We start from the raw sequence: 57,671 nt of genomic DNA on the forward strand, positions 1-57,671 counted from the left end.
ACTCGAAACTAAAGATCTCCCTCAGGTTTTAGGAAATAAAATTTTTGAAATTGCAGATATCAATCAGCATGATATTGTGATTTATGATTTGAAAGGACATTACCTTCTTTCCAACAGAGATCAGGGGTTAGTATCTCAAAAATCAATTCCCGTAGATATTGTTAATCGAATCCTGGCGACCGATGCCAGAGTGGATATTAAAGGATATGATCAGGCAAAGGATGCGGTATTCACATCCTCTTATATGATCCTAAAAAATAATGTTCTAGAGCCTATAGGAATTGTATATATTCCTTTATATCATAATGAATCCGCTTATCTGGAAGTACTTCACCAATATGTTAAATATATCCTTTTGGTTGATTTCTTTCTTATTATATTCAGTATCTGGATTAGTTGGGTAACCTCAAACAGTTTGGCTAAAAATATTACGAAATTCTCTGATATGATTACGCGTATTACTCTTTTTGAGAATGAAATGCGTCCTATCAGATATTATAAAAATGATGAGCTAAATGCTTTGGCAAGAGCTTATAACAGAATGATACTTCAGATTCAGGATCAAAAAGAAAGGCTTAGGTTCAAAGCATCAGAGGAAGCGTGGAGAGAAATGGCGAAACAAGTAGCCCATGAAGTAAAAAATCCTTTGACTCCGATGAAGCTTACCATCCAGAATTTTGAAAGGAAGTTTGATCCTCAGGATCCTAATGTTACGGAAAGGGTGAAAATGATGAGTAAAACGATGGTTGATCAGATCGATTTGATTGCTACCGTAGCCTCTGCTTTTTCAGAATTTGCGAAGCTTCCTGAAAAAAATAATGAGACCATCAATCTGAATGCGGAGGTTGCTGATATTCTACGTGTTTTCAGTGATGACAGTGTTTTCGTTCATACCAACAAGGCAAATATCATGATCAACATGGACAGGATCTATCTTTCCAGGATTATTACCAACCTTGTTACCAATGCAAAGCAGGCTCAGAGCGAAGATAGAAAATTAATTATCAATGTTGATATAGAGCAGCATCAAAGAAGAGTAATGATCTCTGTGCAGGATAACGGAGTAGGTATTCCGGATAATATGTATGAAAGGATTTTTGAACCTAATTTCACGTCAAAAAACAGTGGGATGGGATTAGGGCTCTCCATGGTAAGAAAAATGGTGGAAGATTATAAAGGTGAAATTTCTGTAAAATCAGAAGTTGATAAAGGCTCTACATTTACTATAACACTACCGACCAATCTATAGTGAAACCTTTTAAGTTTAAGCAGTTTGATATTCAGCAATCCCCGGATGTTTTTCGTGTAGGGACTGATGGTGTTTTGTTAGGTGCTTTAGCTAGTGTCGATCGGGCAGCCAAAGTTCTTGAGGTAGGAACCGGTACAGGCTTGATATCTTTAATGCTTGCTCAAAGGAATCTTAATGCTGTGTTTTTAGGGTTGGATATTCAGATTGGTGCTGTTGAACTAACCCGGAAGAATTTCCGGAATTCGGTTTTCAGTGAAAGATTGAAAAATATTCATCAGGATTTTAAAACTTTTGAATCAAAAGATACATTTGATCTTATTGTTTCCAATCCTCCGTATTTTGAAGAGTCTGATTCCGGTAAGGATAAAATTGCCAGGCAGACAGTTGAGTTGAATTTCAGAGAACTAATCTCCAGAATTCCGTCGTTGTTGTCTGTAAGGGGTGTTTTTTCGGTGATCATTCCTGTTGAGGTGGGAATGGATTTTATTGGTCTTGCAAAAGAATATCATTTGTTTTTGTTCAGAAGAATTCAGATCAAAGGAATTGAACATTCAAAAGCTAAAAGACTGATATTGGAATTTTCCTTAAGGGAAGGTGAGGCCGAAGACTCTGAATTGGTGATAGAAAAAAGTCCGAGAAAATACTCGGACCAATATTTAGAACTCACTAAAGAGTTTCATGTTTTTAGTAAATGAAAATTACTCGAATAATTCCGTGGTATCAAGTACGGATACCTTTCCATCTTCACATCTGATCGCTTCACCAGGGAAGTTTTGGATCATATGATAATCGTGAGTAGCCATCACTACTGCAGCACCGTTTTCCAAAGCAACCTGCTTAAGTAAAGTCATGATCTCATTAGACGTTTCCGGATCAAGGTTTCCGGTAGGCTCATCTGCAAGAATAAGATCCGGATGATTTAATAAAGCTCTTGCAATAGCTATACGTTGTTGCTCTCCTCCTGAAAGTTCATGTGGCATTTTATGCTTTTTGCTCTTCATGTTCACGCTTCCAAGAACTTCGTTGATACGATCTTCCATTTTGATTTTATCACTCCATCCTGTAGCCTCAAGAACAAATTTTAAATTCTTTTCCACTGTTCTGTCTGAAAGTAACTGAAAGTCCTGGAAAACAATTCCTAATTTTCTTCTCAGGTTAGGGATGTCAGACGTTCTCATTTTAGCAAGATCAAAACCTACTACATCACCGTGTCCTGAAGCCAATGGAATATGCCCGTACAATGTCTTTAAAAGTGAGCTTTTTCCTGATCCTGTTTTTCCGATAAGATAGCAAAATCTTCCTTTTTTAATATTGAGATTTACGTCAGAAAGAACAGTAAAGTTTTTTTGAGCAATCTTTGCATGTTGTAAACTTATAATGCTATCTCCTGAGATATTTGTATGTGGCATAATTTAATTTTAAGAGGGCGATTTCTAAAAAAAATCTTTTCAGATTTTAAAAATAGAAAAAAGAAACTTAAAGAACCTAAATTTTAGTAAATTTTAACAACAAAAAATGCCTGAAAAACTTCTTTTCAAGCATGATTTGTATATGATAATTTCGAGATTATCTCTTAGCGCGAGATGCACTTATCGTTAAACTCTTTCTGCCTTTAGCTCTTCTTGCAGCCAAAACTCTTCTACCGTTTGGCGTTGACATTCTTTCTCTGAAACCGTGTTTGTTTCTTCTTTTTCTTTCTGATGGCTGGAATGTTCTTTTACTCATTACTATATATTTAAATCGTAATTATCTATTTATTTTTCAGGTTGCAAAGATAAATATTTTTTTAGAAGTTACAAATTTATATTGTTTTTTTTTGAAATTAATTTAAGCATTTCTGAAGCTGATATTAGAAAAGTTCACTATAAATAGGGCCCCTCAGCTTATTTAAATTAATGTATTTCTCATTTATTTAAAAGCTCTATCTTTGGAGACTTAAATTTAAAGAACATAATGATGTTTACACCTACTGAACTTTTAGAAATAAAGAATCTTCTTACACCTGAAAATAAAATAGTTATCCTTACCCATTATAATCCGGATGGAGATGCTATTGGTTCCAGTTTAGGATTAAAACATTATTTGCAGGCAAAAGGCATAATGGCAGAAGTGGTTGTGCCTAATGATTTTCCTAAATTTTTGAAATGGATGGCTGAAGCCAGAAAGAATATTGTTGCTGAATATAAAAGAAAGGTTGCATTTGATCTTATTAGTGATGCAGATGTTATTTTTTGCTTAGACTTCAATTCACCTTCACGAATTGGCATTCTTGGAGACTGGCTGGTAAAAGCTACCGCAAAAAAAATTCTCATTGATCACCATCAGCAGCCTGAAGAGTTTGACTATGTATATTCAGATACCATTATCCCTGCAACTTCCCAGATGATCTATCATTTTATTGAAGCAATGGAGGATGAGGATTTGGTTAATAAAGATATTGCAGAGTGTCTTTATACCGGGATCATGACTGATACAGGAGGGTTTCGTTTCCGCTCAACAAGTGCTACGACACACCGTATTATTGCTAACCTCATTGAAAAAGGAGCTGATCCTTCCGTTATTACATCCAATACTTGGGATACCAATACCGTTTCCCGTCTGCATCTTTTAGCTCTGATATTAGGAAGAATAGAAGTGGTAAATGAGGGTACAGTAGCTGTTTTATACTTAACAAGAAAAGAACTTCAGGAATATGGCTTCCAAAAAGGAGATACTGAAGGTTTTGTTAATTATGGATTAAGTATAATCGGAGTGAAGATGTCTGCATTTTTCATGGAAGACCTGTATGAGGATTTTATCAAAATTTCTTTCAGAAGTAAAGATGATGTTGATGTTAATAAGTTTTCAAGGAAGTATTTCAATGGAGGAGGGCATATCAACGCAGCAGGAGGTAAATCAAATGATTCTTTACCGGATACTCTTGAAATATTTAAAAACAGAGTGGCTGAAGAGAATTTGTAAAATGAAACAGAAGAAGGGAGATACGAATCAAATAGCATTAAACCTGGCTTCAATTGTCAATTTTTAATTTTCTGTATCCCTTGTCTTCCAGTTCTGCACATGTATATTCATACACCTGCTGAAACATCTCGTCCATATATTTTTTGTTGAACAAGCTGAACTTTGTCATTTTAGGAGGATCAAGAAAGATCTTACATGAATTCACTTTAGAATAAACCGATTTTGCAATGGCTAAATGGAGAATTCTATCAAATTCCTTTAGCAGACTCATTTTTTTAAGTTCATCATAACTGATCGAATTCACATGTGATGCAATCAGGAAATCGCATTTATCAATGATTGGTTCTATGGGTAAGTTGTCTAAAACGCCACCATCTACATATATTTTTTCTCCAATCCTTACGGGTGGAAGTATAAAAGGAACGCTTGAAGATGCTAAAAGAGGTTGGAAAAGGGGTCCTTCTGAAAAGAAGCTTACAATGCCATGGGTCATTTCTGTTGCAGCCACATAAACAGGGATTTTCAGGATTTTAAAATCATCCTCAGGAAAGTGATCTGTAAATAGTTTTAAAATAAAATTTGAGCTGAAAATGCCATTTTTGGAAAGTTTTAAATAAGACCTGGAAAAAAAAGTGGTGCTTTTTACAATTTCCATCATCTCATCGGGAGTTTTTCCAAAAGAATAAAAAGCGCCAACAATAGAACCGGCGCTGGTACCTGAAATAATATCGGGTTTAAGATTGAATTCTTCCAACGCTTTTAAAACAGCAATATGGGCAATTCCACGCATGCCTCCACCGGAAAGTGTCAAGCCGATTACAGGTTTCTTTTTGTTGAAGGAGAATAAGCTCATTGAGAAAATTAATCTTCACTAATATACAAGAAATTTCAGAACCTTAATTGGGCTTATTGAGGATAAAATAGCTTGACTGTATTTAGTAATAATATGGCTCGTGTTGGAAAACAAAAAGCCTAAATGTTTATAAAACTAAGTTTTTCGGCATATTATGAAGAAGTTCAGTATTAATGATTTCTGCGCAAATGCCTGGTTTTTCCCAATGTCCGTTATGTCCGCAATCCAGAATGTATGATTTTATATTCGTACTGTCCGGAAGGTTATTGATGGTTGTTTCTGTTTTTACTGCATTATCATGCTTTCCTGAGAGAACTAATATTTTAGCCTCAAGATTTTCCAGAACATGTTTTTTGTCCGTTCGTTCTACCATTCCTTTTACGCAGGCTAATGCTCCCATATTATTGGTAGACAATGCAACTTCCAGAGCTGTTTCTATTTTGCCTTCAAGAATATCTCTTTCGTTAGGGTTGAATAAATTAGGAATTCCGGCCTTTGCATAATTAGGAAATGCTTCCTGAATAATTCTGTAGCTTTTTATACGTTGTTTTTTCTTTTCATCATCATCCGGAAAGTAGGTGGAAAAAAATAAGGTAAGACTTTTTATTGATTGGGAATATTTTTCAGCAAATGCCAATGAAGTATAGCCTCCCATAGAATGTCCTAACAGGTGAACTTTTTCAAGCTTTTGATCGTTTAGAACCTTTTTTACTTCATCAGCCATAAGCTCCATCGTATGAACGTCAGCCAAAATTTCTGATTTTCCGTGACCAGGGAGATCTATTTTTAAAAGGGTGAAATTTTTAGATAAGTGCGGCTCCATATCACTCCAGATAGAAAGATTTTCCATGAAGCCGTGGAGTAGTACTAAAATTTCCTTTCCGTTTCCTGTTTTTTCAAAATTCAGCATGTGTTCAGAATTAAAAGTGAATATCGATATAGTCTACAAATCCTGAGCCGTTTACCATATCCTGAAGCCTCCAGGTTTTTCCGCCGTCTTTAGATAAGAAAGTTTTTGTACCCTTTCTTATATCTATTTTCCCGTTTTCGTTTTCAGAGATGCTTTGCGAAATAATTCCTGTGAAATTCATATGCTTGTCGGAAACAACTTTCATATAGCCTTCAATATGTACATGATCTTTCCCTGATTTTATATCTCCAAGAACTTTATAATGATCCTTTTCACCTTCCGTTTTATTGAAATTGACAGAGCCTGCTTTTTTGATGAGATTATGCGTGAATTTATGATCTCCGCTAAAGTCTTTGAAATGGTTTTTACTTCTAATGCTGTCATTTATTTTTGTACGGGCAGCATTAATAGAATCGATAATTTTGACGCTGTCTGTTTGGTTTGGGGTTGATTGTGTTTCTTTTTTTGAACAAGAAAAAAGTAGGGCTGTAATTGCCGCGATCATTAGTATATTTTTCATCGAAGAATAAAAATTGTATTCTCAAAAGTAAATAAAAAAGAGCATTATTATAATGCTCTTTCTGTTTTATTTTATTAATTCTTCATAAACTTTCTTTTCCCAAGATTTCATGTCGGTGATTCCATAACGTTCCTTTTTAGAGATGGCAATGTTGTCCAGCATATCTACAAAATTTTTATAATTAGAATCATCTGTAGGTTCAATGATAATTGTGAAATTATCTTTTATAGGTGCGTCATTGTAAGCCTTCGAAATGATTTTTGAAATATTAACCCCATTATAATCGGTTTCTTTGAGATTGCTTGTGTTTAAATCTCCTTTTGCCTCCTGATGATAAAATATCCTATTATCCTTTCCGATAATAAATGTAACCTGGTTTTTGTTGTCAACTACATTTGTTGGTGGAGTTGGGCTTTTTGCCGGCAATCCCAGATCCATTACATTGGGTTTTGTAAAATTGGTTGTAAACATGAAAAAGGTTATTAATAAAAAACCTAAGTCTACCATTGGAGTCATGTCCACGCGGATTAATTTTTTCCGTTGTTTTCCTCCTGATTTTTCTTGTGCGATAACTTCAGCCATAAGTACAATTTTTAAATGTTAAACGGTTATTTGATAAAGATTGAATTATTTTTCTTTATCTGAAGGAATCCGTACAAAGTTTGTACCTAATTTTTCAAAATCTCACAATTTTTTAAAATTTATTAAATGTTTAGCATAAAGAAACCTTAGCGTTTTTGATTTTACTAATATTTTATGATTAATTAAGAGGTTGTGTATTATTTCTCTATGATCAATTTCTCAGATAAAATATTTTTTCCCTTATGCTCAGCGTGGATAATATAGATGCCATTGGTTAATTGAGAGGTATTAATAGAGCTTTTTTTATTATTATATTTTTGACTTTGCAATTTTCTTCCCGACATATCTGTTATCTGTACGGTAGTTCCGGCAGGCAGGTTATCCAGATAAATAAGATCTTTTGCAGGATTAGGATACAAGGAAATATTGTTTTTAATATTATTTTCTGCGGTACTTAGCTGTTCAGTTTGGATTTTTACCATCCAGCCATCGTTAAGCCCTTTATTAATGGTGATATCTCCGTCAGTAGAATAGGTTCCGCCCACTACAATATAGGTTCCGTCAGCAATCTCTATAATACCTCTGCCCATTTCATTACTGGTGCCTCCCAACGATTTTTGCCACATGATATTTCCGGAAGAGTCTGTCTTAATAATCCAGAAGTCACTGCTTCCATGATTACCCGTCACATCTCCATTGGTTGATTGGGCGTTTCCGGCAATGATATATCCGCCATCCAAGGTCCGTTGGATGGCTTCTCCATAATCAGAAGACGTTCCTCCAAAAGTTTTCTGCCATTGCAGGTCGCCTGACGAGTTGAGTTTCAGCATCCATACTTCACCCTGACCGTGATTTCCTGTTATATCTCCATCACTGGATTGAGTGTAGCCTACAAGTATATATCCGTTATCACTGGTGTTTTGTATATCGTACGGGTTTTCCCTGGAGGTTCCGCCATATGTTTTCTCCCAGATAACAACTCCTGATGGGTCTAATTTCAGAATCCAGAAATCTGAAGTGTCGGTTAAAGAAAAGTTGTAACTTCCGATAACGACATAACTTCCATCCGGAGTTTGCCTGATCTGATTTCCATCGTCTTGATTAAGAAAACCATATGTGTTTTGCCATTGTATATTTCCGGAACTGTCTAATTTGATGATCCACATGTCCCTTTGTCCGTGATTACTTGTAATATCACCATCTGTAGAGTAGGTAGATCCTATAGCAATATATCCTCCTTCATTTGTCTGCCGGATATCAACCCCATCTTCATCAGCACTACCACCCAGTGTTTTTTGCCATACAATATTGCCGTAGTTATCAAGTTTAAGTATCCATAAATCATATCCTCCATGATTTCCCATAATATCCCCATCCGTGGAACTTGTGGATCCAATGGCGATATATCCGCCGTCAGTGGTCTGCTGAATCTTAAATCCTCTGTCTATATTGCTTCCGCCATACGTTTTTTGCCATTGGATGGTACCGGAACTGTTTACTTTTACAATCCAAAGGTCTGTGCTTCCATGGTTTGTAGTTACGTCGCCATTTGAAGAGGTAGTATCCCCAATAGTGATGTATCCGCCGTCATTGGTTGCCTGGATATCAAAAAACTCTTCTCTACCTGTACCTCCAAAAGTCTTCTGCCATACTATGGAAGGTGCCTGGGCGCTTAAACAAAGAAAATTTAAAGTGAAAAATAAAAGATAAAATAGATTTTTCATGTATACTTTTATCCTAAAAATAAATAAAAATTATTGGGTTTATTTATTTCAATAAGTAAGTGTAGACATTTTTCTAATAAGTGTAAAAAGCCCTGTCAATTTAATTAACAGGGCTGTAATATTTTTAAGTGGAAAAACTATTTATTCTGTTTGTAGTAATTTACTCCGCATTCCAGGAATTTTTTAAACTCCTCTTTCGGCATATAACCTGATACAGGAGTGTTGATAACCTTTCCGCCCGGAGTTACCAAAACGTAATGGGGTTGGGAATTGTTATTGAAATTAACCTGCTGGAATAAACTCCATCTGTCTCCGATTGTTTTTACTTTTTTAATTTGACCGTCTCCCAGATCAATTTTGGTTTTCTGATCTTCCGGAAGTTCTTCTTTGTCGTCAACATACAGAGAAGCAAGAATGACATCGTTTTGAAGGATGGGTAAAATGTCGGGTTCGCTCCAGACAAACTCTTCCATTTTTCTACAGTTTTCACAACCATATCCTGTGAAGTCAATCAAAATGGGCTTATTTTCTTTTTTTGCTAATTCTACAGCGCTGAAAAAGTCATGTTCCGGATGCATTCCCAGAATTCCGTCCTTTTCATTATGGAAATAGCTAACGTTGAGCGGAGGAAGGATACCACTCAGTAACTGAAGTTTTGGACGCTCAGAAGGGATTAATCCCTGGATCAGATAGATAACAAATCCAATTCCCAATACTCCCAATATCTTTCTGGTGATGGATATTTTGGGTTTTTTATCATCATGAGGGAATCTGATCAGTCCAAATAAATATAAAGCAAGACCAATTGTAATGATGATCCAGATAACAATAAATAATTCTCTTTTTAATAAAAATGTTTTAGAAACAAGGTCTGCTTTTGATAGGAATTTTAAAGCCAATGCAAGTTCCACGAAACCTAGCACTACTTTTACTGTATTCATCCATCCTCCTGATTTAGGAAGGCTCTGCAAAGCTTGAGGAAATAATGCTAAAAGTCCGAAAATAATTGCCCAGGCCAAACCAAAACCAGCCAATGCAAAAGTTAGCAACATCGGTACATTGGTAGATCCGGTAACAGCACTCCCTAATAAACTTCCTAAAATAGGTCCGGTACATGAGAAGGAAACAATCACCAGTGTAAGAGCCATAAAGAAGATTCCAATGATACCTCCTGCCTCTTCAGCCTTAGATGATTTATTGGCAATAGCGCTTGGTAGTGTAATATCATAGTATCCGAAGAAGCTTCCGGCAAAGAAAATAAATATGATAAAGAACGCTATATTAAGCCAAACACTTGTTGAAATTTCATTAAAGATATTTCCTGCAATTCCATTAATTAAATGGAACGGAACACTTAACAATACAAATATAAGCAGGATGAAAAAACCATAGATAAGAGCATCTCTTTTTCCTTTAGCTTTATTTTTATTTCCTTTAGTAAAGAATGATACCGTTAGAGGGATCATTGGAAAAACACAAGGGGTTAATAAGGCTATTAATCCACCTATAAATCCTAAAAATAAATAGGTCCAGTAGTTTTCATCAACTTTTGAAGACTTAGTACCACAATCCGTTAAAGGCTTTTTAAAATCTATTGTTTCTATTTTCAATTTTTTAGGATCCAGATGCGAAACCTGGGATACGACAATTTCGTCTTTAGATGGATTTTCTACAGCGGTTACAGTCGTTTTTGCAGAATCTTTAACTGTTTCTGCAACAGCTTCAGGGGTTGCTTCTTCAGTCGCTCCTTTTGGAGTGACCTTTTGATTGAATTCTAATGTATTGGGAGCCAGACATACCCTGTCATCACACGTTTGATAAGTGATCTCAGAGGTAACATCTGCGGGTTTTGTAGGGTCTTTAAGTTTGAATTTTTGTTTAAAGCCTGCCGAGTTTGAATAGAAAACAATCGTTCCGCCAAAAGCTTCAGAGAATTCTTCATGCTTCTTTCCAACCTCCTGAAATTTTCCAATCAGTTCAATATTTTTTCCCGAAACTTTATATTCTGTGGGAATCCCTGTATCTTCAGGAATATCTCTCGAGTAAATATGCCAACCACTTTCCATCGTTGCATTAAGAACTGCCTCGTATTGATTATTTCCCAGATCATTGATCGTGAACTTGAATTTTACAGGATTTTTGATCTGTGCATTGAGTCCTGAAAATAAGAATACCAAAGCTAATAACAGCCATGCTTTAAATTTACTTTTCATTTTTTACTTTTCATTAAAAAGGTTTAGGGTATGCTTTGTTTTTTCTGTACACACAAATCTTCTGTCTTGTCTGTAAGGAATAATGCCTAAGACGTTTTTATTGTCGTCCGCCAATACCCAAATTTTTTGCTTCGCTAAAATAGATAATTTTTCATCCTTAAAAAACTTGGAAACTTTCTTTTTTCCCGAAAAGAGTAATGGATAAAATAAATCACCTTCCTCTTTTTTCCTTAAAATTAATGGGAATTGAAGCTGTTCTGCATCAAAAGACCATTGGAAACTCTTGCTATGCTCACTACTGTCTGTAATGAATGTGGCAAGATTGATATCAACTGAAACTTTATTGAAATCAAACTTTTCAATTAAAATTATCTGTTCTTCCTCTTTTTTATCAACCTTATTGATTATGATAAGTTCATCCCGATTAACCATCAGTTGATAATCATTAGAAAAAAAAGAACTTCCTGTAGAGGCGGTGAAAATTTTCCTGATTTCTTCTTCTTTGTTGAATCCGTATTTTTTTAAAATCTCGAACTTTATAAAATCACTTTCTTTAGCCAGCTTTTGCTTTGATAGGATTCTCTTTTCCAGGTTAAATGTAGAAATACTATTTTCTACTTCTTCTATTTGTTTTTGTATAAAATCTTTTGCCTGATTCAGGTAGGAAGAGCTTTTTTTAAAATTTTCTAAAAAATGATCATTAGTTTCAAGAAGTTTCGGGACAATTTCATTTCTGATTTTGTTTCTTAAGTAATCGTTTTTTTTATTAGACGCATCTTCTCTGTATTCAATATTGTTTTCTTTTGCAAAACTATAAATCTCTTCTTTGGAATAACCTAAAAGAGGGCGCAGGATTTTGTTCTCATTAGCAGGAATGCCGCTCAATCCGTTAATCCCTGCTGCTTTTGACAGATTAATGATGAATGTTTCTAGTTGATCATTCAGGTGATGTGCGGTTACCAGGTATTCTAGCTTTTCGGCCTCTTGTACCTTTTTAAAAAATTGATACCGGAGTTCCCTGGCCCAAAGCTGAATGGAATTTTCAGGTTGTTGATCTTCTTCCGAAACCTCATATAAATGAAATCTGATGTCATTGGCCTGACAAAAATCCTGAACAACTTTCTGATCCGAATCAGAGTCCTTACCCCGAAGTTTGTAATTGATATGTGCAATCTGAAAATTAAGACCCAGATTACTGAATAAAAAAGCTAAAACCATGGAATCTGCACCTCCGCTTACTGCTAAAAGATAATTGTGTTTTTCGGGTGAGTTAACCAGATTTTGCAGCTGTTCTTTAATACTTAATTTTTTCAACATAACTGTTGAGAATTTCATTTGTGCAAAGATAATTCATATAATTCAATTGAATTTTCTAACTTTGATCCGTCTAAAAAAGATTATTTATGAAGATATTAAAAATTTTAGCAGTTTCTGCGATGGCGTTGGGAATGACATCTTGTGTCAGCAAAAAACAGTATGATGCACTAAGTTCGAACTACAAACAGTGCATTGAAAATATTGGCGAAAGACAAAGAGAGATTCAGGATCTGAAATCTCAAAACTCCGCATTATCCGGTGAAAATAGTTTACTAAAAAGCCAGCATGATGCTCTGAAGTCATCTTTAGATGCATGCTTATCCAATACAGGAAAAAGCTCTGCAAATATTGATAAACTTGTAGGTGAGATTAATGCTTCAAACTCATACATCAAACAATTGATTTCTAATAATGCTAAAAATGACAGTCTGAATTTAGCATTGTCAAATAAACTGAAAAGATCTTTGGATAATGTAACCGATGAGGATGTTCAGGTAAAAGTATTGAAAGGAGTTGTAATGATTTCCCTTTCAGATAAAATGTTGTACAAAACAGGAGATTATAACATTCTGCCGGCAGCTCAGGAAGTACTAGGAAAAGTAGCTAAAGTGATCAACGATTACGATAAATATTCCGTACTTATTGAAGGGAATACTGATAATGCTCCTTTGAGCTCTGCTAATTTACCAAGAGACAACTGGGATCTTTCTGCATTGAGAGGAACTGCGGTTGCGAAGGTGCTGCAAACTCAGTTTGGTGTAGATCCTTCAAGAATTACAGCTGGAGGTCGTTCAGAATACAATCCTAAAGCAACGAACATGAGTGTTTCAGGAAGAGCAGAAAACAGAAGAACTGAAATTATCATTATGCCTAAGCTTGATGAGTTTATGAAACTTATGGATATTGCTCCTAAGAAATAATACTTGAAATATAAACATAAATAAATCCCGGAGAAATTCGGGATTTATTATTTTAATCAAACTAATTCTTCTTGTTTCAATAATGAAATAATTCGCTTAATAAATGAATCGGATAATTTGCGTTTAGTTTTTTCAGAAGATACATTCTCTAATGATCCTGTAGCTTTTCTCTTTTTCTTAGTTAGGCTTTCTTCTGTTTCCATGTTTATGATGTTTTTGCGTTTGCTGCTTAGCAAAGGTACTAATGTCCAGTCTGCTAAAACACCCGTGTTTTTACGGTATTTTAGCAGGGTGATTTTCCCATGGTTATATAGTATCTTTTATCCACAATACCACCATTTTTTCTTTTATTTAATTAAATTTGAATAACAAAAATCGATAACATGAGTTTTTTTGAAGAAAAGAACCCGGAAATGGATAGGTATCTAGAGACCCACGCTTCTTCCGAGCCTGAAATTCTGAAGAGATTAAGAAAAGAAACCTTCCAGAAAACAACACAGCCGCATATGATATCCGGTTATCAGCAGGGAAGGCTTTTAACGATTATTTCCCAGATGCTGCGGCCAGTAAATATTCTTGAAATAGGAACTTTTACGGGATATGCCACCCTTTGTTTAGCTACGGGCTTATCCAAAGAAGGAAAAATTACAACATTGGATGTTAATGAGGACCTGGCTTACCTTCCAAGGAAGTATTTTTCTGAAAGTGAATTTTCGGAGCAGATCTATTTTAAACTTCAGGATGCAAAAAACTTCTTAAACGAAACAAATGAGATTTTTGATCTTGTTTTTATCGATGCAGATAAGGATAATTATGCAGAATATTTCAGATTAATAAAACCCCATACCCAATCCGGATCAGTGGTATTGTTTGATAATGTTCTATGGTACGGTAAAGTATTGGAAGAAAACCCAAAACAAAGATCTACCCAGGTCATTAAAGAATTAAATGATTTGATTGCAAAAGATGAAGATTTTGAAAATCTTATTTTACCTTTGCGTGACGGGGTTAATTTCCTTCGAAGGAAGTAAATAGAGAGGTTTGAAATTTAAATTTTTTAATTTTCAAATTCTTAGTCATTTAATATATAAAGAAAGTTGATGAATAAAGGAATCTGTATTGTTACTGTAGCTCCTGTCCGGGCAGAAAACTCGGACAAAGCAGAGATTGTAACAGAAATATTGTTTGGTGAAAGTGCTGATATTTTGGAAGTGAATAAAAACTGGACCAAAATAAAAATGCATTATGATGGCTATGAAGGATGGATGGATACTAAACAGATAAAACCTGTATCAGACGAAGAACTTGAAAAGAGAAAAGTTACTCTGATTACGGAAGATTTCTCCTCTGTATTGATGAATGATGGTAAAACATTGCTTTCTATGGGATCAGAAGTTGAATTTCCGGCTGTGGCTTCAAGGAGAAGTCATGATATTCGGGAAAGCATTGCTTTAACGGCAAAAGAATTTCTTAATGTTCCTTATTTATGGGGAGGAAAAAGCTTTTTTGCGGTAGATTGTTCAGGCTTTACACAATTGGTGTATAAAGTTCACGACATCAAGCTTCCGAGAGATACCTATCAGCAGGCAGAGATGGGGGAGCCTTTAACCTTTGTTGAGGAAAGTCAGCCCGGAGACCTGGCATTCTTTGAAAATACCGAAGGGAAAATTATTCACGTTGGAATTATGTTAGAAAATCAGAAGATCATTCATGCCTCTGGTAAGGTAAGAATTGACACCCTTGATTCCTCCGGGATTTTCAATAAGGAATTGAACAGTCATACCCATAAATTAAGAGTGATTAAAAAAGTTTTGTAATAACCGAAGCATGTCTGGTAAACTATTACTTATTGTAAATATTCTCTTGCTTATTTCAATTTGGATTTTTACCGGATGGAAATATGCAGAATTACCGGAAATTATTCCTACTCATTTTATGGTTAACGGAAGAATTGACGGTTATGATCATAAAAGGACAATTTGGATTTTACCTTCTATTGCTACCTTCTTATCTTTTATTCTTTTTGCGGTTACCAGAGATTCCAACTCTCCCATGCTTACTATTCCGGATCACTTCCGAAATAAAAAATCTTTAGAGCTTTTTGCATACAGTATTCTGCTACCTCTGCTATTGTTGTTTGGGTATACTCTTTTAGAAACCGTTTGGATAGCTGAAAACAGAACAAATACTTTGGGTAATATGTTTTTCGTTTTTTTCGGCTTGATGATCCTTGTAATAGGGACAAACATATTTGTAATGTTTAAAAAAGGAAAATATGATAAAATCCAAAAATAATTCTGATCACTATATATGGGGAGAGCATTGTGATAGCTGGGTACTGAAGGATACCCAGGAGCTTTCTGTAAAGCAGGAAAAAATGCCTTCGGGAACCTCTGAAAAACTTCATTTTCATAATAGAGCTAGCCAATTCTTTTATATTCTTAAGGGAGAGGCTTCATTTGAAATTGAGCAGGAAAAGTTTTTTATAAAAGCGGGTGAAAGTATTTCTATTGAGCCAAAAGCGCAACATTATATTTTTAATGATACAGAAGAAGAACTTGAGTTTTTAGTGATCTCTTGTCCTTCAACAAATAATGACCGGGTTGAAATTGAAAAATAGATGATGTCTTTTATTTATAACATACTGATTAATATCCTCATTTTCGGAATGAAAGTATTTTCGTTGTTCAATGAGAAAACTAAAAAAGGAATTGAGGGACGAAAACATTCTTTATCGCTTGTAAAATCTTCATTTTCAAAAACGGATAAGGTAATCTGGATGCATGCAGCAAGTCTGGGGGAATATGAGCAGGGGCTTCCTGTTCTTGAAAGGTTGAAAGAAATTTTTCCACAACATAAAATTCTGATTACATTTTTTTCACCTTCAGGATATGAAAATGTTATCAGGAAAAAACATATCGCTGATGTTATTTGCTATCTTCCTTTTGATACAAAAAAATCTGTAAGCGAGTTTGTTGCACAGTTCACTCCTGAACTATTCTTTACGGTTAAATATGATTATTGGTATAATCTTTTAGCTGAACTAAAAAAAAGGAATGCCAGAATTTATGTGATTTCTGCACTGTTCTATGAAAGGCAATCATTTTTTACATCTTACGGGAAATGGTTTGTTAAACAGCTTCAGTCAAACGTTGATTGGTTTTTTCATCAGACTGAATTTTCCTACGCTCTGGCTAAAAGTATAGGATTGGTAAAATCTTCTATAACAGGAGATACAAGATTTGACAGGGTTAAGCAACTTAGGAGCAGGGATCATCATGTGAAATTTATCAAAGACTTTACAGGAGATCAAAAAACCATTGTTTTCGGAAGTTCGTGGCATGCTGAAGAAAAAATTGCAGAGCTGGTTTCTGTAATGAATCAGGATGTGAAAATTATTATTGCTCCTCATGATTTAAAAAGAGTCCAGAACTTAAAGCAGATGTTTCCCAATGCCTTATTGTATAGTGAAATTTCTGATTCCGGATTTTCGGCTTTCAATCCTCAGCTGTTGATTATTGATAGCATCGGGCTACTATCAAAATTATATTCCTATGCTGATATTGCCGTAGTGGGAGGTGGGTTTCATGATGCAGGTCTTCATAATATTCTTGAAGCGGCGGCTTTTGGTGTTCCTGTTGTTTTCGGAAACCACTACAGAAAAAATCCTGAAGCAGATGAACTGATTTCAGCAGATGGAGGCAAATCTTTTGAAACCGAATATTTGGCTGCGGATTTTATTCTTTTTTTAACCCATAATGAAGAGGTAATTGAAGATATGTCTCAAAGTGCCAGAAAATTTGTAGATGATAAACCCGATTCTTCGGAGCTTATTATTGAAAAGATGATATCATTTTAAGAATCCCTGGCTTTTGATCTCTTTAATGATTAAATCCAGATTTTCAGGAATACGGTCAGATTTAAGCCATCTCATATCAAAACTATTATTGATACAAAGTTTCTGTAGGTAGCGGTTATTTTGAATTTTATCTTCCAGTTCATTCAATTGCTCATCGAACTCAATCCAGTAATCTTCATCAAGCTTTTGTATAGTAAGAAGCGCCTTTATTGCTTTATTGATTATATAAATGTAAAGCTTATATACAGCATCGAACCTTTGATGGTTGAGCTGAGAATTTTGGTCTAAAATTCTGTTGATGAGAAACAGGTGAAGTGATACTTCACCAAATTTATCGGTAGTCACTTTTATGTGTTCAGTTATTTCAGCGCTTATTTTTCTAATAAGAACCAGGAAATATTTTGGATTAGTTATATATTTAGATGCGAAAAGAACTTTTTCTTCAATGATATCTTCCATCTGGGATCTTTTCTGATCCGTTGTTTCAGTATCAATTAACTCAAAATATAGTTTTTTGGAAAGAAGCTTATCTTTTTTAAGAAGCCTGAAGATCAAACGGTCTTTTTCTATAGAAGAGAAATTACTCAGTGCTGCTTTGAATTCTTTTGAATACTCCATTAATTAAAAATTTTAGAATATTTCATAAACCCGTTCAACGCCCAGTTGGCAGTATAATATAGAGACTTTAACGTAGAAAACTTCATGAAATCTTTGTACACAAGGTACTGATCTTTTACGATATGCTGTTTTTTTCTGGAAACACTCGTTGAATGCATCCTGTATTTTGCCATAGTTTTTGGAAGGGGTTTTCCCACAGGAATTTTCTTTAGTAAATTGAGCCACATAACATGATCTTCCCGTTTGCTGCCTTCCGGAAAGTATTCTTTGCCTACCCTCTGGGAATCATACATCGATGATAGGAGGGATAATCGGCATGTTTTCAGTAAATTGTCAAAAGTTACTTCCTTGTCTGCTTTGAAATCTTCAATCTGAGGAATAAGCTGTTCATTGCATCTCGCATAATTGGAATAGGCAATTTCAGCATTTTCGCGCTTCATGAAGTTGATCATCTCTTCTAAAAAATCAGGCTCCCAGTAGTCATCGGCATCCAGAAAAGTAATAAATCTTCCGGTTGCTTTTTCAAGGGATAAATTTCGAGCATGTCCTGCACCTCCATTTTTTTCCGCAACAGATAACTTTATTCTTGGATCATTTACCTTACGGATTATATCCACAGAATTATCCAAAGACTTGTCATCAGTGATTAGCCACTCCCAGTCTGTAAAAGTTTGGCTCATTACAGAATGAATGGTCTCTTCCAGAAATCTGGAAGAATTATAGCATGGAGTGATTATGGAAACCTCGGGCATACGTGTTTTTATGCAAATATAAGGTTTTAAAATATCTGTTTTATTGAAGGAATTTTAAGAAAATGAAAATTATAATTGCAAAACCTAAAAAAAATGACAGAGTATTTAAAAAAAATCATAATTTTAGGCCTTGAAAAATTTGATACATGAAGAAATTAGCATTACTATTTGCAGGTTTATCATTATTAGTAGCAACCGGATGTAAGGACGACGATACTCAACAGGTATTTCCAATTAACGGACTTTGGCAACCTGTTAAAGAAGTGATTACCACTATTCCGGCAAACGGATCTGGGGTTTCAGATGAAATTACTTTTACCACTTGCCAGAAAGAATCAAGATGGTTGTTCAATGAAGGAAATACCGGAAAAAGAACCGATAAGGATGAAATAGGAACCCCTGCAATATGTAGTACTGTTTCAGACCGAAATTTTACCTATACCTATAGTACAAGTGATAAGAGGATTGAAATCAAGTATCAGGGTACAGTAGTTCCGGACAAAGGAAAAGTAACTACACTCACTGATACGACGCTGAATCTTACCATTGAAGATACTACAGATCCTAATCTATACAAGTCTACCACATATACACTAAAGAGAATTCCTCAGTAATATATATAAGGTTGAAAATAAAGAATACAGATCTCATCTTCGGATGAGATTTTTTTGTTTAAATCAAAGTATACTAATTAATTAAAAATTAAAGTTCTATTTCTTTTAAAATCTTTATTTTTGTACCTCTTCAAATTTTTTGAAGATTAATTTTAAATAAAATCTATACATAAAGTGTTTTACGATCATCAGCAGATAGAAAAAAAGTGGCAGAAATACTGGGAAGAAAAGCAGACATACAAAACTTCCGATACAACAGATAAACCCAAATTTTATGTTCTCGATATGTTTCCTTATCCATCAGGAGCAGGATTACACGTAGGACATCCTCTTGGATATATTGCATCTGATATTTATGCAAGGTATAAAAGACATCAGGGATTTAATGTGCTTCACCCGGTTGGTTATGACAGCTTTGGACTTCCTGCGGAACAGTATGCTATTCAAACAGGACAGCATCCTGCTATTACTACTGAACAAAACATTAACAGGTATGAGGAACAATTAAGAAAAATTGGTTTTTCATTTGATTGGAGCAGGGAAGTGAGAACTTCAGATGCTTCCTATTATAAGTGGACACAATGGATATTTATCCAGTTGTTCCATTCGTGGTACAATAAAGATACCGATAAAGCAGAGCCTATAGAAACGCTGATTCAGCATTTTGAAGAAAAAGGGACACAAGGTTTAAATGCAAATCAAAATGACGAACTTGATTTCACGGCAGAAGAGTGGAAGAATGCTTCAGATATTGATAAGGAAGATATCTTATTAAATTATCGTCTGGCTTACAGAGCTGAAACGACAGTTAACTGGTGCCCTGCTCTTGGAACAGTATTAGCCAATGATGAAGTAAAAGATGGGAAGTCTGAAAGGGGAGGTTTTCCAGTATTTCAGAAAAAGATGATGCAATGGAGTATGAGGATTTCCGCATACTCTGAGAGATTACTTCAAGGATTAAATACAATAGACTGGCCACAACCTTTAAAAGATTCGCAGGAATACTGGATTGGAAAATCCCAGGGAGCGCAGGTTCAATTCAATGTTGAGAATCACGACGAAAAGATCGAGGTTTTCACCACAAGACCTGATACTATTTTCGGAGCGACTTTCATGGTGCTTGCGCCGGAAAACCCATTAGTTGATACCATTACTACGGCTGTTCAGAAGGCTGAAGTTGATGCTTATATAGAAGAGACTTCTAAGAAAACCGAGAGGGATAGAATGTCTGATGTAAAAAACGTGAGTGGTGCATTTACCGGAAGTTATGCAATCAATCCTTTCAGCAATGAGAAGATGCCGATTTATATCTCAGATTATGTATTGATGGGATATGGAACAGGAGCTGTTATGGCAGTACCTGCTCACGATGAACGTGATCACAGATTTGCAAAGAAGTTTAATCTTGAAATTAAAAAGGTTGTTGAGACCGATGAAGATGTTCAGGAAAAATCTTTTGACTCTAAGACCAGCGTTTGTGTTAATTCAGATTTCCTGAATGGATTGTCTTACGATGAGGCTAAAGCAAAAATGATTGCCGAAGTTGAGAAGCGTGATATCGGTCATGGAACTACAAATTACAGACAGCGTGATGCTATTTTCTCAAGACAGCGTTATTGGGGTGAACCGGTTCCTATATATTATAAGGATGGAATGCCATATACTTTACCAATGTCTTCTTTGCCTTTGGAGCTTCCCGAAGTTGAAAAATATTTACCAACAGAAGACGGGGATCCTCCATTAGGAAACGCTAAGTTTTTTGCGTGGGATGAGACTAATCAAAAAGTTGTAGCTACAGAATTAATCGATGAGGTTAATGTATTTCCATTAGAGTTGTCCACCATGCCTGGTTGGGCTGGAAGCTCATGGTACTTCTTAAGATATATGGATCCTCATAATGAAGAAGTTTTTGCTAAAAAAGATATCACTGATTATTGGGGACAGGTAGACTTATATATAGGAGGAAGTGAACATGCAACAGGTCACTTGCTGTATTCCCGTTTTTGGAATATGTTCCTAAAGGACAGAGGATACATCAGTCAGGATGAGCCTTTCCAAAAGTTGATCAATCAAGGGATGATTTTAGGAATGAGTGCATTTGTGTACAGGGTAGAAGGAACAAATCAGTATGTTTCCAAATCATTGGCAACTCAATATAAAACACAGAAGATTCATGTGGATGTATCCTTATTAAAAGGAACATCTGATGAATTGGATACTGAAGCATTCAAACAATGGAGACCCGACTATGCTGATGCTGAATTTATTTTGGAAGACGGAAAGTATATTACAGATCGCGAGGTAGAGAAGATGTCCAAGTCTAAATATAATGTCGTAAATCCGGATGATATCTGTGCAGAATATGGAGCGGACGGATTAAGATTATATGAAATGTTCTTAGGACCATTGGAACAATCGAAACCATGGAATACCCAGGGACTAAGTGGAGTGTATGGATTCCTTAAAAAATTCTGGAACCTTTATTTTAACGGAGATGTATTTGAAGTTTCTGATGAAGAACCGACAAAAGCAGAATATAAAGTTCTGCATACTTTAATAAAGAAGGTGGTTTACGATATCGAAAACTTCTCTTTCAATACCTCTGTATCTTCATTTATGATCGCTGTAAATGAATTACAAAAAATAAAATGCAACAAACGCAATATTCTTGAGCCGTTAGCCGTTATCATTTCTCCTTATGCACCACATATTTGTGAAGAGCTTTGGAGTTTGTTAGGACATACCGATTCTATTGAATTTGAAAAATTCCCTGAATTAATAGAATCATATTTAGTAGAAGATGAAATTGAATATCCGGTGAGTGTAAATGGTAAAATGAGGTTCAAATTATCCCTATCTGCTCAATTATCACCCGCGCAAGTAGAAGATTTGGTGATTAATGACCCCAAAATGCAACAGATTTTGGAAGGAAAAACCCCGAAAAAAATCATTGTAGTCCCTCACAGAATTGTGAATATTGTAATTTAAAAAAAAATTAACATTGGCAAATTAAAAAAAATGAAGGCTTAATTTTTTGAAATTTTTAAAGTATTTAAAAATACTGAGAAATATCATTAAAAAAAAAGAAAATAATTGATTTATCGAAATCGTAATAATATTTCGTTATCAAAAAAATGCAAAATGTTTATTTGAGACTATTGTATTTTAATTAATTTTGCCTTTAATTTACAACTTGATAAAATTTTAAAACAATATAATTTAGTTAAATATGGAAATGAATGTTTCAAAAAATGATGAGCAAGTAATTGCTAGAAAGGCAGGAGGTTTAAACCCGGCTATTATTATTCCTATTTTATTCGTTATAGGAGTTTGTATTTATTTATTCGTGCTAGGGAGTCCTGGTAACTTCAAAGATGCAGATAAACTAGGTAGTGGATCTGTAGCTTTTTCAAGTGTTGAAGGAAAAGACATTCACCCAGAGTCGTTTTTAGGTATTATCTACAAAGGAGGGGTTATCGTACCAATCTTGATTACTTTCATGATCACTGTAATCGTTTTCTCTTTTGAAAGATATTTCGTACTTGGTAAAGCAGCTGGAAAAGGAAACTTGGATAGCTTCGTTGTTCAGGTAAGAAGCTTATTAAACCAAAACAAAATTGATGAGGCTTTAGAAGAGTGCGACAGACAACAAGGTTCTGTAGGTAATGTAGTAAAAGAAGGTCTTACGACTTACAAAGCTTTATCTCATGATACGACTTTAAACAAAGAGCAAAAAATGGTGGCTCTTAACAAAGCTATCGAAGAGGCTACAACTCTTGAAATGCCAATGTTGGAAAAGAATATGATGATTCTTTCTACTTTAGGTACAGTTGCAACGTTAGTAGCACTTTTAGGAACCGTAATCGGGATGATCAAAGCATTCTTCGCATTAGGTTCAGGTGGTGGTACTCCAGATGCTGCTGCACTTTCTACAGGTATCTCTGAAGCATTGATCAACACGGCTTTAGGTATTGGTACTTCAGCTATCGCTATTATCCTTTATAACTTCTTTACATCTAAAATTGATGGATTAACTTATAAGATCGATGAGATCGCAATGAGTATCCAACAATCTTTCGCGGAATTCAACTAAGAATTTCCAGCAAGGAATTTGCATTAGCAATAAAAGAAGTTTAATTAAAAATAATAAAAATAATGGCGAGAGTCAAACCAAAAAGACATGGAGTAGTGACGGATATGACCGCGATGTGTGACGTTGCGTTCCTACTACTTACATTCTTTATATTGACCACTCAGTTTAAAAAACCTGACGTGGAGCAGATTAAACCGCCATCTTCAATATCAGAGAAGTTACTTCCTGATGCTAGTTTAATGACTATCAACGCTACTCCGGATGGGAAATTCTATTTCCAACCGGTAGAGAATGCATCAGAGAGATTACAGCTTTTAGATAAAATGGGTCAAAAATATGGTATTACTTTTGACAACAACGAAAAAGCTGCATTTCAAAAAGTACAAGCGATTGGGGTTCCAATGAACCAACTTAAAAGCTATCTTGATTTGCCAGATGACGAGCAGAAGAATTTTAAGAGTCCTACAGGGATTCCTATGGATAGTACAAATAAGCAGTTAGTAGACTGGGTACAACAAAGTTTGAGCGTAAATCCTGAATACAAATTAGCGATTAAAGGAGACGTTACTACTCAATACCCTAAAGTGAAAAGCTTATTTGAAGGTTTAAGAGATATTGATTTTCTTAAATTTTGGTTGATTACATCACAAGAAGGTAAACCTAACGAATAATATCGAGCAGAAATGGCAGAAGTACAAGTACAGGAAAAGGGCGCCAAGGGCGGCAAGGTACGTTCCAAGAAGCAGAGTACCAGAGTTGACATGACTCCGATGGTGGACTTGGGTTTTCTATTGATCACCTTCTTTATGTTCACAACCACGTTTAGTAAACCTAACGTAATGGATTTGGGTCTTCCGGCAAAACCGAAAGAAAAAGATAAAAAACCACCTCCAACTGAAATTAAACTTTCTAACTCAATTTCATTGTTATTGGGTAAAGACAATAAAATTTTCTGGCATCAGCAAGATAATACATCTTTAACTGATCAGAATCTGAATGAAACTACTTTCGATAGAGAAGGTGTTAGAAAGGTAATTGAGCAAGCAAAAGCAAATGCGGCTGATAAAAGTAAATTTACTGTAATTATTAAGCCGACAGATGACGCTGTATATAAAAACTTTGTTGATATTCTTGACGAAATGGCAATTACCAAAAGTGAACAATATGGGGTTACCGATTTGAAACCTTGGGAGGTAGCTATTTATAACAAGAAAGTTGGGAATAATGGAGCTGCGGCTGCACCAGCTACAAAGTAATTTAACCATAAAATTGTAAATCTATGGCAGATGAAAATGTATACAGTCAGAATCTTACTTTAGACGAGATTGTATTTGAAAATAGAAACAAAGAATATGGTGCCTATGATCTGAGACATCAGTATCCAAAACTTCTGACAAGATCTTTTCTTATCGGAACGGCACTATTCCTGATTTTGGCTTTGTCTCCTTTTATTTATCTTACGATTAAAAGACTTACTGCACCAGAAAAGAAAGAAGTAAAAGCTGATTTGGTGGAAATTCTTCAGGAAGATAAAATTATTGAGCAGCCAAAAGAAGAAGAACCACCTCCACCACCTCCACCTCCAAAAGAAGAGAAAATCGAGGTAATTCAGAATGTGGTTCCAGAGCCTGTAAAAGCTCCGAAAATTGAAACTCCACCACCACCGATTTCTAAGCAATTAGAAACAACAACTGGTTTGCAAAATCAGGAGGGGGTTAAAGCTCCGGCTTACACACCTCCACCACCTCCACCATCAACGGGGACTAAAACTTCAACTGCTGAAGTTAAGCCTCAGGTAAGTGACACTCAGGTGTATACAGAGGTAGAGCAAACTGCAGAATTCCCAGGAGGTATTAATGCCTTTAGAAATAAAGTGTCTAGTAACTTTGACGGATCTGCAATGAATGGTGATGAAGGAACTGTAAAAGCTGAAGTAACTTTCGTTGTTGAAAGAGACGGTAGTATTACAGACGTTAAAGCGAGTGGAAAAAGCTCAGACTTTAATGCTGAAGCAGTAAGAACTATTAAGTCTATTAAGACTAAATGGGCTCCTGCTAAGATTAATGGACAATCTGTACGTTACCGTTTCAGATTACCATTAACAATGAATTTTGAAGGATAATTTTTATCTTTAAATAATAATTAAAAAAGAGAAGCATATGCTTCTCTTTTTATTTTTTTTGGTATTTTTGTTGTATGATGTTCAATTGGTTATCCCTGGTTACGGGATTGTTTTATATCGTTTTAGGAATTGTAGTTATTTTTTACAAATTCTTCTTTATTATTTTAGAGCCTACTGTAGCGTACCCTCTTGGAGGTGTTATGATTCTGTATGGAATCTTTAGAATTTACAGAGCGGTTTCAAGAATAAAAAATTCAGGAAATGAAGAATAATTTTAAAGTAATCATACTTTTTGTCTTAAGTATAATTGCAGTAAGCTGTAAAAAAGAAGACAAATCCCCATCCTATTATAAGGGAGATCTTACAATCCTTACTGATGAATCCTTTAAAAGTGTTACTGAAGCTTTAGCCGACGGATACATGATTAATTATCCCGAAGCACACCTAAAGGTAGTTACAAGGAAGGAAGACCTGGGCTTTTTAGATCTTCTGAAAGGAAAGGCCAGAGTAGCGGTAATGTCCAGAGACTTAAGTCCTGAAGAGCTTAAAGCTTTTAAAGAGCAGGTGGGTTCTAAATTTTTGCCTGCCAGATTTGCTGCTGACGCAGTTGTTTTTATTGTTCCAAAAAATTCTACCAGGAGCAGTATTTCAATGGATGAAATTCAAAACGGTCTTCTTTCTGATAAAAAGGAATTTATTTTTGACGGGACTAATTCTAGTAACTTAAACTATGTTGCTCAGAAGCTTAAGAAGCAGCCTAAAGATCTCCAATTTTCTGTGATTCCAGGTAGTGAAAATATCATTGAACAGCTCAATAAATATCCCGATAAAATTGGTGTCATAGGTCTTAATACCTTTAGCCGCCCTTATGATAAAACTTCTGAAAAATTAAGGGATATGGTTAAAATATTGCCGGTTGAAAACAAAGGAAAATTATATACTCCGGATTCTGCAGGACTGCGTGAAATGAAATATCCTTTTACTAGAGTTTTGTATTTTTTAACAAATGAAGGAAACTTTAACATTGCCAATGGTTTCATCAGATATTCATGTACCCAATTAGGGCAAATGATTGTGCAGAAGGAAGGTTTGCAACCCTACAATATTTACAAAAGAGAGGTGCAAATGCGTTAAAAAATATTAAATTGACTTTATCCCCCAAATAAATACACTATTTTGGTCTGAAAATTGTGTATAATATTACTCGATTTAGAAAATATAAAATGAAAGATATAATGATTATGAATGTAAAAAAGATTGCTTTTGGAGCAGCGGTGGTATTTTTTGCCAATTTTTCGTTTGCACAAACATTGCAAGATGGTATTAACAGTATCGACAGTGATAAATTTGCCCAGGCAAAGACTCAGTTCACCGATATGATTGCTAAAGCTCCTACTGCTGAAAATTATTTCTATTTAGGAAATACTTTTCTAAGACAAGGTGAGCCGGATTTTGCTAAAGCAACTGAAAGCTTCAATAAAGGTCTTGCAGCAGATAGCAAAAGCTATTTAAACAAGATCGGATTGGCAGCTGTAAAGCTTGGAAAAGGTGATAAGGCAGCTGTTGCAGAAATACAGAAAATTGTTAGCGATTCAAGAGAAAAAGATGCTGAAGTATTGTTCAGAGCTGCAGAGGCTTTAACTTTATTTGAGAAAAATAACTCTCCTGATCTTGCCATTCAATTCCTTAATAAGGCAATTGAAAGAGCACAGAAAAAAGAAGTTCCTGCGAATTATTACTATACACTGGGAGACGCTTACAGATTGAAAAAAATCCCTGGTGATGCTATGACTGCTTATGATAAAGCGTTACCTCTGGCTAAAAATAAAGCTTCTGTTTATACCAGAATGGGTACTTTATGGATGGCTGCTCAGCAATGGAAATTAGCTAAAGAAAATATTGATAAAGCAATTGCTGTAGATGCTACATATGCACCTGCTTATAAAGCTTTGGCTGCCTATGATATTAAATATCAGCAAAATGATAAAGCGACTCAGGACTTGATCAATTATACTAAATATGCGGATGAAGATCCATATACACAATTAGAAATCGCTAAGCTTTATTTTACAAACGAAGATTATAACAATTCAAGAACTGTTTTAGATAAGATCTTTGATAAAATTGATGATCCTATTAAGTTCAAATTGAGAGCTTATCAATTATATTATGAAGGTAAATATGCAGAGGCTAAGCAAAACATGGATACTTTCGTTTCTCAGGCGGATAAATCAAGAGTACAACCTGCTGACCAGGGATTACAAGGTTTAATTGCCGCTGGATTGGCTAAGGATGAAAAAGATGTAGCAAAGAAAACTGCTTTAACAACTGAAGCTCAGCAGAAAATAGCTATTGCAAAAGCTGCAAAAGATGAAACAATGAAATGGGATATGGAATTAGCTAAGATTGCCGGAGGAGGAGCTTCTCAGGGATCAGCTGATGCAGGACCTACAAACCCTACCATTGAAGGATTAAAGCAAAAAGTAGCAGCTAATGCACAGGATACAGATTCATTATTCAAATTAGCGACTGCTTACCAGGATGTTAAAAACTGGAACGGAGCTATATTAACATGGCAGAAAATGAGTACACTTCTTCCTGATTGGGCTCCTGCTTATTACAGTTTAGGTTATTCTTACCAACAAGCTGGGAATAATGATGCTGCGAAAATAGCGTATGAAAAATTCATCACTACTGTTAAGCCAGCAGATGTAGAGGCTAATAAACAAACTTTAGCTTATGCTTACTTTGCCGTAGCTTATATGAGCAAAGATTCTGATCTTGCTAAAGCTAAAGATTATGTTGCTAAGTCTGTTCAGTTGGATCCGACTTATCAGGATGCTGTTAAACTTAACGGTGAGATCAATAAGTAATTTAAAATTTAAATTATATATATTAAAACTTCCCATTCATAATGTTTGGGAAGTTTTTATTTTAAGCCTTATCTTTGAAAAATATGAAAACAGACATACTTGCTTTTGGAGCGCATCCTGATGACGTAGAACTGGGTTGTGGAGGTACCATTGCCAAATTGATATCAGAAGGAAAAAAATGTGTTATTGTAGATCTTACAAAAGGTGAACTGGGAACAAGAGGAACAGACGAAACCAGAAAAACGGAGGCTGCTGAATCTGCAAAAATTCTTGGGGTTTCCGCAAGGGAAAATTTAGGTATGAAAGACGGGTTTCTGGTTAATTCAGAAGAGTACCAGATGAAGATTGTAAAAATGATCCGCAAATACCGCCCGGAAATCGTCTTAGCCAATGCGATTGATGATAGACATCCGGATCATGCAAAAGGAGCGAAATTAGTTTCCGATGCGTGCTTTTTAGCTGGTCTTAGAAAGATAGAAACTGTAGAGGGAGGAGAAAGCCAGGACATATGGAGACCTAAACACATTTTTCATTATATCCAGTGGAAACATATTCAACCTGAATTTGTAATTGATATTTCAGAATATCTGGATAAGAAAATTGAAGCATGCCTTGCATTTAAAACTCAGTTTTATGATCCGAATTCTACCGAGCCGGTAACTCCGATTGCTACAAAAGACTTTCTGGAAAGCTTAACGTACAGAGCTCAGGATTTAGGGCGCCTATCGGGAGTTGCTTACGCTGAGGGATTTACGACAGAGAAGTTAATTGCTTTGAAAAATTTTGAAGGAATTGTTTTGTAATTAAAAAATCTTTCCTATATTTGCAACCACAAAACGGTGATTGTAGCTCAGTTGGTTAGAGCGTCGGATTGTGGTTCCGAAGGTCGTGGGTTCGAGACCCATCATTCACCCAAAGAAAGTACACTTTTAAAGTGTACTTTTTTATTTTATACCTTTCTGATGTTTCACTTTTTTATCCAAAAAAATATCAAAAACTTTTAATTTTATTTTAGGATCAGGATAGATTTTTATTTTGATGCTGTTTTAAGGGGAATACTTGATTGAAATAGAATGTGAAGTGATAAATATTAGCAGAATACTTTAGAAGGAGTTTTATAGCATATTTCTAACATATTACTGTTAATGAGTGGTACATCATAATTAGTATTTAAAAGTACCCTTTTGCCCATCTTTAAATTCATTGTCCTTAGAATAATCCTGTAAAAAAATAGACATAAAAAAAGCACCTTTTTTCAGATGCTTGTGTTTTTAGATATTCTTTTTTTATACTTCGTCGTCAGAATCTATAGTATAAGATTTGCTTTTGAAGTCTTTGTCATGTTTTTCTGAAATTACATCCTCACCCTTTTCATTAATGATGAAATCTGTTGACTCATTGAACATTTCCTGGAAACTCTTAAAATCTTCTTTGTAAAGGTAAATTTTGTGTTTTTCAAATGTAGCCTCTCCATTTTCACCGAAGTTCTTTTTACTTTCGGTAATCGTAAGATAATAATCCCCCGCTTTCGTCTCACGCACATCAAAGAAATATGTTCTTCTTCCTGCTTTTAACACCTTCGTGAAAATTTCATTTTCATGGCGTTCCTTGTATTCACTCATTGTTAGATATTTTTTAATCTTGTTAAGAACAAATATAAAAGATTTCTTTTAATCACAAAATTTTTTTTATGATTTATTTAACAATTTTGAATGAATCGGCTAAGCAGTTACAGAATTGGTAATTTCAGTAAGATTAAGGATTTTGTCAGCTCTTTGTGCGCTAGACTCTCTGTGTGTGATAATTATGGAGGTTGCATTGTGAATTTTTGACTCAATATTTTGCAGTATATTTTGCTCCGTTTCGGTATCTAATGCAGATAAAGAATCATCAAAAATAATGATATTTGGATCCTTAATCAGGGCTCTGGCAATACAAATTCTTTGCTTTTGTCCTCCCGAAAGCATCACTCCACGCTCTCCAACCGTCGTTTTATACTGTTCTTTAAATCCTATGATGTTTTTATGAACGTCTGCGATTTTAGCATATTCTACTACTTTCTCATGGGACGGATGGTCGATCGCAAATCCAATATTATTTTCTATAGTATCCGAGAATAAATAGCTCTCCTGAGGAATATAGCCAATAAAATCCCTGTACACTTCGAGATTGTGGTCCTTAAGATTTTTCCCGTCAATCAGAATTTCACCTTCAGTAGGGTCTATTAAACGGCATAGCAATAAGGCGATCGTAGATTTTCCGCTTCCTGTTTTCCCCATAATCGCCAATGATTGTCCCGCATTAATTGTAAAGCTTAAATTTTCTAAAGCTTTTATTCCTGTGTTAGGGTACACATATGAAACATTTCTAAATTCAATATCTCCCTTGATTTTATACTGATCAGAATTTTTGTTAATGATTTCAGATTTTTTATCCAGAAACTCATTGATTCTCTGCATGGAGGCTTCTGCTCGTTGATTGACTGATGTTACCCATCCTACCATTGAAAAAGGAAATATAAGGGTATTGATGTACATGAAAAAGTCGGCTATTTTACCGATACTTAGTTGTCCTGCAATATATTTTTGTCCACCGATGACGATGATAGCTACGTTAAGCAATCCGATTACAAATAAAATAATAGTAAAAAAATAAGCTTCTGTCTTTGCGAGGTCTAATGCCTTATCCTGGTAATCGGTTACCTTTGCCCCGTAATTCTTTTTGATATAATTTTCCCTGGCAAAGAATTTTACAACTCTTATTCCCGAAAAACTGTCCTGTACAAAAGTTGAAATACCGGACTGGCTTTTCTGCATTATCTTTGACTTCTTGTTAATAATTGAACTTACTTTAAAAATAAGGTATGACAAAATCGGAAGTGGTAGTAATGTCCATAAAGTCATGGATACGTCCGTTTTTATCATATAGATGCTGGTAATAAGAAGTAACACCAGTAAATTTACGACATACATGACTCCCGGTCCAAGGTACATTCTTACCGCTACGATATCTTCGCTCAATCGGTTCATGAGGTCACCGATAGTCGTCTGCTTATAATCTGTAAGGGAAAGCTCCTGATAGTGTCTGTAGATTTTATTTTTAAGCTCATATTCAATTCTCCTTGACGCTACAATAATGGTCTGTCTCATCATGAAAGTAAAGAATCCCGTCAATAACGAACAACCAACAATAATGGCAACGTAAATCAATACCTGCCTGTTGAATCCCATTTGTCCGTTTTTGGTAAGTTCATCAACCGATTTTCCTACAAATTGAACTTTATATGTATTAAAAAAATTACTGGCAATGATAAATAACAGCCCCCAAAACAACAATATCTTGTGTTTCCAAAAGTAGGGGTTCAGGGTTTTTAAAGCTTTCATATAGTTTTACAAAATTACAAAAATACCTTCACACTACGAATTCGATAAATTTTAAATTTTGTATCTTTGCACGCATAAAAAGCTCTTTGAATGTTAGGAAGAAGACAAATCCGTGAAAAAGTGGTGGAAAATGTGTATTCATACTACCAGAATCCGATTAAATTTGATGTTTTAGAGAAAAACATGTTTTCGGGTATAGAGAAAATCTATCATCTCTATATTTACCAACTGAATTTTTTAGTAGGTCTAAAGGCGCTTGCTGAAAACCAGATGGAAATTGGGAAGAAAAAATATCTGAAAACAGATTCTGATATTAATCCCAACCAGAAATTTATTAACAATCAGGTGTTGATCAAACTAGAGGAAAACCCTGAGAGGCTATTCTTTACAGGGCAACATAAAGAATTGAAATGGGATTTACATGATGATCTATTGGTAAAAACTTTCCAGAGAATTACTGCAGGAAAGCGTTATCAGGATTTCATGAAAGTAGAAGAATATTCTTTTGAAGAAGACCAGAAGTTTATCGGAAAATTATTTTTGCGATATATCGCTGAAAATGAAGATTTTCATGATTACCTTGGAGACAAGGAACTCACCTGGTCTGATGATATTCACATTTCCAATTCAATGGTTCAAAAGACAATTGGATTTCTGAAAGAAGATGAAGAAAGCAGAACATTAATCAAAATGATCAAGGATGAAGATGATAAGGCTTTTGCAGCCAAACTTCTAAGAGATACTTTGAACAATTGGGAAAATAATGAAAAGAAATTAAGTGAAAGATTGGAAAACTGGGATTTGGAAAGAGTTTCTTTAATGGATAAAGTTATTTTGTCTACTGCTATATCGGAACTTGATAATTTTCCTTTTACACCTTCAAGAGTTATTATCAATGAATATATTGAAATTGCTAAAGTATTTGCTACAGACAGATCAAATATCTTCATTAACGGAATTTTAGATAAATATTGTAAAGATCAAAATAGAATTTAACATGAAAAAGACGTTATCAATTATCGCTTTGTCTATTATAGGCTTTGGTTTAGTTTCTTGTAAAAAAGAAAACAAAGAGGCTCAAACTGCTGAATCTGTAGCAACAGATTCCACTGCTGCAACAACAACTCCCGCTGATTCTGCGGTAGCTCCTGCAACAACAGAAGCGGCAACTCCGGCTCAATCTAACCAACCTTCAACTTCACTTGCTTTATCTGAAAGCAACTTCGATTTTGGAAATATCAAAAAAGGAGATAAAGTAGAGCATGTTTATGAAGTTACCAATACAGGTAAAAATCCATTGGTAATTTCTGAAGTTAAGCCTGGATGTGGATGTACAGCTCCTGACTTTACTAAAGAGCCTATTTTACCAGGTAAAAAAGGAAAGATTACCTTACATTTTGATTCTTCAAGTTTCGATGGAAATGTTCAGAAATATGCTGACGTATATGCGAACGTAGAAAAATCTCCAATTAAATTAACATTCACTGCGAATATTCAACCTTAATTAAAATGAATACATTAACCATTTTTTTACAGGCACAGCCGGCAGGAGGATCATCTTCAATGATGCTGATCATGATGGGTGTGATGTTTGTAGGTTTTTATTTCTTAATGATAAGGCCACAAATGAAAAAACAGAAGCAGGAGAAAATCTTTCAGGAAAATCTGAAAGTAGGAAGCAGGGTAGTACTAACTTCAGGCCTTCATGGAAGAATTGCTCAAATCCAGGATGATGGTTTTGTTATTGAAACATTATCAGGAAAGTTAAAGTTCGAAAAAGCGGCTGTATCAAGAGAATTTACAGACAATCGTTTTGGAGAAAAAGCAACTAAAGCAGCTGAAAAAACTGCTGAGAAAAAAGAAATTGATACTGAAAAGAAGTAATTTTTTAGTTAAAAGATAATATAACCGGCGCGGTGAACAAAGTTCACCGCGCCGGTTATATTATATAGAGATAAGCCGACAAAAATGGTAACCAATAAATTCCTGTTGGCATTAAATCCTTACTATTTTTATAGTTTTAAATTATCTTTGTCCTATGAAGCAAAATATACACAAAACAGTTCTTATTTTAGGAGCAAATTCTGATGTTGCAAAACAATCTTTTAAGCAGTATCTGCAAAAAGGATACTCAGTAATTGCGGCTTCCAGAAATACGGACTCGCTGGAAAATTTTGTTAAAGAAAATCAATTAGATCAAGCGAACATTAAGATTATATATTTTGATGCTTCCGATTTTGCTTCGCATCAGCAATTTTATGATGACCTGGTGATAAAACCGGCTATTGTAGTTTATGCAGCCGGATTTCTGGTTGACAATCAAAAAGCTTTGCTTGATTTTAAAGGTGCATACCAGATGATGCAAGTAAACTATATGGGTGGGGTTTCAATTCTTAATATTATTGCTATGGACAAAAGTAATAATAACCTTGAGAGAATTATCGGACTTTCTTCACTTTCCGGAGTAAGAGGAAGAAAAAGCAATTTTATATATGGAAGCACCAAATCCGCCTTCACACAATATTTAGCCGGTCTCCGACAGGAATTGTCTACAAGAAATATTATTGTCAATGCATTGGTCATTGGATATATTCGCACTAAAATGAATACAGGTCTGAAGCTTACGGAATCCCTGATAATGGAACCGTATTATGTTGCGGAATTTGTGGTCAATGCAGGGAGCTCATTTACTATAGTTCCGAATTTTAAATGGAAAATTATTTATTTTATTTTGAAAATTTTACCTGAAAGTATGGTGGCAAAATTACCATGATATTTTTCGCTGAATTTTTATTTTTCTAAATAAATTTTAATTAAACTCTTAAATCTGTTTATTTTTAATTTTTAAGTCTCAAAAAGACTACTCTTTTTCAAAAAAGGAGTACGGTATAGAAATTGGAAATCATTCTTTTTTTCAGTATTTTTAAAATCTGAAATGATTCTTTTACCTGAATAAATTTCGAAAAATGATCATTGAGTGCACCTGAACAGGTCGTTCTGCTATCCAATACTTTTTATTATATAGATTACTTTAAACCAGGGTTTAAGGTTAATTTTTTTATGGTATGTGGATCGCTTCAGGATTTATCAGAAAAATAACATATCAATTTAAATAAATACAAAAATGGATGATTTAAAATTAGACAACGTTCAACAACAGTGGGACACCTTCTTGACCTCAGCTATTGCATGGGCACCGAAAATTATTACAGCTGTGATTTCAGCATTCCTGATATATCTGGTAGGATCGTGGATGATCAGGATGATTAAAAGACTTGTTGAAAAAGCCTTTAAAAGGCGTAATATGGAGCCGTCCTTACAGCTTTTTTTATTAAATATTATCAATTGGGGACTTAATATCCTGCTCTTTATTGTAGTGGTTACCCAATTAGGAGTACAAACTTCAGCCTTTGTCGCCATGATAGGTGCTGCCGGATTAGCGGTTGGATTGGCTTTACAGGGATCTTTAACGAATTTTGCGGGAGGCATTCTTATTTTATTATTAAAACCATTTAAGATCGGAGACTTTATTTCGGCAAGTTCCGGAGTATCCGGAACGGTAAATGCAATAGACGTTTTCCATACAAGGCTTATTACGCCTCAGAATCAGTTGATCGTAATCCCTAATGGTGAAATCTCCAACAAGAGTATTACCAATTATACGCAGTTGGGAACAAGAAAAACGTGGTTTGATATAGGAGTTTCTTATAATGCAGATCTAAAGCAAGCTAAAGAAATACTGCTGGAGGCAATACATCAGAATGAATATGCTCTTAAAGAACCTGCGCCACAAGTAGTTGTAACCGAGCTAGGAGATAGTGCAGTGAATTTGTCTGTAAGGGTGATGACCACTAATGAAAATTTCTGGGCAATGAATGAAGAATTGATTATAGCTTGTAAAGCAGCCCTTGATAAGGCAGGAATTGAAATTCCTTTTCCACAAAGGGATGTACATGTATATAATAATAACTAAAAACCGTATAATGAAAAACCTGCATTGATAAAATGCAGGTTTTTTTTTCATCAAGGCGTTGATTTATCCTAAATTCTGCAATAAATCCAATGCCTTCATCATATCAATTCCTTTTCCTAAAACCGGTTTAAATAAATCTCCTTTTTCTTTAATCCTGTCAAGTGCATTGTGGATATTGAAATCTGTAGGTTTTAATCCGGGCTTTAATTCTTCCCATGCAATCGGCATAGAAACCGAAGCTCCCGGTTTTGGACGTAAGCTGTAAGCACTTGCCAACGTTTGTCCTGTTCTGTTTTGAAGGTAATCCAGATAGATTTTCTTATCATCCCTTTTTTGAAGGCTTCTTTCTAAGGTGGTTATTTTAGGAAGTTTTTCATTGACCTGTTTCATGACAATATGAGCAAAATCCTTTACCTGATCGAATTCATAATTACCTCCCATAGGAATATAGATGTGAATTCCGGTACTTCCTGATGTTTTACAATACCCTTTCACTTTAATTGACTTCAGGACTTCATTTACCTGTAAAGCGGTTTCAATAACATCATCAAATGTATTTTTTTTAGAGGGATCGAGATCAAGCACTAAATAATCGGGATGTTCAAGATCAGGGAGTGAACTGTTCCAAGGGTTGAGATCTATACAACCTAGATTATTAAGATAAGCGAGTGTGGCTTTATCATTACAGTAGATATAATCAATGTACTTATCGTTGGATTCAGAATAAACCTGTGTTGTTTTTACCCATTCCGGAGTATTGTCACTGGCATCTTTCTGATAAAAACCTTGTTCTTCAATTCCGTTTGGGAAACGGTTTAAGGATAGCGGACGGTTTTTCAGATGTGGTAAAATATATCTGGCAACCGATTGATAGTATTCAATTACATCTCCTTTTGATATATCATCTTCCGGAAAATATATTTTATCTTGATTGGTCAATTTTACTTTATGCTTATCTAAAGTAACTTCCTTTTCTTTTTCTGTATTTTTTGATGATGTGGTGGCTTTCATTTTTTTAGGTTTTTCATTTTTTGGGTTCACTTTATTGGCGGAATCATTGATTTCTTCCGGGTTTTTATCCTCCCGGATCGTGATAAAAACAGGATGTCTGAAAATTCCGTCCTTGGTGATTTCAGAATATTTGATTTCACAAACCAGTTTCGGTTCTACCCATGTGACAGGCATATTGGTTTTGGGGATCTTGTCAAACGGTGAATTTTTTATGGTTAATTTTTTTAGACGCTGATGAAGTTGATTCAAAGATTCACTATTGAATCCCGTTCCTGTATGTCCGGAGTAAATGAGCTCTCCACCTTTATATTTTCCTAATATCAATGCTCCGAAGCCTTTTCTGGAACCTCTGGGTTCTGTGAATCCACAGATAATGACTTCTTCAGTACTGGTGAATTTTATTTTTAACCAATCAGAAGTTCTGTGATTTTCAACATATTGGCTGTCGGATTTTTTTGCGATCATGCCTTCAAGCTGCATTTTTTCCATCTGATTAAAAAAACTGATTCCATTTTCAGGTATATGGTCACAATATTTAATCATTTCTGTTTCTACTAACGCTTCTTTTAACAGCTCTTTTCTTTGCAATAATGGGAGTTGTTCGGTAGAATGACCATTCAGCCAAAGCAGATCAAAAACATGATATACCAAGGCGAGATCAGGATTATCACCAATCTGTTGTAGTAGTTGGAAATTGGGCTTTCCATTTTCATCATAAGCCACAATTTCTCCATCCAAAATCATTTTTTGCTTTTGAAGACTAAAGTCTTGGGTAACTTTTCTGAATTTTGATAAAAAAGAAATTCCGTTTCTTGAATAAAATAAAGGATCATTTTTGCTCAGATCGGCTATTGCCCTGTAGCCGTCCCATTTGATTTCAAAGATCCATTCCGGGGAATCAAATGCTTTTTCATAGGACTTCGCCAACATAGGCTTAATGAAAGAGGTAAGCTTCTTTTCATCGGCTAATGCATTGAATTTTTTAAATTCAGGCTTTGATGTTATGACTTCTTTTTGTTGTTTTTTGGGCTTTTTTTTTCCTCTAAGAATTTTGTCACCAAAGATTTGGGAGAGGTATTGTCTTCGGCATTATAGCCAGCTTCTGCAAAGTCATCCTTATGTTTTATGAGTAACCAGGAATTCCCTTCCGTGTTTTTCATTTTTACCAAAGCAAATTCACCTTTCAGCTTTTTACCGTGTAAAATAAATTTCAAAGATCCTGCATGTAGTTCTTTCAACAATTCTTTTTCGTCAGAAAGCTTGCTGTCTTTCTCTAAAGGTTCATAAGTTCCACTATCCCAGACTTCGACTTGTCCGGCTCCATAATTTCCTTCGGGTATATTTCCTTCGAAATCTTTATAGTCATAAGGATGGTCTTCAACCATCATAGCCAGACGTTTATCCTTTGGATCTAATGAAGGACCTTTAGGAACTGCCCAGCTTTTTAGAACTCCTTCCATCTCTAAACGGAAATCATAGTGAAGATGTGAGGCCGCATGTCTTTGGATGACAAAAATAAGCTGATCCTTACTCTTTTTTGTTTTGCCTTTAGGCTCACTTGTTTCGTTAAATTTCCTTTTTTCGTTATAATCTTTAAGAGCCATCAGGATGCGTTTTTAGATTTTGAACTTTGTAAACTGGCTTTTAATTGAGCCATCAAATCAATTACTTTTCCTTCTTTTGCAGGTTCAGCTTTCTGAGCCTTAACACTCTTACCTTTAGCTTTCTGTTTAATGATCTTCATGAGTGATTCAGAGTAGGTATCTTTATACATCGTAGGATCAAACTTCTGGGAAAGCTGCTCAATAAGGCTTACTGCCATTTTTAATTCTGCAGGTTTAGGAGCTTTTTTAGCCGGGATTTTTAAATCATGGTAATCTCTTATTTCCTGATCAAAGCGTAATCGGTTGAGAATAAGAACCTCTTCATTGTATGGCCTGATCATCCCTATTGCTTCACTTTCGCGCAATACAAATGTTCCTACACCTACCATTTCGGTTTCTGTTAAAGCTTTCATGAGAAGCCTGTAAGCATTTTCCCCATTTTTCTGGGGCTCAAGAAAATATGGATTTTCAAAATAAACACTATCTACTTCAGATTCTTTTACAAACTGGTCGATCGATAATATTTTGCTTTTTTCAGGACTTGCCGCTGCATAGTCCTCATCGTCGAGAACAATATACCGGTCTTCCATCAGGTAAGCCTTCACAATATTTTCCCACTTTACTTCTTTCCCTGTTTTTTCATTAACTCTTTTGAATTTAATATTAGAAAAGTCAGATTTATCCAGCATGTCCAGATCCAGTTTGCTGGTTTCTGTTGCTGAATATATTTTAACAGGGATATTTACTAAGCCAAAGCCAATGGCACCATTCCAGATTGCTTTCATTGTACTATGTTTGTTGATATAACGTACAATGATTGTGCCGTATGAAAAATATTTACGTAATGTGGTACTTTATTATGATTTTATAAAATGTAAAAAGAAAAATGTGTTTTTGTTTTATTCTCAATTGTCAATTGAGAATAAAAAGTATTTGTATATCTTTAAAATACCAATGAATAAAGAATGAAAGAGCTATTCAATTACATAAGGAAATTTGCGGAACTAAGTGAAGAAGAGGAAGACCTGATTGCTGTTGGAGTACAGGAACTAACTATCCAAAAAGGAGAGGTATTTGTAGAGGCGGGCAGGATAAGTCAGATGATTGCCTTTGTAAAAGAAGGTGTATTTCGTTCATTGTATTATAATAAACAAGGAGACGATTGTACACGATATTTTATTTATGAAGGCCGGTTTATCGGGGATTTTCAGGGTTTTGTTAATCAGACCCCTTCTAACGAGTATATAGAAGCAATTACGGATGGAACTTTATGGGTCATAGATTTTAATCATTTTAAAGCTATAGAAAGCAGAATATCTGTTTGGCCGGTTCTGATCGCTAAGTTGCATGCTTTTGTAGCAGAGAATAAGCTAAAGGTTGTCAGCACGATGCTGAGCCTGGATGCGAAATCCAGGTATCTTCATTTTCTGGATCATTATCCCGGATTGGCAAACCGTGTTCCTCAGGCAATGTTGGCGTCTTATCTAGGAATTACTCCCTCCTCATTCAGCCGGATCAGAAAAAATATAATATAGATTTCCCTTTCTTGTCAAATGACAATTGCCCCTTCGTACTCATGCTATAGTTTTGCTCTGTAAAAAGAGATAAATTATAAAATATGGATATCGTATTAGGATTACAGTGGGGAGACGAAGGGAAAGGTAAATTCATTGACCTGATCAGTCGGAATTATGACATTGTCGCACGTTTCAACGGAGGAGCGAATGCAGGACATAGTATTGAAAGAAATGGAAAAAGAATAACATTGAAAACTCTTCCTTCGGGAATATTTATAGAAGGAGTAGACAATGTAATCGGAGCAGGGATCGTATTGGATCCTGTTAATTTCAAGCAGGAAGTTTTGAAACTGAATGCTTTTGATATGAATATTCAGGTTGAAAAACGCCTGGCTATATCTAGAAAAGCACATCTTGTGTTACTCACACATACATTAATGGACGTATTTATGGAAGAGAATTCATCCTATAATACAATTGGTACAACTAAAAATGGTATAGGACAAGCCTATGCTAACAAAATTCTGCGGCAGAATCTAAGAGTGGGTGATATTGATAGATCCGACTTTAATGAAACAGTAAATCATATTGTAGAAAGAGACTATCAGCAGCTGTTAGATTATGGTCAGATACTACCTCCAATAGCAGAACTGAAAGATACATTTTTCGATGCTATAGAGTTTCTTAAAAAATTTCGATGGATAGAAGCTGAAGTGTTTTTAAATGATTCGATCAAGAGTGGAAGAAAAATTCTTGCAGAAGGTGCACAGGCAACATTACTAGATATAGATCACGGAACCTATCCTTACGTTACATCATCTACAACGATTGCTTCAGGAGCGTGCAGCGGTTTGGGAGTCTCGCCTAAAAAGGTAGGCGAAATCTATGGGGTCACAAAAGCATATTGTACCAGGGTAGGAAATGGTGCCTTTCCTACGGAGCTTTTTGGCGAAACAGGTGAGAAGATAAGGCAAACAGGTAATGAGTTTGGTTCTAATACAGGACGGCACCGAAGAGTAGGGTGGCTGGATCTGCCTGCTTTAAAATATGCTGTAATGATTAATGGAGTGACTCAATTGATCATTACCAAAGCTGATGTCTTGAATGGCTTTGAGTCTGTGGCTATATGTACTCACTATAAAGTCAAAGATCAGACTGTAGTGTCAGGTTTAATGACTGATGATGAAGCACTTCCGGTTTTCCGTCGGATGAAAGGATGGAAAACTGAATTTTCAGAATGTAAAGATCCTTCCTCTTTACCCGAGGAATTATTGGAGTTTATTCAATTTCTTGAAAATGAGCTTGAAATTCCTGTGAGTTATCTTTCTACGGGACCTGGCAGGGAAGATATGATAAAGATGACTTCAAAACTGATATCTCAGATAGTATAAAATAAAAAAGCGAGGTAAAAACCTCGCTTTAATTTATGCTTTTAAATTCAATTGTAATTCCAGTTCATCCAGCTGTGCATCAGCAATTGATGCTGGTGCGTCAATCATCACATCACGTCCCGAGTTGTTTTTAGGAAAGGCAATATAATCTCTGATCACTTCATTTCCGTCAAGAATGGCCACCAAACGGTCAAAACCGAAAGCTAAACCACCATGAGGAGGAGCTCCATATTTAAATGCGTTCATCAAGAACCCAAATTGCGCTTCCGCCTCTTCTTTTGAAAAACCTAATAAATCAAACATCTTAGATTGAAGTTCCCTGTCGAAAATTCTGATTGATCCTCCTCCGATTTCATTTCCATTAAGAACCATATCATAAGCATTTGCTCTGGCTTTTCCAGGATCAGTTTCCAGCAGGTGAATATCTTCCGGCTTAGGAGAAGTGAAAGGATGATGCATCGCGTGGTATCTCTGAGTTTCCTCGTCAAATTCCAATAGTGGGAAATCGACTACCCAAAGAGGAGCAAATACATCTCCTTTTCTTAATCCCAAACGGTTTCCCAGTTCCATTCTCAATGCGGAAAGCTGAGCTCTTACTTTATTTTCATTTCCAGAAAGAATAAGCATCAAATCTCCTTCTTTCGCCCCGAATTTTTCAATGATCTTTGTTAAGTCTTCTTCGTTGTAAAACTTGTTAACAGATGATGTTTTTACACCATCATTCTGGAATTTTGCCCACACCATCCCTGAGGCTCCGATTTGAGGACGTTTTACCCAGTCCACCAATTCGTCGATCTGTTTTCTGGTATAGTCTGCACAGCCTTCAACATTAATTCCAACTACCAATTCCGCATCATCAAATATTTTAAAATCTTTTCCTTTTACCAGTTCATTAAGCTCCACGAATTCCATTCCGAAACGGATATCCGGTTTGTCATTCCCATATTTTTGCATCGCTTCTGCGAAAGTCATTCTCGGAAAAGCTCCGAATTCCTGTCCGGTAATATCTTTAAGCAATGTTTTGGTCATTCCCTCAAATACATTCATCACATCCTCCTGTTCAACGAAGGCCATTTCGCAGTCGATCTGTGTAAATTCCGGCTGTCTGTCTGCTCTCAGGTCTTCGTCACGGAAACATTTTACAATCTGGAAATATTTATCCATTCCACCTACCATCAGAAGTTGCTTGAATGTCTGTGGAGATTGAGGTAGTGCGTAAAACTGCCCTGGGTTCATTCTGCTTGGCACCACGAAGTCTCTCGCTCCCTCCGGAGTAGACTTAATTAAAACAGGTGTTTCCACTTCAATGAATCCTTCTTCAGAAAGGTAATTTCTTACTTTCTGAGCCATTTTATGACGGAAGATTAATTTATCTTTTACCGGATTTCTTCTGATATCAAGATAACGGTATTTCATTCTTAATTCTTCACCTCCGTCTGTTTCATCTTCAATTGTGAAGGGTGGAAGTTGAGAGTCATTAAGAACGCTTAGTTTTTCAACTAAAATTTCAATTTCTCCGGTTGGAATATTAGGATTTTTGCTTACTCTCTCAATTACTTTTCCGGTAACCTGAATCACAAATTCACGTCCCAGTTTTTTAGCTTCTTCCATTAATTGAGCTGAAGAGCGATCCTGGTCTAAAACCAATTGTGTAATTCCGTAACGATCCCGAAGATCTATCCAAATCATAAATCCTTTATCACGGATAGTTTGTACCCATCCTGAAAGTGTAACTTCTTCATTAAGATTTTTTAGAGATAATTCTCCGTTTGTGTGCGATCGAAACATTAGTTTTAGATGTTAGATATTATACTTTATATATCAGACTCATTAAGGTCTGAATTTTAAAGTGCAAAGATAAGATTTTTGAAAGTCTTATAAATAAAAAAAACTTCCCAAAGGAAGTTTTTGAATATATTTTTTAAGAAAATTATTTTAGAATTTCTGTAAGAGCCGCCTGTTTATATTTTACTGAAATGTCTTTGGCTGTTTCTCCGTTTTCATTCTTCAGATTTTTTGAAGCACCTTTTTTTAATAATATTTTAGCCAGATCAGGTCTTCCAAATTTAGCTGCGGCCATAAGCGGACTTAGATTGCTGCAGATTTTATTGACATCTACATTATTTGTAAGTAAATAATTAAAAATATTTTTTTTGTCGAATCTTACACTGTATGCCAAAAGATTGTAGCTGATATTTTTTTCTCCCAGACATTTATCGTAGTCTTCTTTTGGAAAAGCTTTTTTAAATGTTTCAATATTATCTGTTTGAAAAGCTATTCTCTGTTCACTTGAAATTTGCTGAGCGAATAATGAACCAGCAAAAATAGAAATTGCGAAAACCAATGTTGTAGAGATTATTTTTTTCATGAAAATTTTATTTTAAGAATACACAAAGTTAATTTATTTTTTTGATACAATTTACTATGATTATGATTTCAATTTTTTAAATTAAATAAAATATATGCTATTTGTTAATAATGACAAAATGTAATTCTGCTTTTTTTAACCGGTTGTTTGTGAGAATTTAGTCTTTTGTATACTGGTTTTATAAAAATTTTAACGGCAATATTTTGTGCTTTTTTACAGGTTTTCTTACATTAGACGTAACCAACAAATAATTTATTATGGGAAAAGGAGACAAAAAATCAAGAAGAGGTAAAATTAATAATGGCAGCTATGGAAAAAGAAGACCAAGAAAAGCCTCTAAATCACTAGAAACTTCGGAGGAAAAATCAAAGAAGTAACAGAATAAAAAAGACCGGAAATAAATCCCCGGTCTTTTTTTTATACAAATTAAATTATTTTCCGAATATACTTCCCAGGATACCACCTAGTCCGCCTTGTTGTTGCTTTTGGCCTCCTCCAAGAACGCTTCCTAAAATATCATTTAATGGATTTCCTGACGATTGAGCCTGCCCGCCACCGCCAAGAACACTACCAAGAATGTCATTTAACGGACTTGATTGCTGAGCCTGTGCCTGATTAGAGGCATTTCCAAGAATTCCACCCAATAGATCTCCCAATCCACCTGCTCCAACATTGTTCTGTTGTTTTTCTTTGCCAATATAGCCCATAATAACCGGAGCAAGCATTGCTAAAACAGGACCTATTTTATCAATGGAAATTCCCGTATTTTGTGATAACTGATTTTCAACATTTTGTTTGTCGTTACCGAAAATGTGGCTAAGGATTGAGCCTCCTTCTGCCTGTCTTGCTTCAACTTGTGAAGCATCATCCAGGATACTTCCGTTATGGTCTTTATCCAGAGCATTGTTTAATGCTTCAGCTTCTTTAGAATCCTGAGATTTATTTCTTAAGTACGAAATAATTAGGGGTGCTGCTACAGCTAACAAAGCAATAATCTGGTTTTTGCTGATTCCAAATTTGTTTTCAGCCTGTACCGCAACCTGGTTGCTTGTGTTTCCTGTTAGCAAATCGATTAAACTCATGTTGTGTTTATTTAAATTGTTAATAAACCAAAGTTATCAAAAAATATTCCCTAATAATTTTTTTAATCTAAAATTACTGTTAAAGTTTTTTATTTTTTCTAAGCAGCTGGTAATGAGTTTAGTTTTTTAAAATAGGGACATTGGAACATGCTTCGCCAAACATCAGAGATTTTACAATCGGCTTCAATTGTTCTACCAATTCTACATACGCATTCTCAGGAATTTCCTTATCCGAACATCCTTTCACCAATACCCTTTTATCTCTTAAATCATCAAAGTCATAAGTCTGTATTGCATTGTGCATTAAAATAACTTCAAGATCTTCACGGTTACCAAAGACTATTTTCTTTGCAACATCAGTAAGTTTGGCTGTAAGGACAAAATAAGCCCACAATGGAACAATAGCATCTGCCGAATTGTAAATGTATATGTAAGCATCAATATATTCATCGGTATTGATAGCGGCCACCTGTGCACGAAATTCTTTTTCTTTCAAAATCATTTCCTGAAAAAGAAAATCTTTCAGGTCGATTCCTTTTCTTGTGCCTTTTGGAAGAAGCGTGGCAAGATCAAAATTTACAAGGCCGCTTTCGTTTACTTTATTTCTGATTTCAAATTCTTCTGACATTTTTTATCATTATCTTTGAACAAATTTACAAATTAAGATCCAACAAAGTTTTAATTTGTTCTCTATCCTTATTATAGAAATGAAATATTATATCATTGCCGGAGAAGCCTCAGGAGATTTACACGGGAGTAATTTAATGAAGTCTTTAAAAAAGAAAGATCCGGATGCTGAATTCAGATTCTGGGGAGGTGATCTGATGGCTAAGCAGGGAGGAACCCTTGTAAAACATTACCGTGATCTTGCTTTTATGGGATTTCTGGAAGTTGCTATGAATCTCAGGACGATATTAAATAATATTAAATTCTGTAAAGAGGACATTAAAAATAATCAACCTGATATTTTAATCTTAATTGATTATCCGGGATTTAATCTAAGAATAGCCAAATTTGCCAAAGAACTTGGAATAAAAGTAGTCTATTATATTTCACCACAGCTTTGGGCATGGAAAGAAGGCAGGGTAGAGATCATAAAAAAATATGTGGACGAAATGATGGTCATTCTTCCGTTCGAAGAAGACTTTTATAAAAAACATGGAGTTCATTCCCATTTTGTAGGGCATCCTCTATTAGATGCCATATACAGCTTACAAGAAATAGATATTGATGCTTTTAAGAAGGAAAACGGCTTAAATAATAAAGAAATTATTGCCTTATTACCAGGTTCGCGAAAGCAGGAAGTTGAAAAAATGCTGGAAATGATGCTTTCTGTGAGATCATCTTTTAAAGAGTATCAGTTTGTGATTGCCGGAGCTCCAAGTTTACCAAAAGATTTTTATGAATCTTATGTAGATGATAATGTGCATTTTGTTTCAAATAAAACCTATGATTTACTGAGATGTTCAAAAGCCGCTTTGGTAACGTCGGGTACAGCAACACTGGAAACTGCTTTACTGAATGTTCCTGAAGTAGTTTGTTACCGTGGAAGTAAGATTTCTTATGCTATTGCCAAAAGATTGGTTAAAAATATAAAATATATTTCTTTAGTAAACTTGATTATGGATCGGGAGGTTGTAAAGGAACTAATCCAAAATGATCTGAACACCGGAAATTTAATCGAGGAATTAAAGAAGATACTGGAGGGAAATAAAAGATCACAAGTATTGAATGATTATGTTCTTTTAAAAGAAAAGCTCGGTGGAAGCGGGGCAAGTGATCATGCTGCAGATGTGATTTTGAAAGTTTGAAATATTCAATAATAAATAACATGAATCGTAGAATTTTTTTCTGCGATTTTTATTTTTTAAAACGAATTTAATAGTCTTTTAAAGATTCTGAAATTTTGATGTGTTAATTTTTGTCTCAATAAATATTTTTGAGTAACACAAATTTTCGAATTGAATAAGCAGCCACTTTTTATTCTTGTTACATGTTTTATTCTTGGAATCTTTTTTCAGGACTATGTATCGCTTGATAAGAGATTTATTGTCATTGTAACAATTCTATGTTCAGTTCTTTTGCTCGCTTTGTTTCTCCGGTCCTATCTTTCCCATAGGGTCAGGCCAATTTTTTTAGCGTTGATGTTCTTTTTTCTTGGCATTATTTTACATTCATTGAATACGTTTCCTTTGAATTCTGATGTAATGAAATTCAGGGACCTTGTAACGTTTAAAATAGTCAGAAAGCTAAACTCAACTGAAAAATACAAGAAATATGAGGTTATTGCTCAGGCAGAAGGAAAAAACATCAAGTCAATTTTATATATTCCTAAAAATGTTTATCAGCTTAACTTTGATTATTACTATAAAGGATGGGTTTTTATTCAGGAATTGAAGCCTCCTGTATATGATTTTCAATTTAATTATTCCGGTTACCTTAATCGCAAAAATATAAGGTACCAGATGTACCTGTCGGGAGAACTGTTATCCGTTGCCAGAAACGATATGAGTTTAAAGGAATCTATTCAGCAGAGAAGGCTTGAAGTTTTGCAAAAAATTGACGGAATAAATATCTCTCCTAAAAACAGGGAGTTTTTAAAGGGAATTATCCTTGCTGATCGAACAGAAATGGATTCATCGGTAATACAGGATTTCAGTAAATCAGGATTGGTGCATTTTCTTGCCATTTCGGGAACGCATATAATGGTGGTTTTTGGTGTGTTCTATTTTATTTTCAGAATGATCCTTCCTTTGAAATCCAGGAAATGTACAGTAATACTGAGTTTAATATTTATATGGATGTTTGCTTTGTTTATTGGATTTGGAAATTCTGTACTGCGGGCATGTATTATGCTTACTGTTTATTTTATCTATGTTTTACTCCAGAGAAAACCTGATGTACTGCATTCTGTAGCTTTGTCCGCTTTTATCATCTTATTTATGGATTCTCAACAGTTATTTACCATTGGATTTCAGTTAAGCTTTATAGCTGTCATAGGAATATTCTGGTTGAATCAGCCATTGTTAAAATGCTTTCCAAAGCAGGATAACTATTTTAAAAAAGTGCTTTTCAATACGATATCTGTTTCTGTTTCTGCTCAGCTTGCAACAATTCCTTTAGTTTTATATTATTTTCATCAGTTTTCATTTATTTCCATTGTTGCCAATTTCATCGTGATTCCATTTTCAGAGCTTATTATTATATGCTCTTTTGTTATTGCAGCTTTAGCCGCATTTAATATAGATTTTAATTTGATCAACCAAGGATATGATATCATGATTAACGGATTGCTTACAAGTATCCGGTGGTTTGCTGATTTCGATAGTCTTTTTTTTGAGAATATTCCGATGAATCTTGTTGAAGTCTTTATTTTATCTGTGTCTGTCTATTGGTTGAGGTTTGTTATACTGAAATTCAATTTTGAAAACAGGATGATACTGATTTGTTTTATTCTTTTGTTTTTTATTGCAAGAGCTATCTTTACGATTGTAGAAAATCAAAAGGATGAGGTTGTAATATACGATTCAGGAAAAAATAAAGTGCTTTCAATTAAATATGGCAATAAAGCTTTGTTTTGGATATCAGACTCTTCTGACAGGGGAGAAATTATTAAATATATTATTAATCCTTATTGTACTTCACGAAGAATAAAAAGTGCTGAATTAAAAAGTCTGGACGTAACCAGGAAAAAGATTATTTACAGGGGTAAGATTTATGAGATAAAATGATGATTGTCATTCTCTGATTTTCGCTTATTTATTAAGCTTTTACAATCTTATTTAGAAAGATTACAAACTGGCTAATAGTGAGATTTCTCACTTTTCAGTATTGTTAACATTTCCTAATTTTGTAGAAATTCAAATTTAAACTTAATATGGCAGGTTTAACGAGTTCTACAATAGGTAGAAAATATGCTATGGCATTATCAGCTTTGTTTTTGCTGATTTTTCTTATACTGCATTTAACAACAAATTTATTATCTGTTATAAATCGAGATGCATTCAATACAGCGTCCGATTTTATGGGGTATAATCCTTTTGTTCAATTCTTAATGCAACCTATTCTTGGTTTCGCAGTACTTTTCCATTTTATTATGGGATTTGTTTTGGAAGTTAAGAATAATAAAGCGCGTCCGATTAAATATGATTCCAACAATGCTTCTGCGAATTCTACATGGATGTCCAGAAACATGATCATCTCCGGAGCTGTTATATTAGCTTTTTTAGCGCTTCACTTTTATGATTTCTGGATTCACGAAATCAATTATAAGTACGTAGAAGTGCTTGCACCTGATGCAGAGCGTTTCTGGCCGGAATTGCATGAAAAATTTGCAGATATCTGGAGAGTAGCTTTATATGTAATCTCATTTGTTTTATTGGGACTACACCTTGCTCACGGATTCCAATCTTCTTTTCAGTCAATTGGAGCAAGACATCCAAAATATACTCCGGTAATTAAAGCGATAGGAACATGGTATTCAATCCTTATTCCTTTTGGATTTATTTTCATCGCGATTTATCATTTTATAACTCAATAATATCACTATACTAGTATGAGTAAATTAGATTCAAAAATTCCAGCAGGTCCTCTTAAGGATAAATGGAAGCATCATAAAGACCATATGAACCTTGTTGCACCAAACAACAGAGACAAGATTGATATTATTGTTGTAGGTACTGGTTTGGCCGGAGGTTCTGCAGCTGCTACTTTAGCAGAGCAGGGATATAATGTAAAGGCATTCTGCTACCAGGATTCTCCAAGAAGAGCACACTCTATTGCAGCGCAGGGAGGTATTAACGCAGCTAAGAATTACCAGGGTGATGGTGACTCTACCTATAGATTATTCTATGACACTATTAAAGGTGGTGACTACAGAGCAAGAGAGGCTAATGTATACAGATTGGCTGAAGTATCTGCCAATATCATTGACCAGTGTGTTTCTCAAGGAGTACCTTTCGGGAGAGATTACGGTGGCCAGTTAGACAACCGTTCATTTGGTGGTGTTCAGGTAAAAAGAACATTTTATGCAAAAGGGCAAACAGGACAACAGTTATTGTTAGGTGCTTATTCTGCAATGAGCCGTCAGATCGGTAAAGGTAGAATCAAAATGTACAACCGTCATGAGATGCTGGACCTTGTTATTGTAGACGGAAAAGCCAGAGGTATTATTGCCAGAAATCTTGTAACCGGAGAAATTGAAAGACATTCTGCTCACGCAGTGGTTATTGCATCTGGAGGATACGGAAATGTTTATTTCCTTTCCACTAATGCAATGGGTTCAAACGTTTCCGCAGCATGGAAAATTCATAAGAAAGGAGCGTATTTCGCAAACCCTTGTTATGTACAGATCCACCCGACGTGTATTCCTGTTCATGGAACACAACAGTCTAAATTAACTTTGATGTCCGAATCCTTGAGAAACTCAGGAAGAATCTGGGTTCCTAAAAAGATAGAGGATTCTGTTGCAATCAGAGAAGGTAAATTAAGACCTGAAAATATAAAAGAAGAAGACAGAGATTATTATTTAGAAAGAAGATATCCTGCATTTGGTAACTTAGTACCTAGAGACGTTGCTTCTAGAGCTGCTAAAGAAAGATGTGATGCTGGCTACGGAATCGAAAATAATGATACCAAAGAAGGTGTTTATCTTGATTTCTCTACAGAGATCATGAAGAAAGGTAGAGAAGCAGCAATTGAAAAGCATATTCATAATCCTACAGATCAGCAGCTTTATGATTTAGGAAAAAAATGGGTGGAGGAAAAATACGGTAACCTATTCGTTATGTACGAAAAAATTACCGCAGATGATCCTTATAAGACACCGATGAAAATTTATCCTGCGGTACACTATACAATGGGGGGAATCTGGGTAGATTATAATCTTCAGTCAACAATTCCTGGATGTTTCGTAATTGGTGAGGCTAACTTCTCTGATCACGGAGCAAACAGACTCGGAGCATCAGCATTAATGCAAGGTCTTGCGGACGGATATTTCGTTCTTCCTTATACCATTGCAGATTATCTTTCTGCTGATATCAGAACAGGAGCTATTCCTACGAATACAGGAGCATTTGAAGAAGCTGAAAAAGGAATTAAAGAGAAAATAGATTTCTTCTTAAATAATAAAGGAACCCACTCTGTAGACCATTTCCACAAGCAACTAGGAAACATTATGTGGAACAAAGTAGGAATGGGAAGGACTCCTGAAGGTTTAAGAGAAGCGATAAAAGAAATTGAAGAAGTAAGAAACGATTTCTGGAAAAATGTAAAGGTTCCGGGAGAAGGAGAAGGAATGAATACTGAGCTTGAAAAAGCTTTCAGAGTAGCTGATTTCTTAGAGCTTGGACAGTTAATGGCTATCGATGCATTACATAGAAACGAATCTTGTGGAGGACATTTCCGTGAAGATCACTCAACTCCGGATGGAGAGGCTGAAAGAGATGACGTAAACTACAAATACGTTGGAGCCTGGGAATATCAGGGAGCAGATATCAATAATGAAATTCTGCATAAAGAAGACCTGATATATGAAAACATTGAGGTTAAAACTAGAAGCTACAAATAATCTCCAACCTATAAATATAAAATTATGAGTGCAAAAAAAGGCTTACATCTTACGCTGAAAATTTGGAGACAAAAAAATAATAAAACCAAAGGTCAGTTTGAGACCTATAAAATATCGGATGTATCAACAGATTCTTCATTCTTAGAAATGTTGGATATCCTTAATGAGAATTTAATTAACGAAGGAAAAGAACCGATCGCATTCGATCACGATTGCCGTGAAGGAATCTGCGGAATGTGTTCTCTTTACATCAATGGTAGAGCGCATGGACCTGATACAGGTATTACAACTTGCCAGCTTCACATGAGAATGTTCAAAGACGGTGAAACAATTGTTATTGAGCCATGGAGAAGTGCCGCTTTCCCGGTAATTAAAGACTTAATGGTAGACAGAAGTGCATTTGACAGAGTAATGGCTGCAGGTGGATTCATTTCTGTGAATACTTCAGGAAACACATTGGATGCTAATGCAATCCTTGTTCCTAAGGATGATGCGGACAAAGCAATGGATGCTGCAGCATGTATTGGTTGCGGAGCTTGTGTTGCTACATGTAAAAATGGTTCTGCGATGTTATTTGTGGGAGCTAAAGTTTCTCAGTTTGCCTTACTTCCTCAGGGTAGAGTTGAGGCGAAAAGAAGAGTTCTTAACATGGTGCAGGCTATGGATGAAGAAGGATTTGGTAACTGTTCAAATACAGGTGCTTGTGAAGTAGAATGTCCTAAAGGAATTTCTCTGGAAAACATTGCAAGAATGAACAGAGAATATATGGCAGCACTGGTAGATAAAGGATAACACCAGCTAAAGTAAATAGAAAAAATCGTCTCCTTATAGGATGGCGATTTTTTTAGTTAAATCTTTCATAAAAAGTACTATTAAATTGTATTTAGTAATACTGAAAAACCTATTTTTGTTTAATTATAAAAATCAAAATGAAAAAATATCTTTTATTGTTTATCATTGCAATATTTGTAATGTCTTGCTCTAAAAAAGTTGAAGTAAAAGGAAAAATCACAGGTGGATCTCCATTGGAGAGAATAGAGTTCATTGAAGCTTCAGGAGTTGCTACATTACCGTTGGCAAACATTGGAGTGAAAAATGACGGAACATTCTCAGGGAGTTTTGAGGCTCCAAAAAACGGGATGTATCTTATTTCCTACGCCGGAAAACAAAATCTGGTATATCTAAAAGGAGGGCAAACACTTAACATTTCAGGTAGCGGAATGAATTTTCCGAATGATTATGTAATTACAGGTGATGCAAAAAAGAATAATGATTTCTTCACGGCAACTCAAAAATATCTTACCAATTACGCTCAAACAGTTAATATGAATGAGCTGATGATGAAAGATGAAAAGGGGTTTCTTCAGGGAATTCAGAAAGTTGAAAAAGATATCAATAATAATATTGAAGAAAACGTTAAAAAATTCAGTCCTGACAGCGAGGTAGTGAATTGGAAAAAGAATGATCTTTCCAGCACTTTGTTGTCCATCATCAATCAGTATGAAATGAGACAAGGTCAAACGCCTGGAAATCCATCTTTTAAAGCCAGTAAGACTTTCACTGATTATGAAAATAAACTTCAGGAAAATAAGGATGTTATGATAAAGGAGAATCCTTACTACAGACAATACTTATTGGCTAAAATGAGTCCTGATTTTCAAAAATATGCTGAAGCCAACAGCAAAAATAAAACAGACATCACTACTTCTGAATTATTTGCCCAGTATTTAAAAACAAAAAAGGATATTTCTCAAACCACGAAAGACTATCTATTAGCATTTGTTATGGCTCAGTCTGATATCCATCCTGGATCACCGGCAAAGGTGACGGATAAAATCAAGAAGATTATTGATGAGGATATCAAAGACGCAACCATTAAAAACGACCTTAATAAGATTCAGATAGCTGTAAATGGGGTTAAAATCGGAGAAGTAGCGCCAGATGCCTCTTTAATAAAGCAAGATGGAAAATCCTATAAGCTTTCTGAAAATAAAGGAAAACCTTATATGCTGTTTTTCTATGCTTCGTGGAATCCATACATCAGTGAGGCTGCTGTACCGGTACTAAAAGAAGTTGTTAATTTCTATAAATCAAAAATGAATTTTGTATTTGTAAATGTTGACGATACAAAAGATCAGTTTGTAAAAACAAGCAATTCTTTATTGAAAGGAATTCCGGGAACGAATGTTTATGGTGATGGGGGACTGAACTCTGATATTGCTAAAAAATACGGTGTTTATGGATTCAAGTTACCTTGTTTTGTAATTATTGATAAAGACGGTAAAATTGCCAGCAGATCTTTTGTAAATCTTGGAGAACCTGAATTGGTAACGATACTGGATAAATTAACCGGACTTTCTGCGCCAAAAGTTAATCCGAATGTACAATTACAACCTGGTTTGGGAGCTGACCCTTCTGCTCAGCAAGTAAATCCGCAACCTGCGAATCCTCAACCGGCTCCAACAAAATAGTAAACTTTAACATACATGAAAAACCTTGTCCTAGGATAAGGTTTTTTTTATTGTATTTTTGCAAAATGAAACCGTAAGGTTACATTAGAACAGATAGAAAAAATAGAAATTACGGATGAAAAAGAAGAAGAATATTATTCTTGAAAATATAAGATTAATAGCAGCCGGAGCAAAAGGAGTTGCCATAGGTAGAACGGAAGAAGGCAAAACGGTATTGGTTTCAGGAGCTATTCCGGGAGATGTGGTAAATGCAAGGGTGAAGAAATCGAAGTCTAAGTATTACGAAGCAGAGGCTGTAGAAGTTGTGGAAAGTTCTCCGTACAGAGTAGATCCAAAGTGTATTCATTTTGGTACTTGTGGAGGATGCAAGTGGCAAAATATGAGCTATGAAAAGCAACTGGATTTTAAACAGGAAGAGGTATATAATAATATTAAGAGAATAGGAGGAATTGAGAACTTTGAAACGTTGCCAATTCTGGGTGCTGAAGAGCAATATTATTATAGAAATAAAATGGAGTTTTCTTTTTCCAATGCAAGATGGCTTACTCAGTACGAAATCAGTTCCGAAGAAAATTTTGGAAATAAAGATGCTTTAGGATTTCATATTCCGGGAATGTGGAGCAAGATTTTAGACCTGAAAGAATGTTTTCTTCAAGAAGACCCGTCCAATGCAATTCGTTTAGCCGTAAAAAATTATGCTGTTGAAAATGGTTTGGACTTTTTTGATGTAAAAAATCAGGAAGGTTTTTTAAGAACTCTGATGATGAGGCAGAATTCCCAGGGAGAATGGATGGTCTTGTTTCAGTTATACAGGGAAGAAACTGAAAACAGAGAGAAGCTTTTTGAATTTTTATTGGGTCAGTTTCCACAGATCAAAACATTGGTGTATGCAATTAATCCAAAACAAAATGATTCGATTTACGATTTGGATATTAATGTTTACTCCGGGGAAGGATTTTTAATGGAAGAGATGGATGGACTGAAATTTAAAATCGGGCCTAAATCTTTTTTTCAAACCAACTATAAGCAGGCATTAGAGTTATATAGAAAGACATTGGAATTTGCAGATCTGAAAGGAGATGAAGTAGTTTATGATCTGTATACGGGAACAGGTACTATTGCACAATATGTGGCCAGAAAGGCGAAGCAGGTGATAGGTATAGAATCTGTTCAGGAGGCTATTGATGCAGCTATTGAACATGCTGAACTCAATGGTCTTACGAATTGTACATTCTATTGTGGGGATATGAAGAATGTCTTTAATGATGAATTTCTCGAAAATCATCCAAAGGCGGATGTGTTGATTACTGATCCTCCGAGAGACGGAATGCATCAGAAAGTGGTAGAACAAATATTAAAGCTTTCCCCTGAAAAAGTGGTTTATGTAAGCTGTAATTCAGCTACCCAGGCAAGAGATCTTGCTTTGATGAAAGATCAATATCAGGTTGTTAAGATATTACCTGTGGATATGTTTCCGCAAACCCACCATGTGGAGAATATTGCATTGCTGATAAAGAAATAATTTACCTAAATTTGAGTTTAAATATTATTATGAAATATTTTAAATTTCTCTTATTAACCCTGATGTTGGGAATGCTTTGCTCCTGTGGCGGAGATGATGATATCTGTGAGAGTGGTGAAGGTACGCCACGAATTAAAATTGCTTTTAAAAATGCAGATAATGACAAAATCATAACATTAGACTCTCTTTACGTAGCCGTAGATTATGGAAACGGAAAAGTGCAGTTGGGAAAACAGCAAAAAATAAGTTCAAGACTCATTCCATTAAGGGTTGACGACTCCCCTTATACAGACGTATATTTCCGGTTAGCGGACAAAGGGACTGAGTCAAAGGTAAGGATAAGTTATACCACTAAATCTACATATGTATCTCCCGGATGTGGATTGAAAAAAACATATGAAAACCTGAACTCTGATTCACCAACACCGAGCAATCCGGTAAAGAAAGTTGAAATAGGACAAAATAATATAGAGAATGAAGACAAAACTAATCTTTACCTTCTTTTTTAGCATAAGCCTGCTTGGATTTGCTCAGCAGAAAAAGCCTGTGGAAAAAAAAGAAAAATGGAAATATGAACCAAATTTTATGGTTGGTTTGGATCTTCTCAATGCTGGGAGTGCCTTTTTTTCGGATAGAAAACTATACCAAGGTTTTATATCTTCCAAAATAAACGGAAATGTACATGCAATTGCAGAAGCTGGTTTTGAAAAAAATGTATACCAGAAAAACGGATATGACGCTAAAGTGAATGGGCCATTTGTTAAGCTGGGAGCTTTTTACATGTTAGCCCAGGATCCGGAGAATGAATTTAATGGTTTTTATGCCGGAGGAAAGGCAGCAGGATCATTTTATACTCAGGAGTATATGGCTGTGCCTGTCCGGGGGTTTGGAGGTAGTAATTCTTCTGTAGCTTTTCCGTCTTCTACCCAATCTTCTTATTGGCTTGAAGGAGTGATAGGAGGAAGAGTACAGTTATTTGAATCCAATTTTTATATTGATGTCAACCTCCAGCCTAAATATATGGTATTTACAACCAAACAGGACGATATACAGCCCATGATCGTCCCTGGATTTGGAAGGAGTTCTTCCAAATTCAATATGGGATTCTCCTGGAATATAGCCTATAAATTTTAAAAATATCTGAACCTGAAGTTTTCTTCAGGTTTATTTTTTTAGCAGCAGGTAAAGAGTTTCCAGTTCTTTTGGAGGTGCTCCGGCATCGAATCCGGAAGATTGATATATTTTCCCCTTATAGGTAATAATGATTACTGAAGATAAAGCACTATCCGAAAAGCGACCTGTTGTTGGAGCGGTATAGGAAGATAGTTTATCCAGATTCAATGAACTGGTTTGTTTTACAATACTTGTCCATTGAGTATCATTTGATTTTGTGATCTTTGATTCTCCATTCAGATATGTTACTATAGAATCTGAGGTAAAAGTTATTTTTCTATCGGTACCTCGCGTTTGCTCTGTTAATTCAATTTTTTCCAGATCGTTTTTCTGATTATTCTTTATAACATGCTTGTTTTCTGTGCTTTTTTGAGAGTGACAACTTCCAAAAATAGTTGTTGTTATTGAGAACAATAATATGATAATGTTTTTCATTTTGTATTTTTTTGTTTTATTTATTTAAATATAGTTAAATATATTAATCTAAACTGATATATTTGCGAATCTTATAGAAATTTATAGAATGAAAAAATCTACTACTTTGAAATTTCTTTTTTTATTACCTCTATTTGCTACGGTTGCTTTAAGCGCTCAGAGCAAAAATGGAGCTGTTAAAAAGAAAGCAGACTTTGTAAGCAAATCTTCTGAAGAACTTACACAATCGCATGGTTTTGAAAGATGCTCTACAGTAGAGTATGAGAACTATTTGCAGGCAAAATTCCCTGGCAGAATGAATGCTGACCAATTTGAAGCATGGTTGGCTCCATTGGTTCAAAATGCTAAAGCTAATAAATCCCAAAATGGTAATATCATTACAATTCCTGTTGTGGTGCATGTTATCCATAATGGTCAGAATCTGGGAGTTGCTCCTAATATAGTTGATGAGCAGGTTATTTCTCAAATTACCGTAATGAATAACGATTACCGTAGACTTGCGGGAACTCCTGGTTTTAATAATAATGCAGTGGGGGCAGACGTGCAAATCCAGTTTGCTTTGGCTAAGGTAGATCCAAATGGAAATCCTACGAATGGTATTGATAGAATTAACTTATGTCAGGCTTCATGGGCAAGAGCTGATATCGAAACTTTTGTAAAGCCTGCAACTATTTGGGATCCTACCAAATACATGAATATGTGGAGTGTGAAATTTAGTGATAATACTTTGTTAGGATATGCGCAATTCCCTTCTTCGTCAGGACTACCTGGTTTGAATGTACAGGGAGGTGAAGCTTATTCAGATGGTGTTGTCGCTAATTATGCAACATTTGGAAGCAGTGATTATAATGTAAATAATACATTCCTTCTTGGAGCTCCTTATGATAAAGGGAGAACGATGACACACGAAGTAGGGCATTTCTTAGGTCTAAGACATATCTGGGGGGATGCAAATTGTGGTGATGATTTCTGTGCAGATACTCCTACAGCTCA

59 protein-coding genes and 1 tRNA gene (2 of these 60 cut by a window edge) are annotated in these 57,671 nt (G+C 35.1%); 38 read left to right on the plus strand and 22 right to left on the minus strand.

The features are described 5' to 3' along the window. Window positions 1–1,249, plus strand: partial view of a HAMP domain-containing sensor histidine kinase gene (locus AAEU33_RS07200; RefSeq protein WP_172280843.1) — the 3' portion only. 206 nt of this gene lie to the left of the window's left edge; 1,249 of the gene's 1,455 nt are visible here — the last part of the coding sequence; the start codon falls outside the window, past its left edge; its stop codon occupies window positions 1,247–1,249. Beyond that, complete coding sequence (locus tag AAEU33_RS07205; RefSeq protein ID WP_345991711.1) at window positions 1,249–1,944, plus strand: methyltransferase; 696 nt, start codon at window positions 1,249–1,251, stop codon at window positions 1,942–1,944. Before AAEU33_RS07200 ends, AAEU33_RS07205 begins: the two co-directional genes overlap by 1 nt. A 3-nt stretch (window positions 1,945–1,947) precedes the next feature. On the opposite strand, the gene AAEU33_RS07210 is transcribed toward AAEU33_RS07205, so the two are convergent. Both AAEU33_RS07210 and rpmH read right to left on the minus strand, forming a co-directional pair. Continuing rightward, on the minus strand, window positions 1,948–2,658 hold the full coding sequence (locus AAEU33_RS07210) for an ATP-binding cassette domain-containing protein (protein ID WP_172280839.1): 711 nt from the start codon (window positions 2,656–2,658) through the stop codon (window positions 1,948–1,950). 157 nt (window positions 2,659–2,815) lie between these two features. Then, window positions 2,816–2,974 carry a 50S ribosomal protein L34 gene (rpmH, locus tag AAEU33_RS07215; RefSeq protein WP_172280837.1) on the minus strand — a complete coding sequence of 53 codons (159 nt, stop codon included), beginning with the start codon at window positions 2,972–2,974 and terminating at the stop codon, window positions 2,816–2,818. Between the two features lie 231 nt (window positions 2,975–3,205). Between rpmH and AAEU33_RS07220 the strand changes: the two genes are divergently transcribed. After that, complete coding sequence (locus tag AAEU33_RS07220) at window positions 3,206–4,210, plus strand: bifunctional oligoribonuclease/PAP phosphatase NrnA (protein ID WP_345992751.1); 1,005 nt, start codon at window positions 3,206–3,208, stop codon at window positions 4,208–4,210. A gap of 49 nt (window positions 4,211–4,259) precedes the next feature. On the opposite strand, the gene AAEU33_RS07225 is transcribed toward AAEU33_RS07220, so the two are convergent. The 7 genes from AAEU33_RS07225 to tilS all read right to left on the minus strand — a co-directional run bounded on the left by AAEU33_RS07225 (window position 4,260) and on the right by tilS (window position 12,329). Continuing rightward, window positions 4,260–5,063 (minus strand): patatin-like phospholipase family protein, encoded by an 804-nt coding sequence (locus tag AAEU33_RS07225; RefSeq protein ID WP_345991713.1) that lies wholly within the window; start codon window positions 5,061–5,063, stop codon window positions 4,260–4,262. Between the two features lie 127 nt (window positions 5,064–5,190). After that, a complete protein-coding gene (locus tag AAEU33_RS07230) occupies window positions 5,191–5,973 on the minus strand; it encodes an alpha/beta hydrolase (RefSeq protein WP_345991715.1) in 783 nt (260 codons plus the stop codon). Window positions 5,974–5,983: 10 nt separating this feature from the next. Next, complete coding sequence (locus tag AAEU33_RS07235) at window positions 5,984–6,493, minus strand: hypothetical protein (protein WP_345991717.1); 510 nt, start codon at window positions 6,491–6,493, stop codon at window positions 5,984–5,986. A gap of 66 nt (window positions 6,494–6,559) precedes the next feature. Further along, window positions 6,560–7,075, minus strand: coding sequence for a biopolymer transporter ExbD (locus AAEU33_RS07240; protein ID WP_345991719.1), 516 nt, complete (start codon window positions 7,073–7,075; stop codon window positions 6,560–6,562). Between the two features lie 197 nt (window positions 7,076–7,272). Next, the gene (locus AAEU33_RS07245) at window positions 7,273–8,799 is read right to left on the minus strand and encodes a T9SS type A sorting domain-containing protein (RefSeq protein WP_345991721.1); all 1,527 of its coding nucleotides are present in this window, start codon (window positions 8,797–8,799) and stop codon (window positions 7,273–7,275) included. Window positions 8,800–8,936: 137 nt separating this feature from the next. After that, window positions 8,937–11,012, minus strand: a complete 2,076-nt coding sequence (locus tag AAEU33_RS07250; RefSeq protein ID WP_345991723.1) for a cytochrome c biogenesis protein CcdA — start codon at window positions 11,010–11,012, stop codon at window positions 8,937–8,939. A gap of 3 nt (window positions 11,013–11,015) precedes the next feature. Beyond that, the gene (gene tilS, locus AAEU33_RS07255) at window positions 11,016–12,329 is read right to left on the minus strand and encodes a tRNA lysidine(34) synthetase TilS (RefSeq protein WP_345991725.1); all 1,314 of its coding nucleotides are present in this window, start codon (window positions 12,327–12,329) and stop codon (window positions 11,016–11,018) included. Between the two features lie 86 nt (window positions 12,330–12,415). Between tilS and AAEU33_RS07260 the strand changes: the two genes are divergently transcribed. Then, on the plus strand, window positions 12,416–13,249 hold the full coding sequence (locus AAEU33_RS07260; protein WP_172280821.1) for an OmpA family protein: 834 nt from the start codon (window positions 12,416–12,418) through the stop codon (window positions 13,247–13,249). Between the two features lie 56 nt (window positions 13,250–13,305). Here the strand turns inward: AAEU33_RS07260 and AAEU33_RS07265 are convergent, their stop codons facing one another. After that, complete coding sequence (locus AAEU33_RS07265) at window positions 13,306–13,452, minus strand: hypothetical protein (RefSeq protein ID WP_172280819.1); 147 nt, start codon at window positions 13,450–13,452, stop codon at window positions 13,306–13,308. A 180-nt stretch (window positions 13,453–13,632) separates the two neighbouring features. Here AAEU33_RS07265 and AAEU33_RS07270 point away from each other — a divergent pair, with 180 nt between their 5' ends. From AAEU33_RS07270 to AAEU33_RS07290, 5 genes are all read left to right on the plus strand, one after another. Continuing rightward, window positions 13,633–14,280 carry an O-methyltransferase gene (locus AAEU33_RS07270; RefSeq protein ID WP_345991728.1) on the plus strand — a complete coding sequence of 216 codons (648 nt, stop codon included), beginning with the start codon at window positions 13,633–13,635 and terminating at the stop codon, window positions 14,278–14,280. A gap of 69 nt (window positions 14,281–14,349) precedes the next feature. After that, the gene (locus AAEU33_RS07275; RefSeq protein ID WP_345991730.1) at window positions 14,350–15,066 is read left to right on the plus strand and encodes a C40 family peptidase; all 717 of its coding nucleotides are present in this window, start codon (window positions 14,350–14,352) and stop codon (window positions 15,064–15,066) included. Between the two features lie 10 nt (window positions 15,067–15,076). Further along, window positions 15,077–15,544, plus strand: a complete 468-nt coding sequence (locus AAEU33_RS07280) for a DUF1648 domain-containing protein (RefSeq protein WP_345991732.1) — start codon at window positions 15,077–15,079, stop codon at window positions 15,542–15,544. Then, the gene (locus AAEU33_RS07285; protein ID WP_273649696.1) at window positions 15,525–15,869 is read left to right on the plus strand and encodes a cupin domain-containing protein; all 345 of its coding nucleotides are present in this window, start codon (window positions 15,525–15,527) and stop codon (window positions 15,867–15,869) included. The genes AAEU33_RS07280 and AAEU33_RS07285 overlap by 20 nt, the downstream gene beginning before the upstream one ends. A 3-nt stretch (window positions 15,870–15,872) precedes the next feature. Further along, entirely contained in the window at window positions 15,873–17,108 is a 1,236-nt protein-coding gene (locus AAEU33_RS07290) for a glycosyltransferase N-terminal domain-containing protein (protein WP_273651064.1), read from the plus strand. On the opposite strand, the gene AAEU33_RS07295 is transcribed toward AAEU33_RS07290, so the two are convergent. Next, a complete protein-coding gene (locus tag AAEU33_RS07295) occupies window positions 17,100–17,726 on the minus strand; it encodes a deoxyuridine 5'-triphosphate nucleotidohydrolase (RefSeq protein ID WP_345991734.1) in 627 nt (208 codons plus the stop codon). The two genes, AAEU33_RS07290 and AAEU33_RS07295, sit on opposite strands and share 9 nt — an antisense overlap. Further along, window positions 17,726–18,478: a glycosyltransferase gene (locus AAEU33_RS07300; protein ID WP_345991736.1), complete on the minus strand. Its 753-nt coding sequence runs from the start codon at window positions 18,476–18,478 to the stop codon at window positions 17,726–17,728. Before AAEU33_RS07300 ends, AAEU33_RS07295 begins: the two co-directional genes overlap by 1 nt. 146 nt (window positions 18,479–18,624) lie before the next feature. Between AAEU33_RS07300 and AAEU33_RS07305 the strand changes: the two genes are divergently transcribed. The 11 genes from AAEU33_RS07305 to AAEU33_RS07355 all read left to right on the plus strand — a co-directional run bounded on the left by AAEU33_RS07305 (window position 18,625) and on the right by AAEU33_RS07355 (window position 29,094). After that, window positions 18,625–19,092: a lipocalin family protein gene (locus tag AAEU33_RS07305; protein ID WP_273649692.1), complete on the plus strand. Its 468-nt coding sequence runs from the start codon at window positions 18,625–18,627 to the stop codon at window positions 19,090–19,092. A gap of 174 nt (window positions 19,093–19,266) precedes the next feature. Beyond that, complete coding sequence (gene leuS, locus AAEU33_RS07310; protein ID WP_345991738.1) at window positions 19,267–22,080, plus strand: leucine--tRNA ligase; 2,814 nt, start codon at window positions 19,267–19,269, stop codon at window positions 22,078–22,080. 241 nt (window positions 22,081–22,321) lie between these two features. Continuing rightward, window positions 22,322–23,185: a MotA/TolQ/ExbB proton channel family protein gene (locus AAEU33_RS07315; protein ID WP_172280800.1), complete on the plus strand. Its 864-nt coding sequence runs from the start codon at window positions 22,322–22,324 to the stop codon at window positions 23,183–23,185. A gap of 62 nt (window positions 23,186–23,247) precedes the next feature. Continuing rightward, complete coding sequence (locus tag AAEU33_RS07320; RefSeq protein WP_172280798.1) at window positions 23,248–23,856, plus strand: biopolymer transporter ExbD; 609 nt, start codon at window positions 23,248–23,250, stop codon at window positions 23,854–23,856. Between the two features lie 12 nt (window positions 23,857–23,868). Then, window positions 23,869–24,441, plus strand: a complete 573-nt coding sequence (locus tag AAEU33_RS07325; protein ID WP_172280796.1) for a biopolymer transporter ExbD — start codon at window positions 23,869–23,871, stop codon at window positions 24,439–24,441. 23 nt (window positions 24,442–24,464) lie between these two features. After that, complete coding sequence (locus AAEU33_RS07330) at window positions 24,465–25,307, plus strand: energy transducer TonB (protein WP_172280794.1); 843 nt, start codon at window positions 24,465–24,467, stop codon at window positions 25,305–25,307. A gap of 77 nt (window positions 25,308–25,384) precedes the next feature. Beyond that, complete coding sequence (locus AAEU33_RS07335; RefSeq protein ID WP_172281055.1) at window positions 25,385–25,579, plus strand: DUF308 domain-containing protein; 195 nt, start codon at window positions 25,385–25,387, stop codon at window positions 25,577–25,579. Continuing rightward, window positions 25,569–26,441 (plus strand): substrate-binding domain-containing protein, encoded by an 873-nt coding sequence (locus AAEU33_RS07340; protein ID WP_345991742.1) that lies wholly within the window; start codon window positions 25,569–25,571, stop codon window positions 26,439–26,441. Before AAEU33_RS07335 ends, AAEU33_RS07340 begins: the two co-directional genes overlap by 11 nt. An 89-nt stretch (window positions 26,442–26,530) precedes the next feature. Continuing rightward, window positions 26,531–28,180, plus strand: coding sequence for a tetratricopeptide repeat protein (locus AAEU33_RS07345; RefSeq protein WP_345991744.1), 1,650 nt, complete (start codon window positions 26,531–26,533; stop codon window positions 28,178–28,180). A gap of 83 nt (window positions 28,181–28,263) precedes the next feature. Beyond that, complete coding sequence (gene bshB1 / locus AAEU33_RS07350; RefSeq protein WP_345991746.1) at window positions 28,264–28,983, plus strand: bacillithiol biosynthesis deacetylase BshB1; 720 nt, start codon at window positions 28,264–28,266, stop codon at window positions 28,981–28,983. Window positions 28,984–29,018: 35 nt separating this feature from the next. Continuing rightward, window positions 29,019–29,094: transfer RNA gene (locus AAEU33_RS07355), tRNA-His, on the plus strand. A gap of 372 nt (window positions 29,095–29,466) precedes the next feature. Here the strand turns inward: AAEU33_RS07355 and AAEU33_RS07360 are convergent. Next, window positions 29,467–29,802 (minus strand): DUF3276 family protein, encoded by a 336-nt coding sequence (locus AAEU33_RS07360; RefSeq protein WP_034679055.1) that lies wholly within the window; start codon window positions 29,800–29,802, stop codon window positions 29,467–29,469. 99 nt (window positions 29,803–29,901) lie between these two features. Beyond that, window positions 29,902–31,563, minus strand: a complete 1,662-nt coding sequence (locus AAEU33_RS07365) for an ABC transporter ATP-binding protein (RefSeq protein ID WP_172280786.1) — start codon at window positions 31,561–31,563, stop codon at window positions 29,902–29,904. 90 nt (window positions 31,564–31,653) lie between these two features. Here AAEU33_RS07365 and AAEU33_RS07370 point away from each other — a divergent pair, with 90 nt between their 5' ends. The 5 genes from AAEU33_RS07370 (at window position 31,654) to AAEU33_RS07390 (ending at window position 35,536) form a co-directional block, all read left to right on the plus strand. Further along, window positions 31,654–32,559 carry a transcription antitermination protein NusB gene (locus AAEU33_RS07370; RefSeq protein WP_172280784.1) on the plus strand — a complete coding sequence of 302 codons (906 nt, stop codon included), beginning with the start codon at window positions 31,654–31,656 and terminating at the stop codon, window positions 32,557–32,559. A gap of 1 nt (window position 32,560) precedes the next feature. After that, window positions 32,561–33,067, plus strand: coding sequence for a DUF1573 domain-containing protein (locus AAEU33_RS07375; RefSeq protein WP_345991749.1), 507 nt, complete (start codon window positions 32,561–32,563; stop codon window positions 33,065–33,067). A gap of 5 nt (window positions 33,068–33,072) precedes the next feature. Beyond that, on the plus strand, window positions 33,073–33,447 hold the full coding sequence (yajC, locus tag AAEU33_RS07380) for a preprotein translocase subunit YajC (protein WP_345991751.1): 375 nt from the start codon (window positions 33,073–33,075) through the stop codon (window positions 33,445–33,447). Window positions 33,448–33,601: 154 nt separating this feature from the next. Beyond that, window positions 33,602–34,336, plus strand: coding sequence for an SDR family NAD(P)-dependent oxidoreductase (locus AAEU33_RS07385; RefSeq protein ID WP_345991753.1), 735 nt, complete (start codon window positions 33,602–33,604; stop codon window positions 34,334–34,336). A gap of 351 nt (window positions 34,337–34,687) precedes the next feature. Continuing rightward, window positions 34,688–35,536 carry a mechanosensitive ion channel family protein gene (locus AAEU33_RS07390; protein WP_172280776.1) on the plus strand — a complete coding sequence of 283 codons (849 nt, stop codon included), beginning with the start codon at window positions 34,688–34,690 and terminating at the stop codon, window positions 35,534–35,536. A 63-nt stretch (window positions 35,537–35,599) separates the two neighbouring features. Here AAEU33_RS07390 and ligD read toward each other — a convergent pair whose 3' ends face one another. The 3 genes from ligD to AAEU33_RS07405 form a co-directional block, all read right to left on the minus strand. After that, window positions 35,600–37,477, minus strand: a complete 1,878-nt coding sequence (gene ligD / locus AAEU33_RS07395; protein WP_345991756.1) for a DNA ligase D — start codon at window positions 37,475–37,477, stop codon at window positions 35,600–35,602. 71 nt (window positions 37,478–37,548) lie between these two features. Next, window positions 37,549–38,151 (minus strand): DNA polymerase ligase N-terminal domain-containing protein, encoded by a 603-nt coding sequence (locus AAEU33_RS07400; protein WP_345991758.1) that lies wholly within the window; start codon window positions 38,149–38,151, stop codon window positions 37,549–37,551. Further along, on the minus strand, window positions 38,151–38,936 hold the full coding sequence (locus AAEU33_RS07405; protein ID WP_172280771.1) for a Ku protein: 786 nt from the start codon (window positions 38,934–38,936) through the stop codon (window positions 38,151–38,153). Before AAEU33_RS07405 ends, AAEU33_RS07400 begins: the two co-directional genes overlap by 1 nt. Before the next feature lie 180 nt (window positions 38,937–39,116). Between AAEU33_RS07405 and AAEU33_RS07410 the strand changes: the two genes are divergently transcribed. Both AAEU33_RS07410 and AAEU33_RS07415 read left to right on the plus strand, forming a co-directional pair. Beyond that, window positions 39,117–39,686, plus strand: coding sequence for a Crp/Fnr family transcriptional regulator (locus AAEU33_RS07410; protein WP_345991760.1), 570 nt, complete (start codon window positions 39,117–39,119; stop codon window positions 39,684–39,686). Window positions 39,687–39,769: 83 nt separating this feature from the next. After that, a complete protein-coding gene (locus AAEU33_RS07415; protein ID WP_345991762.1) occupies window positions 39,770–41,059 on the plus strand; it encodes an adenylosuccinate synthase in 1,290 nt (429 codons plus the stop codon). A gap of 33 nt (window positions 41,060–41,092) precedes the next feature. On the opposite strand, the gene aspS is transcribed toward AAEU33_RS07415, so the two are convergent. Then, the gene (gene aspS, locus AAEU33_RS07420) at window positions 41,093–42,847 is read right to left on the minus strand and encodes an aspartate--tRNA ligase (protein WP_273649659.1); all 1,755 of its coding nucleotides are present in this window, start codon (window positions 42,845–42,847) and stop codon (window positions 41,093–41,095) included. Window positions 42,848–42,989: 142 nt separating this feature from the next. Then, the gene (locus tag AAEU33_RS07425) at window positions 42,990–43,427 is read right to left on the minus strand and encodes an ankyrin repeat domain-containing protein (RefSeq protein WP_172280763.1); all 438 of its coding nucleotides are present in this window, start codon (window positions 43,425–43,427) and stop codon (window positions 42,990–42,992) included. A gap of 257 nt (window positions 43,428–43,684) precedes the next feature. Here AAEU33_RS07425 and AAEU33_RS07430 point away from each other — a divergent pair, with 257 nt between their 5' ends. Next, entirely contained in the window at window positions 43,685–43,804 is a 120-nt protein-coding gene (locus tag AAEU33_RS07430) for a 30S ribosomal protein THX (RefSeq protein WP_172280761.1), read from the plus strand. Window positions 43,805–43,858: 54 nt separating this feature from the next. On the opposite strand, the gene AAEU33_RS07435 is transcribed toward AAEU33_RS07430, so the two are convergent. Continuing rightward, complete coding sequence (locus tag AAEU33_RS07435) at window positions 43,859–44,509, minus strand: DUF937 domain-containing protein (RefSeq protein ID WP_172280759.1); 651 nt, start codon at window positions 44,507–44,509, stop codon at window positions 43,859–43,861. Between the two features lie 118 nt (window positions 44,510–44,627). Next, a complete protein-coding gene (locus AAEU33_RS07440; RefSeq protein WP_345991765.1) occupies window positions 44,628–45,137 on the minus strand; it encodes a DUF2480 family protein in 510 nt (169 codons plus the stop codon). Between the two features lie 79 nt (window positions 45,138–45,216). Between AAEU33_RS07440 and lpxB the strand changes: the two genes are divergently transcribed. The 9 genes from lpxB to AAEU33_RS07485 all read left to right on the plus strand — a co-directional run bounded on the left by lpxB (window position 45,217) and on the right by AAEU33_RS07485 (window position 56,204). After that, window positions 45,217–46,320, plus strand: coding sequence for a lipid-A-disaccharide synthase (gene lpxB, locus AAEU33_RS07445; protein WP_345991767.1), 1,104 nt, complete (start codon window positions 45,217–45,219; stop codon window positions 46,318–46,320). A gap of 396 nt (window positions 46,321–46,716) precedes the next feature. Further along, a complete protein-coding gene (locus AAEU33_RS07450; RefSeq protein ID WP_345991769.1) occupies window positions 46,717–48,240 on the plus strand; it encodes a ComEC/Rec2 family competence protein in 1,524 nt (507 codons plus the stop codon). A gap of 146 nt (window positions 48,241–48,386) precedes the next feature. Beyond that, window positions 48,387–49,049, plus strand: a complete 663-nt coding sequence (locus AAEU33_RS07455) for a succinate dehydrogenase cytochrome b subunit (protein WP_345991771.1) — start codon at window positions 48,387–48,389, stop codon at window positions 49,047–49,049. 15 nt (window positions 49,050–49,064) lie between these two features. Then, window positions 49,065–51,077, plus strand: a complete 2,013-nt coding sequence (locus tag AAEU33_RS07460; protein ID WP_172280749.1) for a fumarate reductase/succinate dehydrogenase flavoprotein subunit — start codon at window positions 49,065–49,067, stop codon at window positions 51,075–51,077. A gap of 24 nt (window positions 51,078–51,101) precedes the next feature. After that, window positions 51,102–51,869, plus strand: coding sequence for a succinate dehydrogenase/fumarate reductase iron-sulfur subunit (locus tag AAEU33_RS07465; protein ID WP_172280747.1), 768 nt, complete (start codon window positions 51,102–51,104; stop codon window positions 51,867–51,869). 137 nt (window positions 51,870–52,006) lie between these two features. Beyond that, the gene (locus AAEU33_RS07470) at window positions 52,007–53,548 is read left to right on the plus strand and encodes a TlpA disulfide reductase family protein (protein ID WP_345991773.1); all 1,542 of its coding nucleotides are present in this window, start codon (window positions 52,007–52,009) and stop codon (window positions 53,546–53,548) included. A gap of 115 nt (window positions 53,549–53,663) precedes the next feature. Further along, on the plus strand, window positions 53,664–55,070 hold the full coding sequence (gene rlmD / locus AAEU33_RS07475; RefSeq protein ID WP_345991775.1) for a 23S rRNA (uracil(1939)-C(5))-methyltransferase RlmD: 1,407 nt from the start codon (window positions 53,664–53,666) through the stop codon (window positions 55,068–55,070). 29 nt (window positions 55,071–55,099) lie between these two features. Continuing rightward, complete coding sequence (locus tag AAEU33_RS07480) at window positions 55,100–55,579, plus strand: DUF6452 family protein (protein ID WP_172280742.1); 480 nt, start codon at window positions 55,100–55,102, stop codon at window positions 55,577–55,579. Next, window positions 55,545–56,204 (plus strand): DUF6048 family protein, encoded by a 660-nt coding sequence (locus tag AAEU33_RS07485; RefSeq protein ID WP_345991776.1) that lies wholly within the window; start codon window positions 55,545–55,547, stop codon window positions 56,202–56,204. Before AAEU33_RS07480 ends, AAEU33_RS07485 begins: the two co-directional genes overlap by 35 nt. A 30-nt stretch (window positions 56,205–56,234) precedes the next feature. Here the strand turns inward: AAEU33_RS07485 and AAEU33_RS07490 are convergent, their stop codons facing one another. Further along, a complete protein-coding gene (locus AAEU33_RS07490) occupies window positions 56,235–56,678 on the minus strand; it encodes a hypothetical protein (protein ID WP_345991778.1) in 444 nt (147 codons plus the stop codon). An 88-nt stretch (window positions 56,679–56,766) separates the two neighbouring features. On the opposite strand from AAEU33_RS07490, the gene AAEU33_RS07495 reads away from it, so the two are divergent. After that, window positions 56,767–57,671 carry the 5' portion of a M43 family zinc metalloprotease gene (locus tag AAEU33_RS07495; protein WP_345991780.1) on the plus strand. Its footprint extends 1,114 nt past the window's final position, so the window shows 905 of its 2,019 coding nt (coding positions 1–905); its start codon is at window positions 56,767–56,769; the stop codon falls past the right edge of the window.

It is taken from the genome of Chryseobacterium sp. Chry.R1, from assembly GCF_039645525.1.
In the GTDB taxonomy this organism is placed as follows: domain Bacteria; phylum Bacteroidota; class Bacteroidia; order Flavobacteriales; family Weeksellaceae; genus Chryseobacterium; species Chryseobacterium proteolyticum.

Coding starts and splice junctions, on each gene's coding strand:
- AAEU33_RS07210 (WP_172280839.1), bottom strand. CDS start 2,658: ATGCCACATACAAATATCTCAGGAGATAGCATTATAAGTTTACAACAT.
- rpmH (WP_172280837.1), bottom strand. CDS start 2,974: ATGAGTAAAAGAACATTCCAGCCATCAGAAAGAAAAAGAAGAAACAAA.
- AAEU33_RS07220 (WP_345992751.1), top strand. CDS start 3,206: ATGTTTACACCTACTGAACTTTTAGAAATAAAGAATCTTCTTACACCT.
- AAEU33_RS07225 (WP_345991713.1), bottom strand. CDS start 5,063: ATGAGCTTATTCTCCTTCAACAAAAAGAAACCTGTAATCGGCTTGACA.
- AAEU33_RS07230 (WP_345991715.1), bottom strand. CDS start 5,973: ATGCTGAATTTTGAAAAAACAGGAAACGGAAAGGAAATTTTAGTACTA.
- AAEU33_RS07235 (WP_345991717.1), bottom strand. CDS start 6,493: ATGAAAAATATACTAATGATCGCGGCAATTACAGCCCTACTTTTTTCT.
- AAEU33_RS07240 (WP_345991719.1), bottom strand. CDS start 7,075: ATGGCTGAAGTTATCGCACAAGAAAAATCAGGAGGAAAACAACGGAAA.
- AAEU33_RS07245 (WP_345991721.1), bottom strand. CDS start 8,799: ATGAAAAATCTATTTTATCTTTTATTTTTCACTTTAAATTTTCTTTGT.
- AAEU33_RS07250 (WP_345991723.1), bottom strand. CDS start 11,012: ATGAAAAGTAAATTTAAAGCATGGCTGTTATTAGCTTTGGTATTCTTA.
- tilS (WP_345991725.1), bottom strand. CDS start 12,329: ATGTTGAAAAAATTAAGTATTAAAGAACAGCTGCAAAATCTGGTTAAC.
- AAEU33_RS07260 (WP_172280821.1), top strand. CDS start 12,416: ATGAAGATATTAAAAATTTTAGCAGTTTCTGCGATGGCGTTGGGAATG.
- AAEU33_RS07265 (WP_172280819.1), bottom strand. CDS start 13,452: ATGGAAACAGAAGAAAGCCTAACTAAGAAAAAGAGAAAAGCTACAGGA.
- AAEU33_RS07270 (WP_345991728.1), top strand. CDS start 13,633: ATGAGTTTTTTTGAAGAAAAGAACCCGGAAATGGATAGGTATCTAGAG.
- AAEU33_RS07275 (WP_345991730.1), top strand. CDS start 14,350: ATGAATAAAGGAATCTGTATTGTTACTGTAGCTCCTGTCCGGGCAGAA.
- AAEU33_RS07280 (WP_345991732.1), top strand. CDS start 15,077: ATGTCTGGTAAACTATTACTTATTGTAAATATTCTCTTGCTTATTTCA.
- AAEU33_RS07285 (WP_273649696.1), top strand. CDS start 15,525: ATGATAAAATCCAAAAATAATTCTGATCACTATATATGGGGAGAGCAT.
- AAEU33_RS07290 (WP_273651064.1), top strand. CDS start 15,873: ATGTCTTTTATTTATAACATACTGATTAATATCCTCATTTTCGGAATG.
- AAEU33_RS07295 (WP_345991734.1), bottom strand. CDS start 17,726: ATGGAGTATTCAAAAGAATTCAAAGCAGCACTGAGTAATTTCTCTTCT.
- AAEU33_RS07300 (WP_345991736.1), bottom strand. CDS start 18,478: ATGCCCGAGGTTTCCATAATCACTCCATGCTATAATTCTTCCAGATTT.
- AAEU33_RS07305 (WP_273649692.1), top strand. CDS start 18,625: ATGAAGAAATTAGCATTACTATTTGCAGGTTTATCATTATTAGTAGCA.
- AAEU33_RS07315 (WP_172280800.1), top strand. CDS start 22,322: ATGGAAATGAATGTTTCAAAAAATGATGAGCAAGTAATTGCTAGAAAG.
- AAEU33_RS07320 (WP_172280798.1), top strand. CDS start 23,248: ATGGCGAGAGTCAAACCAAAAAGACATGGAGTAGTGACGGATATGACC.
- AAEU33_RS07325 (WP_172280796.1), top strand. CDS start 23,869: ATGGCAGAAGTACAAGTACAGGAAAAGGGCGCCAAGGGCGGCAAGGTA.
- AAEU33_RS07330 (WP_172280794.1), top strand. CDS start 24,465: ATGGCAGATGAAAATGTATACAGTCAGAATCTTACTTTAGACGAGATT.
- AAEU33_RS07335 (WP_172281055.1), top strand. CDS start 25,385: ATGTTCAATTGGTTATCCCTGGTTACGGGATTGTTTTATATCGTTTTA.
- AAEU33_RS07340 (WP_345991742.1), top strand. CDS start 25,569: ATGAAGAATAATTTTAAAGTAATCATACTTTTTGTCTTAAGTATAATT.
- AAEU33_RS07345 (WP_345991744.1), top strand. CDS start 26,531: ATGAAAGATATAATGATTATGAATGTAAAAAAGATTGCTTTTGGAGCA.
- bshB1 (WP_345991746.1), top strand. CDS start 28,264: ATGAAAACAGACATACTTGCTTTTGGAGCGCATCCTGATGACGTAGAA.
- AAEU33_RS07360 (WP_034679055.1), bottom strand. CDS start 29,802: ATGAGTGAATACAAGGAACGCCATGAAAATGAAATTTTCACGAAGGTG.
- AAEU33_RS07365 (WP_172280786.1), bottom strand. CDS start 31,563: ATGAAAGCTTTAAAAACCCTGAACCCCTACTTTTGGAAACACAAGATA.
- AAEU33_RS07370 (WP_172280784.1), top strand. CDS start 31,654: ATGTTAGGAAGAAGACAAATCCGTGAAAAAGTGGTGGAAAATGTGTAT.
- AAEU33_RS07375 (WP_345991749.1), top strand. CDS start 32,561: ATGAAAAAGACGTTATCAATTATCGCTTTGTCTATTATAGGCTTTGGT.
- yajC (WP_345991751.1), top strand. CDS start 33,073: ATGAATACATTAACCATTTTTTTACAGGCACAGCCGGCAGGAGGATCA.
- AAEU33_RS07385 (WP_345991753.1), top strand. CDS start 33,602: ATGAAGCAAAATATACACAAAACAGTTCTTATTTTAGGAGCAAATTCT.
- AAEU33_RS07390 (WP_172280776.1), top strand. CDS start 34,688: ATGGATGATTTAAAATTAGACAACGTTCAACAACAGTGGGACACCTTC.
- ligD (WP_345991756.1), bottom strand. CDS start 37,477: ATGTTGGCGAAGTCCTATGAAAAAGCATTTGATTCCCCGGAATGGATC.
- AAEU33_RS07400 (WP_345991758.1), bottom strand. CDS start 38,151: ATGGCTCTTAAAGATTATAACGAAAAAAGGAAATTTAACGAAACAAGT.
- AAEU33_RS07405 (WP_172280771.1), bottom strand. CDS start 38,936: ATGAAAGCAATCTGGAATGGTGCCATTGGCTTTGGCTTAGTAAATATC.
- AAEU33_RS07410 (WP_345991760.1), top strand. CDS start 39,117: ATGAAAGAGCTATTCAATTACATAAGGAAATTTGCGGAACTAAGTGAA.
- AAEU33_RS07415 (WP_345991762.1), top strand. CDS start 39,770: ATGGATATCGTATTAGGATTACAGTGGGGAGACGAAGGGAAAGGTAAA.
- aspS (WP_273649659.1), bottom strand. CDS start 42,847: ATGTTTCGATCGCACACAAACGGAGAATTATCTCTAAAAAATCTTAAT.
- AAEU33_RS07425 (WP_172280763.1), bottom strand. CDS start 43,427: ATGAAAAAAATAATCTCTACAACATTGGTTTTCGCAATTTCTATTTTT.
- AAEU33_RS07430 (WP_172280761.1), top strand. CDS start 43,685: ATGGGAAAAGGAGACAAAAAATCAAGAAGAGGTAAAATTAATAATGGC.
- AAEU33_RS07435 (WP_172280759.1), bottom strand. CDS start 44,509: ATGAGTTTAATCGATTTGCTAACAGGAAACACAAGCAACCAGGTTGCG.
- AAEU33_RS07440 (WP_345991765.1), bottom strand. CDS start 45,137: ATGTCAGAAGAATTTGAAATCAGAAATAAAGTAAACGAAAGCGGCCTT.
- lpxB (WP_345991767.1), top strand. CDS start 45,217: ATGAAATATTATATCATTGCCGGAGAAGCCTCAGGAGATTTACACGGG.
- AAEU33_RS07450 (WP_345991769.1), top strand. CDS start 46,717: ATGAAATTCAGGGACCTTGTAACGTTTAAAATAGTCAGAAAGCTAAAC.
- AAEU33_RS07455 (WP_345991771.1), top strand. CDS start 48,387: ATGGCAGGTTTAACGAGTTCTACAATAGGTAGAAAATATGCTATGGCA.
- AAEU33_RS07460 (WP_172280749.1), top strand. CDS start 49,065: ATGAGTAAATTAGATTCAAAAATTCCAGCAGGTCCTCTTAAGGATAAA.
- AAEU33_RS07465 (WP_172280747.1), top strand. CDS start 51,102: ATGAGTGCAAAAAAAGGCTTACATCTTACGCTGAAAATTTGGAGACAA.
- AAEU33_RS07470 (WP_345991773.1), top strand. CDS start 52,007: ATGAAAAAATATCTTTTATTGTTTATCATTGCAATATTTGTAATGTCT.
- rlmD (WP_345991775.1), top strand. CDS start 53,664: ATGAAAAAGAAGAAGAATATTATTCTTGAAAATATAAGATTAATAGCA.
- AAEU33_RS07480 (WP_172280742.1), top strand. CDS start 55,100: ATGAAATATTTTAAATTTCTCTTATTAACCCTGATGTTGGGAATGCTT.
- AAEU33_RS07485 (WP_345991776.1), top strand. CDS start 55,545: ATGAAGACAAAACTAATCTTTACCTTCTTTTTTAGCATAAGCCTGCTT.
- AAEU33_RS07490 (WP_345991778.1), bottom strand. CDS start 56,678: ATGAAAAACATTATCATATTATTGTTCTCAATAACAACAACTATTTTT.